Raw genomic sequence first — 56,857 nt, 5'->3', positions numbered from 1 at the left:
CCGCATCGGTGTATCTCAACATGGGCGCGATCGGGCCGAAGATCGTCGGTTTCGGCGCCGAAGGCGACAGCGCGTCAGCACCTGCCACGCTGCGCGACAACCCGGGTACGTGGCTGGACTTCACCGACCTGGTGTTCATCGACCCGGTAGGCACCGGCTTCAGCCGTGCGCTGATCGGCGACGACGAGGCCAAGAAGCAGTTCTACAACCCGCAGGCGGATGTGGAATATCTCTCGCGGGTGATCTACGACTGGCTGCTCAAGAACCGCCGCCTGCAGGCGCGCAAGTATCTGGTCGGCGAAAGCTATGGCGGCTTCCGCGGCCCACGCATCACCCATTACCTGCAGACCCAACTGGGCGTGGCGATGAACGGCGTGGTGCTGGTGTCGCCGTACCTCAATCCGACCCTGGACGACAACAGCGATGTGTCGCCCCTGGCATGGATGCTGACCTTGCCATCGATCGCTGCCGCACACCTGGAGCGCCAGGGCCAGCTCAGCGACAGCGCAATGCGCCAGGTGATCGACTACACCCGCGGCGACTACACAGTGGCGCTGATGAAGGGCCGCACCGACCCGCAGGCCACCGAAGCGATGCTGCAGCAGGTCACCCGGATGACCGGGCTGGACCCGGCGTACGTGCGGCGCTCCGGCGGGCGCCTGGAAACCCAGGCCTATCTGCGCGAGGTGTTTCGCGACAAGGGCGAGTTGGGCAGCCGTTACGATTCCAACGTGACCGCCTTCGACCCGTTCCCCAACGATGCCGAACAACGCGCCAACGACCCGCTGCTGGACAGCATCATTGCACCCACCACCACCGCGATGGTGGACTTCGTCACCCGTGTGGTCGGCTGGAAGATCGATGCGCAATATCGCGCGCTCAACTACGACGTCAACAAGCTCTGGGACTGGAACGACGAACTGCGCAAGGGTGCGGTGACCCAGTTGCGTCAGTCGGTGGCGATCGACCCGAAGTTGCGCGTGTTGATCGCGCACGGCTGGAACGACCTCTCCTGCCCGTTCATGGGGTCGGTCTTGACGGTGGATCAGATGCCGGCAATGGGCAGCGACCCGAAACGCGTGCAAGTGCGCGAATATCCGGGCGGCCACATGTTCTACAACCGTGCAGACAGCCAGAGCGCGTTCCGCACCGACGTCAAGGCGATGTACGAAACACGCTGAGTGCATCCATCGCCGGGCGTATCAACGTCCGGCGATGGATTAGCGGAATACCGTTGCGCTCACACTGCGCCAGGCGCGGTTGCTTTGACGTTCCAGCCCATCCATTGGTAGAGCTGATAGCGCGCAATGCCCAGGTATTCGTGCAGGGCGACATCGGCCAGGGTGAAGTTGTAGCTCTGCGGCAGGATAGACCAGCTAGCGGTCAGCCAATCCGCGCGCACCGGCGTGGCATCGATGCCGAAATGGCGGAAATACAATTCGGCGCGGCGCAGATGCGTGGCCGATGACACCAGCACGATGCGATCAGGCCGATATGCGCGCAGCAGGGGCTGGCTGAATTGCGCGTTCTGCCACGTGTTCATGCTCGAAGGCTCCATGATCAAGTCCGCCCCCGGAATACCCACGCCAACCAACACGCGCCGATACACCACCGCTTCGGACAGACCCAGGCCGCGCGCGTCGCCGCCACTGATCTCGATCTTGCAGTCGCCACCACTGTGCCGGCATTGCTGATACAGCCGCGCCGACTCGACGATGCGGCCGTAGGCAAACAGATTGGCTTCGGCTACCGCGTCACGGCCTTCCGGGCGCACGGTGCCGGCACCCAGCAACACGATGACGTTGCGCGCGCCCCAGGCGTTGAAATCGTTGACCCCGGTGTGCTGCAGGTGTTGCAGCATCCACGAAGGCAACGGGCCGCAGCCGACCGCCAACACCAGCAACACGCTGGCGAGACCCAACACGCGGGAAAAGCGCCGCAATCCGCGGCAATCGATCAACCAGGCGAACCCGAACAACACGCACACCAGGGCCAGCATCATCGCGGAAGGGTCTCACTCATAACGTGCGGTCAGACCCACCAGGAGCGGGTCTACGCGGTAACGGCATCGTAGCGTGCCCACGGTGCGTGACCGCACCGCGACACGGCTCAGGTCCAGCCGAACAGTTCGAACAGCATCAGGATCAGGTACGCCACGCCGCCAGCCGCCGGGATGGTCAGAATCCAGGCCCAGACGATGCGCTCGATCACGCCCAAGCGCAGCGAACGCGGGTTCTTGGCAAAACCCACGCCCATGATCGCGGTGGAAATGCTGTGCGTCGTGGACACCGGCATGCCGAAATGCGCCGCCACGGTGAGCACCGTCGCCGAGCTGGTTTCTGCGGCAAAGCCATGGATGGGATGCAGCTTGACCATCTTGTGGCCGAGCGTCTTGATGATCTTCCAACCGCCCGAGGCGGTACCAGCGGCCATCACCACTGCGCAGGTCAGCACGATCCACATGGGGATGCCGGCGCCAGCGGTCAGGCCGGTGCCCGGATGCAGGAACGACAGCCAGCTCGGCAGATCGTCCAACGCACCGGCCGACTGCGCGCCGATCAAGGTCATCGCAATGATGCCCATGGTCTTCTGCGCGTCGTTGTGACCGTGCGCGTAGCCCATGTAGGCGGCCGAGGCGATCTGCGCCTTGCCGAAGAACGCATTGACCCAGCGCGGCCGCGCCAGCCGCCCGATCCGGCCGCCGAGCTTGGCCATGCCGGCGATGATCGCCCACAGCAGCACCATCACCACGATACCGAGCAAAAAGCCGGCGATCGGGGAGGTGATCATCGGCACGAACACCTTCCACAACAGGCCCTTGTTCTTGGCCCAGCTGCCGACGCTTTCCGACCAGATCAGCGCGTCCCAGTTGTTGTGCGCGGCGGCCAGGCCGGCGCCGCACAGCCCACCGATCAGGGCGTGTGACGACGACGACGGCAGGCCTTTCCACCAGGTGATCAGGTTCCAGATGATGCCGCCCAGCAGCGCGCACAGAATCACCTGCGGGGTGACTTCCACCACGTTGGTGTTGAGCAGGCCCGAGGCGATCGTCAGCGCCACGGCAGTGCCGGTCAGCGCGCCGATGAGGTTCATGCCGGCCGCCAGCATCACCGCCCAACCGGGCGAAAGCACCTTGGTGGCGACCACGGTGGCGATGGAATTGGCGGTGTCGTGGAAGCCGTTGATGAATTCGAACACCAACGCAGCCAGGATCACCACCAGAACTAAGGTAAGCACGCGGCGACCTCAGCTGTTCTTCAGCACGATCTGGTAGACCACCACCCCTGCCTCGCGGCAACGGTCGATGGCTTTTTCCAGGATCTCGAAGAACTCCTTGAGCAGGAACATCTGCAGCGTGTCCAGGCGGCCGGAATAGATGTCGCGGTACAGCTCCAGCATCAGCCGGTCGGCTTCGTTTTCGAGCGTGCGCAGCTTGTCGTTGAGCGCGGTCATGCGGTCGATGTTCATGTGCGGTAGGTCGGTCACCATCTCCACCACCACCCCGGCGGCCTGCTCCAGCATCGCTGCGCGCGGAGCGAAGTCGATGTGTTCCAGGTGCTTGGTCGCCAGCGAATAGCGGTCGGCGAATTTTTCGACTTGCTTGGGGATCTTGTACAGCGCAGAGCCCAGCGCTTCGATGTCTTCGCGCTCGATTGGGGTCATGAAGCTGTCCACCAGCGCCTGGCCGATCTTGTCGGAGGCAGCGCGTTCGCGCAGGCGGGCCAGCTTGAAGGCGTCCAGCGCGGGTTGGCGGTCGGACTCGCGCATCATGGCGTGCAACGCCTTGGTGCTGTCGTAGGCGGCCTGCGCCGCTTCGTTCAGAAGCGCATAGAACTGCTTGCCGGAACCGAAGATGGTCTGCAACGAGAACATGGGGGGACAACTTCCTGCCGTCGAGGGAGAGACGGCGCCAGGCGCGAATTATGACCGTTCCATGACCTTCCTGGGTATCTCGGGCCGGGAACCGGCCTTCACATCGGCATTTCCCAACTCGAACCACCCTGGGGTTTGGTAACATGCCCCCGCGCCTTCGGGTGCACCCTATGGAAGACGACCCTATCCCCCCGTGTTGCCGCCCGGCCCATGCGCCCGCCGGCAGACCCAGTGCTCCCCCGCCCTCCCCTTCACTGAACGGGGAAGACGCCCGTGGTTGAGTTTCTGATCGTCATCGCCCTGATTGTGTTGAACGGCTTCTTCGCCATGTCGGAGATGTCGTTGATGACCTCGCGCAAGAGCCGCCTCAAGCAGATGGCCGGCTCCAGCAAGCGCGCAGCGCGGGCGCTGGCCTTGGCGGAAAGTCCGGAAAACTTCCTGTCCACGGTCCAGATCGGCATCACCCTGATCGGCATCCTGACCGGCGTGTTCGGCGGCGAAGCGATCGGTGAGGCCATCGCCAGCTGGCTGCAGGATGTGTTCCCGGCCTTGGCCGCCTCGTTCGAACTGGTCGGCAAGCCGCGTCCTTACTCGGTTGTCATCGGCAGCACCCTGGCGGTGGCGCTGATCACCTTCCTGACGCTGATCTTCGGCGAGCTGGTGCCCAAGCGGCTGGCGCTGCGCAATTCCGAAGACATCGCCGGCTTCGTTGCGGTGCCGATGGCCTGGCTGGCCAAGATTGCCGCGCCCGGGGTGTGGGTGCTGGCGCGCTCCACCCGGCTGGTCCTGCGCATGTTGGGCATGGGCAAGAACGAGTCGGCATCGGTCACCGAAGAAGAGATCCGCATGCTGGTGGCCGAAAGCCACGAAGCCGGGGTGATCGATACGCACGAGCGCGACATGATGAACCGGGTGATGCGGCTGGGCGACCGCACCGCCGACAGCCTGATGACCCCGCGCAACCGCATCGCCTGGCTGGATACCAACGCCGAGCCGGAACGCAATCTGCAGGTGATGCGCGAGCACGAATTTTCGCGTTACCCGGTCTACCGCGGCAGCGACCAGGACATTGCCGGCGTGCTGGAAGTCAAATCGCTGGTTACGCGCATGGGCGGGCACGGGGAGAATCTGTTCCAGGCACTGCGCGATACCTTGTTCGTGTCCGAATCCACGCATGCGATGAAGCTGCTGGAGATCTTCCGCGAAGAACAGCAGTCGATGGCGCTGGTAGTGGACGAATACGGCGAAATCCGCGGATTGGTGACCATCAGCGACCTGATGGGCGCGGTGGTCGGCCGTCTGCAGGCGGTGGAAAACACCGACGAAGACGCGCTGGTGATCACGCGTGCCGACGGCTCGCTGCTGATCGACGGCTCGCTGCCGGTGGAAGAACTCCGCGAAGTGCTCGGCGCCGACTTGCCGGACGCCGACGAAGGCGACTACCACACGCTTGCGGGCCTGTGCATTTATTACTTCGGACGCATTCCGCAGGCCGGCGAATTCTTCGATTGGGCCGGCTGGCGCATCGAGATCGTGGACCTGGATGGTGCACGCGTGGATAAGCTGCTGTTGCGCCGGCTAGGCGACGAGGACAGCGATGACATCGTCGGGTGACGGCAGCGCACCGCGCGACGACACCAGCGAGCAGATGCGTTACCGCAACGAAGGCATCCGCAGCTTGTTGGCGGCCTTCAGCGAAGGCGATCCGGACCAGGTGTTACGTGTCCGCGAGATCTTGGCCGATCTGCAGCAAAGCGCCTTCGGCGTGTTCCTGTTTCTGGCGATCCTGCCCTCGTTCATCCCGATTCCCGGGGTTGCCGGTGGCATCAGCGGGCCGCTGACGATCCTGATCGGCCTGCAAATGATGTGCTGCCTACGCAAGCCGTGGGTGCCGCGCTTCATCGGCGAACGTGGGCCGCGCCGTCGCACCAGCCAGCGTTTCGTCTCCAGATTGGGGCCAACGCTGCAACGCCTGGATCGCCTGCTCAAACCGCGCCTGCACGGCATGCTGGACCGGATGCCGGCGCAAGTATTTACCGGCTTGCTGCTGGTGCTGGTGGGCATTTTGCTGACGCTGCCGATCCCGTTCACCAACTATCTTTTCGGCTTGATCCTGCTGCTATTTGCGCTGGCCCTGCTCGAGCGCGACGGCGCACTGATGCTGGTGGGCTGGGCAGCTGCGCTGATCTCGGTGGCCGTCTTCGGGGTCACCTCCGACCAGCTGGTGGACCTGATCCGCGATTGGTGGCCGGACGCCTGGCGCTGAGCGCAACGCGTCCGGCGCGTTTCTAACGGCGTTACTTCAGATCGACCACGCGGTTGTCCGACAGGCTGCCGGTATCGTCGGTCACCGCTGTCATCACGAAATACAGTGCCTTGCCGAGCAACCCGCTGGGGCCATCCCAGTATTCGGCCGATTCGGCGCGCACGTGGATCAAACGCAGGTTCGGGTCGTCCTTGCCACCCGGGAAAAACACCTTCATCGCCGGCGACCACAGTTCTTCGATCTTGGCACGGTCATGGACCACACGCGCAGTGCCGGCCACCGAGACATAGGTGTTTTTCGAGGCCGAGGCATAGGCCACGTTGACGCGCGGATCGGCGGCAATTTCCGCTACTTTCGGGCTGTCGGCGGCGGTGGCGAACCACAGGTCGCCGTCGAACTCGACTTCCTGCGTGCCCAGCGGGCGGCTCACCAGTTTGCCGTCGGCCGACACGGTCGTGAACATCGCGATGTCCACGCCGCGGATCAATTCGGCCAACTGCTTGATGCTCTCGCTGCGTTCCTGAAATTGCATGCTGGTCTTCCCAATGAATGTGCACGCATCACAGCGGATCGCCGCGCAAAGCGACGTGAATCACGCCAAAGTCACATCCAGCTCGCGGCATGCTGCAGCGGCAATTTCGAAGGAGCGCAAGCGCGCGGCGTGGTCGTAGATGTTGGCAGTGAACAACAGTTCGTCCGGCGTGTGGCGCTCGATGAAATCGGCCACGCCTTGTGTGATCTGCTCGGCATCGCCGAGTACCGTGCAGGCCAGTGCACGCTCTACGCCCACGCGCTCATGTGGCTGCCAGAAGCTGTCGATGTCGTCGATGGGCGCGGGGATCTTGCCCGGCTTGCCCCGACGCAGATTGACGAAGCTCTGCTGCTGGGTCGTGAACAGACGCCGTGCCTGCGCTTGGGTGTCGGCCGCCACCACATTCAAGGCCAGCATGACGTGCGGCTTGGCGAGCTGTGCGGATGGGCGGAATTCGCGGCGATAGATCGCCACCGCTTCGTCCATCGCGTCGGGTGCAAAGTGAGAGGCGAACGCAAACGACAAGCCCATCGCTGCCGCCAGGCGTGCACTGAACAGGCTCGACCCCAGCAGCCACACCGGCACCTCCAGCCCGGCGCCGGGAACGGCTTGGACCAGTTGCCCCGGTACTGCCGGCGCGAAATAGCGCAGCAATTCGGCCACGTCCTGCGGGAAGTGATCGGCGCTGTCGAAATAGCGCCGCAGGGCGCGTGCGGTGGGCTGGTCGGTGCCGGGCGCGCGGCCCAGGCCCAGGTCGATGCGTTGCGGATACAGCGAGGCGAGCGTGCCGAATTGTTCGGCCACCTGTAGCGGTGCGTGGTTGGGCAACATGATGCCGCCGGCACCGACACGGATGGTCTTGGTGCCGCCAGCGACATGGCCAATCAACACGGCAGTAGCAGCGCTGGCGATGCCCGGCATGTTGTGGTGCTCTGCCAGCCAGTAGCGTTGATAGCCCCAACCCTCGGCATGCTGGGCCAGATCGAGCATATTGGCGAAGGCCTGGGTGGTATCGCTGCCTTCGCAAACTGGCGCCAGATCGAGCACGGAAATGCGGGTCATCGGATGACTCCGGAGAGAGTTATGAGCAACAGATGGGGCTGGCCCGGCGGTTTTGCCAGCGGCCTGGCGGGTGCTGAGGGGGATTACAGCATTCCAGCAGTCGGACAACGGATGGGGCGTGGGCTCTGACAAGAGTCGCTGCGGTGTTGAGCGTGCTGCTGGCGGAGCACGTTGTGTCTGCGGTCTGGGGGAGTGCTTCGGTGACGGCGCGGTCGCGGTCGCTCCGTTTCCGCGAGCGCCTCATTTCGTCACAAGTGTCTGCGCATGCGTGCCTCGCGCCGGCTGCGATCGGAGCGGAGTGCTGCGCGGCCTGCTGAACGATTTGCACCGGACCCTTGCCCCCGCTGCGCGCTCCGGGCCGGGCCTGCAACACGGGCGTTCCAAGGCAAGCGCGCCAATGGCGCGCAAGCCGTGCCTCTGCGCCCCGAGGGGCGAGGAGCTCTAGCTGGGCACGCTGGTGGTGAGTGCAGACTGCTCGCCTTCTGCCTTCTGCTTGATCGCCTGCTGGCTGCTGCTGATGTTGCTGGTGCACAGTGCGAATTGCTGCCCCCTCGCCGCCTGCTCCCTGCTGAATGCCAGGCGCCCTCTCGCCCGCAGACGAACGCATTGACTGCGCGACGAAGCTTGGCCGCGACCGGATCCAGACGCTGGCTATGATGAAGGCACCCTGCCTGCGGTTGTTCGCCCATGTCTCCGACTGCCTCGCCTGCCCTTGCACAGCCCTCGCTTTCGGCGCAGATCGCGGCGCGGATCGATCGATTGCCGGCCAGCGCGACGCTATGGCGGTTGGTGGGATTGCTGGCGCTGGGCGGGTTTTTCGAGTTGTACGACCTGTTCCAGACCGCCTACATCAGCCCCGGGCTGATGCGTGACGGCATTTTTGCCAGCGGCGCGGACGGAGCGTTCGGCATGTCCGATCAAGCCGCATTTGCGGCCGCCACCTTCCTTGGGCTGTTTGTGGGTGCCGCACTCTTGAGCCCGTTCGCCGACCGATTCGGGCGTCGGCCGGTGTTCACCTTCGCCCTGATCTGGTACACCGCCGCAACCGTGGCGATGGGCCTGCAGAGCACCGCCACCGGTGTGATCGTGCTGCGCTTTGTGGTCGGCATCGGGTTGGGGATCGAGCTGGTGACCATCGACACCTATCTGTCCGAATTGGTGCCGCGGCACATGCGCAGTGCGGCGTTCGCATTCGCATTTTTCGTGCAATTTCTGGCGGTGCCCACGGTCGCGCTGACCGCGTGGATGTTGGTGCCGTATGCGCCATTGGGTGTGAGCGGCTGGCGCTGGGTGGTGTTGCTCAGCGGCGTGTTTGCGCTGGCGATCTGGTGGCTGCGCAGTCGCTTACCTGAATCGGCGCGCTGGCTGGCCGCGCACGGCCGACATGCGGAAGCCGATGCAGTGGTGACCGAGCTGGAGGCGCGCTGCACGCGCGATGTGGGTGCGCCATTACCCGAGCCGCAGTCGGTCGTGCCCTCGCCTGCCGGCGTCATGCCGACATCGCTGCTATGGCGCGCGCCGTATCGCGGGCGCATCGGCATGTTGGTGGTCTTCCATGTGTTTCAGGCAATCGGCTTTTTCGGTTTCGGTAACTGGCTGCCGGCGCTGATCTCGGCGCAGGGCACTGGGCCCGGGGTGACCAAAACCCTGGCGTATTCGTTTGCGATCTCGCTGGCCTACCCGCTAGCGCCGTTGGTGTTGCTGCGGTTTGCGCAGCGCTGGGAAAACAAATGGCAGATCACCGCATCGGCGTTGGGCGCGGTGCTGTTCGGTGGGCTGTTCGCGTTACAGCATCAGGCAGCCGGCATGGTGATGTGCGGGGCCATGGTCGCGTTCTGCAATGCCTGGATGAGCTTTGCCTATCACGGCTATCAGGCCGAGCTGTTCCCCACCGGTCTGCGTGCGCGTGCGGTGGGCTTCTGCTATTCGTTCAGCCGCTTGTCCACGGCAGTGAGCAGCGTGCTGATCGGTTGGCTGCTGGCGCAGGTCGGCAGCCATGGCGTCCTGGCCTTCATCGCGCTCAGCATGTCGATCGTGGCGAGCGTGATTGCAGTGTTCGGGCCGCGCACGCGCAATCGTGCGCTGGAAGAGATTGCGGGTTGATTGCGGCGAATGAACCGCTGCGCGATCGCCCTGGCGTCTGCGGCCGATGCGCAGCGCAGCTTACCCACACGGGCCCCGCACACCAAAGACGCAGACCTCACGAGTAAGCACCATGTTTTGTCAGCCACTGGCGGAGCAAGCGACCTGCCAGCGTGTGACGCGCCTAGCGCATGTCCTACGGTGTGGCAATTTCCGGGGAGCTGATATGCACCTGTCCAACAGGCGCACCACCCAATGTCACGGTGCGATCGGCCACTGCGGCCAAGCTGGTGCGATGCGAAACAACCACCAGCACGGTGTCTGGCAGACGCGCGCGCAAGGTGCTTAACACCTGATGTTCGGCATCGGCGTCCAGTGCGCTAGTTGCTTCGTCCAGCACCGCCAGGGTCGGCCGCCGCAGTAGGACCTGCGCCAGCAGCAGGCGCTGGGATTCGCCGCCAGACAGTCGCCCGTCCTGTGCATGAATCGGCGCATCCAGGCCTTGCGCATCGAGCTGCAGCCGCGCACCCAGGCCGACATCGCCCAGCACCTCCCACATGCGTGCATCGGAAACACCGGGCAGCGCCCACTGCAGGCACTCGCGTACCGTGCGCTGCCACGGCCGTACGCCCTGGCCGATATACGCGCTATGTCGCACAAGATGTCGATACGTGGAAAACGTCAGCCGGCGCCCGCCCGTGTGCGCCACGAATTGCGCCGGGGGCGTCTGGCCGGAAAGCACATCCATCAGGCTACTCTTGCCCACGCCGGAGATGCCCACCACCAGCGTCATCTGACCTGGCACCAACACCATCGATTCGAGCGCGAGCTGGGGCAGCGGTGGCGCCAGCCCGATGTGTTCGATATGCAGCGCGGCCGCCAGCGGTTCGGCCGTTTCTTCCGGTGCATGTGCACGCGCAGCGCCCAGGTCCACATAGCGGCGCCACAACTGCAGCGCCGGCCATGCCGAACGCAACTGCTGCACGCTCTGCCGCGTGGTGACCAGGTACGGCAGCAAACGGCCAAGCAACAGACTGACGGTGATCAGCGCAGCGCGATCGGCCCCCTGCCATCGATTGGCCACCACCAGAATGCCGGCGATGGCGATCACCGCAGTGAGCTCGAGCAGCAGTCGGCTGCCGGCAACCAGCTCTTGCTGTTGCGCATAGCCATATCCCAATCGCGCCGAAATGCGCTCGTAATGACTGGTTTCGAGGTCTTCACGCTGAAACGAACGCACGTGGCGCAAACGACGCGGAAAATCTTCGCTCAGCCAGAATAACCGGGTCATGTCCGCCACATAGATACGGCTGATGCGCGCCTGTTCATCGCTGCTGGAGATACGCAAGCCCAACCAAGCCAGCACCGCCAGCAACGGTGTGGCGATCAACAGCGCAGGTGCGATCATTACCGCGATGCACACGCTCACCAGGGCAGTGATCGCCGCGACCAAGAGCTGCAGTACGGCGCTGGAGCCTTGCGTTGCGATCTCGATGTTGTAGGTGAGCACATTGGCGATTTCTGCCGAGCTGGCACCGGACAAAGCGGTCAATGGCGCGTCGATTAATGCCGCATGCACGCGTGTGCGCAGGCCGATGGCATAGCGGCTGGTCAAGCGCGCGGCCAGCCGAGCGCTCTGCCAGCGCAATGCGGCAAACAGCAGGCTCACCGCCACGAACAAGCCCGCCTGCATCGTCAATCCACCCGGCAATGCCAGGCGATAGCCAACCAGTTGCACGCTGTGGCCGGGCTGCACCAACGGCAGCAGGCATACGGCCACGATGCTGCCTGCCAGCGCGGCGGCCAGTGATAACGCGACGTACAATGCAATTGCCGGCATGTCTGCCGGCACCAGGGTGTTCGCGAAGTGGTGCAGCATGGTGCGCATGCGTTGCTGCGCAGTCATTGCCTGCAGCTCAGCCGCGCGCAACATGCAGTCCTCGATGCGCTACGACGGCCTGTGGGTCATTCGCGCCGCGGCACGCTTGCGGGCCACTGCTCATTGCAACAGCTGCAGCAGCGCATCCACCGACGCCTGCGGATGCGTGCCACGGTACAGTGTAAAAATGCCGATGCGCTGCACCTGTTCGACAAACTGCTGCCAGCCGGGCTGACCGGCAGCATAGGGTTGATCGTGGCTCAGGCAGGCAGCGACTTGCTCGGCCGGTACCGCGACCAGGCGCTGCGCCGAGACGCTGGCCGGTGCCCTGGACACCATGACCACCGCATGCAACTGCATGGGCTTGGGCGCGAGATGCCCATGACCATGGCGGATATCAACCTCGAATTTCTCCACGCCGCTGCGGCGCCGGATTACCGGCGATGCGCTGATCCATGCGCACGTCTGCGCATCGACCAGCGCTAGCGCTTCGGCACGCAAATGCAGGAAATTGGCGACGCCGGTGGTGAGCAAGCTCTCCGGCGCCACGAACACGCCGTCTTCGGCGATGAACTCCAGGCCATGCAACAGGCTATGCAAGGCCAATGTCGACTTTCCCGTACCACTGGCACCGAGCAGCAACACGCTACGGCCGCGTCGACCGACGCAGGCGCCATGTAACGGCACCAGCCCGATGCCACGCGCGGCCAGCAGGAACACGGCAAATTCGATCAACTCATAACGCACGTGATACGCGTGGGCGAGCATGTCCTCCGATACCACCAGCATTGCGCGGCGCTGTGGCACCGACAGCATCAGGTAATTGCAGGCATCCATGACGCCGCACAACAGGCCACCACTGGCGTGCGTGCGTACCGCCGCCGGTTCTACACCGATGCTGCCCGGCGCACGCGGCAGCAGGTCCAACGTGACATGAAATTCTGGCGCGCCCGGCAAGCGATGCGCGGGCAAGCCGGCATAGGCGGCATCGACCAGTGCCAGCAGCGCTTGGCTATCGCTTTGGAAATGGAACAGCGCGCCGAGAATCTGCCGACGCACGGTTAAGCGCCGCGGACGATGTTCGCCGAACGGATCTGCCGCCACTGCAGCCCCTGTTGCACTAGCGGTGGTGACATCACTCAGCGGCGTGTGTTGCGCCCATGCAGCCGACTGCGGCATGCGTTTATCCAATGCTCGGAAATCAGCCGGTGTGTGCTGATTTTCTACAGGAAGGTTGCATCGCCCAAGGCCATGCCTGCACACAACGCTACGCAACCAAAGGCGCCTGCATGCGCACCTACTGCCGAGCCGAATGCCGGTGTCTGCGCACGCCGCCGCTGCGCCCACCTGGCGACAGAACGAGAGCCTTGTGCAGATGCTAAAGATTCAGGTCAGTCATTCGTATTTTCTGCGTTACGACCCCAAGCAATGGGAGCGCGGCAAGCCCTACCCCCCACTGGCGACGTTGCAGATCGCTGCGCTGCTGCGCGAGCGCGGGCATGCGTTGAGTCTGTTCGATGCGATGCTGGCCGACGATGTAGAGGACTACACCCCTGCACTGCATGCGGCGCAGCCGGATCTGGTGGTGTTCTACGAAGACAACTTCAACTTCCTCACCAAGATGTGCCTGAGCCGGATGCGCGAGGCTGCCTGCAGCATGATCGGGCAAGCCCGCGCCGCCGGCTGCCGCGTGCTAGTGGCAGGCTCGGATGCGTCCGATAACCCGGATGCATTCCTGGCTGCAGGCGCGCACGCCGTGTTGATCGGCGAAGGCATCGCCCCGCTGATCACCCTGCTTGAGCGCGTCGAAGCACAGCCGGACATCGCCATCGACCAATGGCTGACAGGCGTAGCGCAGATTGCCACCAGCCCACCTGCAGGTGCGCACGTGCATCCCGGCGCGCAACCGCCGGACGCACGCCTGAGTGGCCTTCCGGCATGGGACCTGGTCGACATGCCGCGCTACCAGCGTTTCTGGCGCCAGCGGCATGGCTATTTCAGCTTGAACATGGCGGCTTCGCGTGGCTGCCCGTTCCGTTGCAACTGGTGCGCCAAGCCGATCTGGGGCAATCACTACAAGCGACGCGGCGCCGAAGAGGTGGCCGCAGAAATGATTCACCTCAAACGGAGCTTTGCGCCCGACCACATCTGGATGGCCGATGACATCTTCGGCTTCCACATCGATTGGGTGGAGACCTTTGCGCAGCAGTTGAGCAATGCCGATGGTGTGATCCCCTTCACCATCCAGACCCGGGCCGACCTTGCCAGCGAGCGCATGGCCGCAGCGCTGGCGCGCGCCGGTTGCGCAGAAGCCTGGATCGGTGCCGAAAGCGGCAGCCAACGCATTCTCGACAAGATGACCAAGGGCACGCGCGTTGGCGAAGTGATCGCCGCGCGTGAGCGCCTGGGTGCGCAGGGGATCCGCGTAGGCTTCTTTATCCAGCTTGGCTATCTGGGCGAAGAGCTCGACGACATTCTGGCCACGCGCGCACTGGTGACGCAGGCCAACCCGGACATCATCGGGGTCAGTGTGTCGTATCCCCTGCCCGGCACAAAATTCTACGAAGAAGTGAAAAATCAGCTCGGCAGCAAGACCCATTGGCAGGACAGCGACGACCTGGCGATGATGTTCCGTGGCGCGTATGACTCGGAGTTTTATCGCAGCGTGCGCGATCTGCTGCACACGCAGGTTGACCTGCAACAGGTGCGCGCCACGATGACGGATGATGCGTTTGCACAGGCATCGGAGCAGCTGGAAGCGCGCTGGTCGGCCTTGATCGCCTGCGAAGGCCAGCACCGCACCGCACCGCTGACCCACAGTGCTGCGCGTCAGCCACGGCAGTTGGCCACCGTGCTGGTGGGCTAACCCTGGCCCGCTCTCACTCTGTTTCCTCCTTCGTTTCGCCTGACCGGACCACGCGCATGCAACCATCCCTTCGCACCATCAAGCACCGCCTGCACACGGCGACCGAGCGACTGGCTCAGGAGCTGGCCCAGCCGAGCGACGCCTTGCCGCAGTGGGACCGGCTGCAATGGCAGTTGGCGGCTGCAGCAGCGGCAGCACATGGCGTGTCGCCACTGCTGCAGCGCCGCTCGTTGTGGCAGAGCGCCGAATGGAACGCCTTCCTGAGCGAACAGCGTGGCCATGTCGAAGACCGCCATCGGCGTATCGCGCTGCTGTTGACCCGCGTCGACGCCGCTGCGCGCAGTGCCGGCATTGCGCTGGTGGGCCTGAAAGGCACCGCCTTGCATCGGCTGGGCGTGTATCTGCCCGGCGATCGCCCAATGGCCGATATCGACCTGCTGGTGGAACCGGAAGATGCGCCTGCAACGGCCGCGTTGTTTTGCGAACTCGGCTATGTCGCCTCTTTCGAACAGTGGAAGCACCAGGTCTTCAAGCCGGTGCAGGGAGAGGCCGTGGCCGGGTTGGGCGAACACCGCGATGCGCCGATCAATATCGAGTTGCATACGCGCATCCAGGAACGTTTGCCGGTGAGCCGCGTGGAGATCACTGCGCGGATCCGGCCGGAGCACCCGCAACCGGGTTTGAACCCCTACCCGTCCATCGGTGCATTGATGTGTCACTTGCTGCTACACGCGGCAGGCGGCATCTGCCATCGCAATCTTCGCCTGATGCATTTGCATGATCTTGCCCTGCTGGCAACGCGCATGGGCCCTCGCGATTGGGAAGCATTGTGGGAAGACAGCTCCATGCCGCCGTGGTGGGCGCTGCCGCCATTGCTGTTGCTGCAGCGCTATTACCGCGCAGTGGTACCGGCTGCGGTGATGGCACGCCTGCGTGGGGTCTGTCCTGCACTGCTACGGCTGCGCGCGGCACGACAAACGCTCACCGCCGCATCGTGCTCCAATCTGTGGCTGTCGGCGTTGCCTGGGATTGAATGGTCGCGCTCGCTTGGCGAGGCGCGGCAGTATCTGCGCAACCGTGTGGTGCCTTCGGCAGAAAGCCGCAAGGAACGCGCGGACATGCTGCAGACGCAGTTATGGCTGCAGGATCAGCCGTGGGTGCGGCAGACCCAGGTGCGTCGCTTGATGACACGCCTGACTCGGCCGGTGCCCCGCACCGACATGTTGTACGTGGTGCGTGCCGCGCTGGATGGGTATCTGCAGCCGGCGTGAGGCTGCACGACAAAGTTTTGTGTCCAGCACGCGCCTCACTCAAGACACGAGCGCACAAGATCGCCAAAGACAGCGCCCTGCGTTGCCGCGCGCATCTGTGCACTCAACGCAGTGGTCGCTGCCCACACAACTGGCGATACAGCTGCTCGAACAACCGCGTCGTCAATGCAGCATCTTCGCGGACGGCGCGGCACTGTGCCGCCCAGGCCAGACGCAAGCGCAGTTCGTCGTCGCCGAGCACCTGGCGAATGGCCTCCGCCATGCCGGCCCAGTCGCCGGGCGGCACTGCCAGTGCCGAGATCGGCGCCCATTCGACCAGGTGTCCCACGGCAGTACCCACGGTTGGTACACCGGCAACGGCGGCTTCCAGCAGCACTAACGGTCCGGCTTCGTGCAGAGAGGACAGCACCAGCAGGTCGGCCGACAGCATGATCGGGCGCAGCTCGCGTTGGGTCTTGAAACCGAGAAAACGCACCTGTTGCTGCAAGCCGAGTTGCTGCACCAGGCCTTGCATGGCGCCGTCCAATGTGTCGACGCCCACCATGTCCAGGGTGAAGGCGACGCCGGCGCGCGTGAGTGCGGCCATCGCCCGCAACAAGGTGGTCTGATCCTTGACCGGGTTGAGGCTTGCCACATGCAGCAGGCGTGCGGTTGCTCTCGTACGGGCGCGCGGCGCCGCAGGTGGCCAGGCGCGCAGATCCACGCCCAGCGGCACACGCTGCGCAGCGATGCCCAGCGCCTGCAACGCATCGATGATGGGCGTGCTGGCAGCCGTCACCTGATCGGCAAGCCGCAGGATCACCGCCTCGCGCAGACGCCCACGCCATTTGCGGCGGCCGCCGTAGCCGATGTGATGCAAGGCGACCAGCTCGCCGCCAGCGATATGCACCACGCTGGGACGGCGCAATAACTTGGCAGCGGTCACCGCGATCAAACTGCAATAGCCTGAAAAAATGGCCTGGATCACATCGAACGGCGCGCGCCGGTGTTCGTCGCCAATGGCCGCGATCGCGCGCAGCCTTGTGCGGCGCGCGCCAATGTTATGCACGGTCGCGCCGCGCAGGCTCCAGGTGCCCGGCTGCGGCTCTTGATGCAGCACGAACACGTGCACCTCATGGCTGCGTGCCAGCCAATCGATCAAGCTCAGGAACACCGGGATCACGCGGACTTCCCCGCTGCGATCCACACCACCTGGGACCACCAGTGCCAGTTTCATGTGGTGTGCTCTGGCGTGGTCGTGAGTAATTGCGTGTATGCCTGTACCCAGCGCTGGCCAACTGCAGCAAATGACAGGCGCGCATCGAAATGTGCGCGCACCTGAGCGCGTGAGGGACGCTGCCGGGACACGCGTAACAACAGTTCCGACAATGCCGATGCATCGCCAACCGGCCACAACTCGCCCACTGCGCCGTCATCGCTAAGCGCACGGAACGAGGGGATTGCGGTGAGCAGCGGCAGGCAGCCGCAGGCGTAGGCTTCCAGCGCGGCATAACCGCAGCTTTCCGTATGGCTGGCAGAGACGAACAGGTCGGCCGCGCGCAACAGCTCTTGCACGCGTGCATGCTCGACCTTGCCCAGCAACTGCACGCATCTCGCCAACTGCGGGTCGTCGCGCAAGCGCTGCTGCACCTGCTCCAACAGCGGAGCCTTGTCGAAGACGCACCACAATCGCAACCCAGGCACCATGCGCGCCACCATGGCGACCGCGTCGAGCATGCAGAGCGGGTCCTTGGCCGGGCTTAAATGACCGATCCATAGCACACACGGGTCACCGTGCAAGCGTGTCTGCTCGCGTGCCTGCAATCGATCGCCTGGGGTAAAGCGGCTGCTCGATTCGGAGATCGCAAACAGCTGCGCGCTGCGGCGGAACAAGCGCGCACGCGTGAACGGCTGCGCCAGCTCCAGCGAGGTGAACGCGATGCCGTTCGCGGCGGCATAACGTGCGCGCCACAGGCTTCGACTCCACCAGCGCGGTGGTCGGTTGGCGTGATCCTGCAGCAGGATCGGCAGCTGCGGCAGCAGGCGCGCCAGACGCCGCGCATCGCCGGCGAACTCCAGACCGTGCACATGCAGTACATCTGCATCGATCTCGCGCACCAAAGCGGCAAGCGTGCGCGCACGGCGTGCGCTGCCACGCTGTTGCAGATCGGCAAAGCGGTAGTGGACACCCTGGCGGCATAGCTGGATGTTCGAGGCAGATGCCTGGATCACCGACACGCGCACACCCGCGCTGGCAACAGCCTCGGCGATGTCGGCCAGCGATGGCCAGTGTGCGAACACCTGCTCCGCGCTTAGGCCATCGGGCGTGGGAACCAGGTTCAGCTGTGCGACGTGCAGGCTCATGGAATCGATAGCGCTTGCACGTCGACCAACGTGACGATGACGCCGTGCGCTGCGCTCGTCGCGTGCCACTGATGGGCGGCCCTTACCTCACAGGCAGCCACTGCCGCGTGCAACTTCTTGCTCACGCGACGCGTCGCAGCCGCAGCACCAGCGCTACCGGCACCTGCAAGGCCGCCTGGTCGAAACGCGCGCCGGTCGGAATATCCGCAGGGTCCAGCATCGGCTCGGCAACGGCTTCGATTGCAAAGCCGAGTGCGGTGCACGCCGAATGCCAGTGGCTGTAGAGATGCTGGGTATGCCGCACCGCGTAATGCTGCCCGTTCGCCTTGAAATCGCGGCGCCAACCCAGCGCGTGGCCGATCGGATGCACGTCGCTGCATAGCACGATGCCACCAACGCGGGTGACGCGATGCAGTTCTTCCAACGCCGGCCACAGCCGTTGCAGATGCCCCACGACCAGGCCGCACACGCTCAGATCGGCCACCGCATCGGGCATCGGCAATTGATCCACACTGCCTTGTTGCAAGCCAATCCGTCCGACCGGCCACGCCTGTGCCAGCTCGGCGCCGGCACGTTGCAGCATCTGCGGCGACAGATCGACACCGGTCACGTGCCGCGCGCCGCGGCGCAATGCGTGCAGCATGTAGCGGCCGCTGCCGCAGCCAGCGTCCAGTACGTGCTGGCCGTGCAGGTTGGCCGGCATCAGTGCGAGCATGGCGCGTTCTTCAGCCAACATCACCGGGTTGTGCGCGTGCGGCGGATACGCCTGCGCCCACAGTGCGTACGCGGCGGCGGGTTCGAGCACCGGCATTACACTCACGAAAGCGCTCCGTTGGCAGCCAGCGCACGCGCCACCTGCGCGGCGGCCTGCGCCGGTTGCTCCAGCGACACGCGCTGCAGGCCAGGCTCGAGCGCTAGCACCGCCGGGTCGGCCAGTGTGGCGTCGAGTAATTTGGGCCGCCCATCCAGCAGCACCGGCACCGTCTGGATACCTGCCGCGTCGAACCACGGCGCAACATCTGGATCGGCAATGCGAGGTTTGCCATCGCGGATCACCGCACGCAAGTCGCTGCGGTCGCACCCGATGATGCTGCTGGCCGGCTCGCCACCACGGTCGCGCACGATCAGCAAATCTGCAGCGGCACCGGGCGCGATACGCCCACGGTTTGCCATGCGCAGGATGCGTGCGGAATCACTGGTGACCATGCCAAACAGAAGATCCGGCGCCAATCCGGTCTCGCTGGCGATGCGCAGTTCTTCCAGCAGGTCGCGTGCGCCGCTGATGCGCGAATCGCTGCCCAGCGCCAGCCGGCCCGCCGTGCACAAGCGCCACGGATCCAGCGTGCGACCGAGCAGCGCTTTATTGCTGGACGGACACCACACCACGGCGGCGCCACGCGCGATCACTCGCTCGATATCCTGCTCACCCATGCCCACACCGTGGATCAACACCGTGTTGGCGGCCAGGCAGCCGAGCCGGTCGAGTTCGTCGAGCTCGGCACGCGCCACCGCGTCGGTGCCTTCGGCCAGATGGATCATCCAGGGAGACGCGGCTGGAGTTGCGGCGAAGCTGCCCTGGACTGGCGGACCGTAGCCGGTCCAACCCAACGCGTAGCTCCAGCCGAATTCACGCAGCACGCTCACCGGGAAATTCGCTTCGTCCAGCGTGGCGTGCCATGGGTCGTGCTGGGCCACGCAGGTGACACCCGCCAACAGGTTCTTCAAGCCACCATGGCGCAGCCGCACCGCCTTGGGCACGCGCAATGCGGCGGCGACATCTGGGTGCTGAAAATGCGCCTGAAATGCCTCGATCCATGCATAGCTATTGGCGAACGGCGCGGTCTGCGGCAGCGCCGGCACGCCGTTGACCTGCAGATGCTCGTGCGCATTGATCAGGCCCGGTGCCAGCACGTGCCCTTGCAGATCCAGGCGCAAGGTGCCGGTGCCGAGCGTGCCGCCGAAGCGACCCGCGTTGATTGTCACTGCGGTGCGCGACGGACCCGCTGGTGTCATCGCGCGCGCGCCTTGCAGGCAGACATCAGCCATGGCCATCGGCATCTCCACTCAGCGCTTGCGCATCACGATCAGAAAGTGATCGCCCATGTCGCGCAGCAGCGGCAACCCGCCCAGCCGATCGTCACATCGCCCAAGGCGCGCGGACAGGCGCGGGTTGCGCTCGCAGAAATCGACCAGGTATGGCGGCGGCAGGAACAGGCTCAAGGCGCGGTAACTCTCCAGCACGAAATGCGTTTCGAATGCGCGGTAGAACTCGCGCGGCAGGTGGTACCAGGTCCAGATGGTGTGGCCGTTCATGCCCACCGCAATTGCCCCCTTGGCTGCACGCACCGCGGCGCGCTTGAAGCGCCCGCGCAAGGCGTAATGCCCGATTTCCCATGGGCAGATCCGCCCGATCACCGAAAACACCAGGCAGCCATCGGCGCGCAGCAGACGTGCGCATTCGGCGGCGACGGCTGGCAGATCCGGCGTACAATTGAGCGGGCCGAAATTGGAGTACATGCCATCGAAGCTGCCTTCCAGCCGATCGAGTTGCTGGATGCCGACATGTGCAGCGCTGAGGCGTTCTTCCAAACCTTGCGTTACCGCGCGGTGGCGGGTGCGCTCGACCATTGCCGGTGACCAGTCGGTGGCCAGCACGGAATACCCGCGACGTGCGAATTCGCCGGCATCCAGGCCGGTACCGCAGCCCAGATCGATCAGCCGCGAACCCACCGGCAGCTCCGCAGCCACCGTGTCCCACAGCGTGGTGCGCATGCGCTGGATCAGCGCGTTGTTGCCGCGGGGGCCATCGTAGTCGGGAGCCACGCTGTCGAACGCACGTTGCGTCTCCAGCAGCTGCTCCGGCGCAACCGTGCCGCCCCGCGCCGCATGCTCATTGATTGACGACATACGCAGCCTCCCACACCAGTCCCGCTGTTCTCACGACACTCTCCGGACGCAACGCCGCCAACGTGGCATCGCTTGATAGACCCGTGAGTGCCAGGTGCTGCCGGTTTGGTTGCAGCGTGGTGGCTGATGGTCAAGCCGGCTCAGGCGATCACGCTCCACACGAGTGGGCTGGCTCGACGCGCCGTCATGCGAGGTGTGGTCTACCTGCCGCGCGCATAGCACTTTGCACTTGCGTGAAGCGCGAATTTCAACCCATCGCCATTGTGCCGACGCTCAACTGCAACGATTAAGCGCCAGCGTGTGCACGGCGACGTACCGCATTGCGCAGCACCGCAACCAGCACGCCCAGCCCTGCCCCGGCCAGCAGGCCGGCTGCCCAGGCGGTGATCGCATTCGGATACGCCTGGCGGTCGGGGACGTATAACGGCCACGCCAGCGAGGTCTGGTAGGTGTAGCGCGCGGTTAGACGTGCGACCAGGTCATCGCGTTCAGTCTTCAAAGCGCGGATGGTGGTGTTGCTATCGGTCAACAACACACCGGCGAGTACTTGCGCAGGAGTGGCAGTGGAACTGCCCTGCGCGACTTGCAACTGCTTCTGCAGCTGCTCGCGGTTAGTGGTTGCCGCGCGCAGATCGTCGCTCAAGCCTTGCAGCCGGGTGCGCGCGAGCGCGAGCGCAGCCGCATTGGTGTCGCCATGCAATGTCTGCAGTTGCCTCACGGTGGCCATGGCCAGCATACGCGCCTGCTGGGGCGACTCGGCCCGGACGGTCACACCGATCAGGTTGGCGTAGGGGTCCGGGTCCGGCTTCAGGCTGCCGCGATAGAGCTGCGCAGCGCGGCTAGTGAGCGGCACCTTCGCCTGGCGCAACACCGCATCCTGGAACTGCCGCGTTTTCATCCGATCGATCACGCGCTGGAACGGTTCGACCTTGGGGTCACGGCCAGCAGGTGTTGGGCCAATCTCGCCGACCTGGATCCACGCGTTGGCTTCCCATTGCGGTTTGGCCAGGCGGGTAAAGGCGAAGGTCAGGCCCAGCACCACGACCAGCGCTGCCGCTGCCCAGCGCCATTCGCGGCGCAGGATGCGCCACAGGTCGATCAGATAGATTTCGTCGTGTTGATTCATGGGATGCGGCTCGGCAACGGGGCGATGAATGGCGTGCTGCGCGCTTACGCGGCAACCGGATGAACAGACAGGCGGCTCGGCAACAGCAGCGTGCAGGCATGCAGCACCAGGCACAGCGCGATGAAACCGAAGTTGGTCCAGGTGAACGCCTGTGGTGCGAAGGGCGACATCAGGCAGGCATAGGCGATGCGCAGGAAGATCAGCACATGGAAGATCGACAGCGAGGCGTTGAGCCGACGCACGCTCCATACCAGCCCGGCATACAAGGCCAGCAACGCCAGCAATGCGCCCGGAGCACCCCACGCCATCAAAAAAGGAAAGAACTCGGTGCCCACATTGATATTGGGCGCATCCAGCGGAATGCTGGTGCCAGCGGTTGCAATCGAGCCGCTGAACGGCACCAGTTGATTCACCAGGAAACTGGCGTTGAGGTAGCCCTTGGCCAATATCGCGCCGAAGTTGTACGGCCCGGCACTGATGTAGAGCAGTAGCCATTGCACGCCCTGCGGCATGGCGCGATAGAACGCACTGAATGGCAATGCCACCGTCGCCAGGGAACCGGACCGCAACGCACCAAGGACGGAAAACACCCCGCCACCCGCAGACACCAGCAGACCGATGGTCTTCCACGGCAGGCGGCGCGCCGGGTCGCGGCGCAACAACAGCACCAGCACGAACGAGAACAGGCCGGCGAAGATGCGGTTGCGGTCGATCACCACAATCGGGAACACAAAGCCCAACGTCACCATCGCCGCGCGCAGCCCGCGATGGCGCACACACAGCAGTGCGATCGGTGGCAGGATCCAGCACATATTGGAGATGTGCCGCACGTGCGCACGCAGTGGGCTCAAGGTGGCATACGACGATGGATCGCTGAACAACGGAATCGGAAACAGCACCACGTCGGCGATGCAGAACAGCGTCACCGTCGCGGCCAGTGCCATCGCCAGAAACGCGTCGCGGGTACCGGCGTAACGGTAGGTGCGAAAGCGCTCGACCGACGGCAACTGTGTACGCAACACCACATCGAGCCCGAAGGTAGCCGCTGCTGCAAGCGCCAGCAGCACGATGCCTTCCAGGTAGCCGTCGGGTAGCGCGTAGGTCAGCCACGTCAAGGCACAGCTGAGCAGCATCGGCAATGCCAGATAAGTCGCCGGACGGCGCAGCAGCGTACTCATGCAAGCTTCGCCGCACGTGCGGCACGCTTGGTCCGCCATCTTGCAGGTAACGACAACCAGGCATAGGCCAATAGAGACATGACCACCTGATGCGGCCGGCGCCGCAGAAACGCCACCTTGGCTGCGATGTACTGCGCCTGCGCACGCAGCAGCGTGCGGTCAGGTTCGCCGAACAATGGCGCGCAACGCAGCGCCACCTGCCGCGACTCGCGCAGGTTGGCGATGCGTGCCGGCACATTCACGGTCTTGCTGAGGTTGGCGCCATGCAGGCGGTACGCACACACCGGCAGATCGACAAAACCCAGCGCGTTGCGTGCGGCCAGTCGCAAGAAGAAATCCCAGTCTTCAATGCGCAGCGATTCGTCCCAGCCGGTGCGCGCATCGAACGCACTGTGCCGCAACAGCGCAACCGCGCCGCTGACCGCCCATTGCCGTATTACCGCACGCCGGATGCCGGACTCGGAGCGATATAAGTCTGTATCCACCCCGTGGAGATCGCGCATGGCGCTGCCATGCAGCAGTTGTCCGTGCTGGTCGACCACACAGGCATCGCCGATCACGGCGCATTTTTGCGGATGCGCGCATAGGTAACGCACCTGAGCGTCCAGCCCGCCCGGCAGCAGGTAATCGTCGCTTGCGCCAAGCCGCAGGTACTCTCCCCGCGCACGCACCGCCAGTTCGTTAAGCGTGGCGGCCACCCCACGATTCTCGCGTTGCACGAACTGCACCGGTATCCGATGCCCATGGTCGCTGATCCACTGGCTGATCTTTTCGCCGGTGGCATCGCTGGAGCCGTCGTCGATGATGACGATCTCCTTGCATGGATACGGGTCCTCCAAGACGCTGTCCAGGCAGCGCCGCACGAAACGCTCATGGTTGAACGCCGGAATCAGCACCGACACCAACGGCCAGCGTGCACGTGCCGATGCGGGCGTCTGATCGATCATGCCGTCCGCTCCAGATAGCGCCGCACCACCACGATGTTGAACACCAGATACAGCACGTAATTGGCGGCGAAGGCGTACATCGCACCGATCAGCCCGAACTGCGCCGTAAACACGTACACCAGTGCCAGATAGCTGGCTGCAAAAGCACATTCGGAGATCACGAACAGCCGGGTCATCGCCTTGGCCAGCATCACGTACGACAGCACGAAGGCGGCGATCTTGATCACGTCGCCCAGCAACTGCGGGCCGTACAGCGGCGCTGCAGCAGCAAATTGCGTATCGAACAGCAGCCAGGTCACCCAGTCACGGCACACGTAAACGCCGAGTGCCATCACGATCACCGCCGGCATGACGTAGCGGTATGCGCCACGCAACTCCTGCCCCAAGGCGGCAGAACCGCGCAGCGAGGCCAACTTGGGCAAGTAGTACACATTGATGGCGGTGGTGAAGAACAGCAGATAGGCATCCGAGACCCGGCTCACCGCCTGCCAGTAACCGACTTGCTCCCAGCCGAATTGCAGCGCCAGATGATCGCGCACCAGGATGGTCACCAACTGCGGCACCAGCGTAGAGGTGAGCGTCATCACCGAAAATGCAGCCAGCTGACGGGTCATTTGCGCATCGAAGCGCATCCGCCACATCGCAGGCTGAAAATAGGGACTACGCCGCAGCGCCGGGACCGCCGCAAGCAGCCACAGCACTTGGCCCAGGACAAGCGCCAGCAACGCCCCATGTAACTGCGCCCGGCTGGAGAGCCACGCTACAAGTGCAACGCTCAGCACGGCGCCTGACACTTGTACGAAGGCGAGCCGCCGCACATCCATGAAGCCGTTGATCAGCGCCAGCATGTAATTGAGCAGTGCGATTCCCAGCTGCGCGATCGCCAACACACAGATCAGCGGGCGGTAGCTCGCATCGCCCAGCAGCCGCTCGGCAATGGCTCCACTGAACATCATCGCCAGCAGTGCCATCACGCAGGCTGCGCAGAACGCATACCAGAGCGCCGCACTCAGCAAGCGCGCCAGTGCCGGCGCGTCGTCGCGGTACTGCGCCACATACTTGACGATGCCGGCACTGATGCCGCCACCGGCCAGTACCGCCAGCACCGACATCAGGTTGAGGAACTGGCCAAGCCGGCCCACACCCTGCGGCCCGGCATAGACGGCGACCAGCTTGACCACGACCAATGCCGCCAGCAGCTTTGCCAGCGTTGCAACGCCGGTGTAGGCGCTGCTGCGCACGACATTCATGTGCCGCAGCCAAACGACTGGCAGGCGGCGATCACCTGCGCAACCGCTGCATCATCCAGCGCCGGCCCCATCGGCAGGCTCAGTATCTCCTGATGCAAGCGCTCGCTCAGTGGCAGACAGGCTTCGCCCAACGTGGCGTATGCGGGCTGCCGGTGCGGCGGCACGGGATAGTGAATCTGCGTCTGGATGCCCTGCCGCAGCAGATGCGCCTGCAAGGCGTCGCGCTGCGGGCTGCGCACCACGAACAGATGCCAGACGTGCTGCTGCTCGGCCACCAGCGTGGGCAGCACGATCAACGGGTTGTCGATACCTTGCAGATACCGCTTCGCCACCGCGCGCCGCAGCGCGATCTCTTCTTCGAGATAGCCCAACTTGACACGCAGAAATGCAGCCTGCATTTCATCCAAACGCGAATTCACGCCCTGGCAGAGATGGTGATACTTCACTTCCGAGCCGTAGTTGCGCAGCGCGCGAATCCGCTCGGCCAGGCGCGCGTCCGAGGTCGTCACTGCGCCACCATCGCCCAGCGCGCCAAGGTTCTTGGTCGGGAAAAAACTGAACGCCGCTGCATCGCCGAAAGCACCGGCGCGTCGCCCCTGTGCGCTTGCACCGTGCGCTTGCGCGGCATCTTCGATCAGCAGCAGGCCGTAGCGGTGGGCCAGTGTTTGCATGGCCTGCATATCGGCCAGCTGCCCATACAGGTGCACCGCCATGATGGCGCGCGTGCGCGGCCCGATGGCCTTCTCCACCCTGGCGGGGTCGAGGTTGAAGGTGATCGGGTCCGGCTCCACCGGCACCAGCACCAGATGGTTCTGGCTGATCGCCAGAAACGTCGCGATGAAGGTGTTGGCGGGTACGATGATCTCGTCGCCTTCGCGCAGAACGCCCAACTCGCGGTAGCCGCGCAGGATCAACGCCAACGCGTCCAGCCCATTACCCACGCCCACTGCATGGTTGGTGCCGCAATAACTGGCGAATTCCTCTTCGAACGCGGCCAGCTCCTTGCCGAGCACATACCAGCCGGAATCGATCACGCGCGTCGCAGCGGCTTTGAGTTCATCCGCATAGCGCGCATTGACTGCGCGCAAATCCAGGAAAGGCACATCCATTACAACGTCCATCGATAGAAATCCTGCACCACGGCGCGCGCACCGAAGCGTTCCTTTTGTTCCACCAGACCTGGGTTGAGCACCTGTCCGCCCTGCTCGGTCGAGATGCCAAAGCTGAAGTAGTCGCGCTGCGCATACACATCGGTGATCAAGTCGGCCAGCAGCAGACTCAGCGCATCCAACTGGCGGCCCTGCTCGGACACCGCCAGATACTGGGTATGCACACTGCGACCGAAATCGAACACCAACGCCCCTGCCACCAACTGCCCGTCAGCGCGCGCCTCATGCAACACAATCTGCTGCTCAAACCGGCCTTGCAACAGTTGCAGCTCATCCAGCCGATGCGTCGGCGCTACGCCATGCCGCTGCAACACTTGGGTCAGCAGGGCATGAAACCCATCGAGTTGGTTCCCCCGCTGGATTCGCACGCCGGCCTTGCGTGCCTTGGCGATGGAACGCCGCCGCTCGCCACTGAAGGCAGGCGGCTCGCGCAGTGCAATCGCCGACGACAGATCGCGTCGATAGAGCTGCGCGCCAACCCGATGCAGCGCGTACAACTCCTCTTCAGCCGGATACGCATGAAAGATATGGGGCACCGGCTTATAGACAATCTCGCGCACGCCAAGCGCACGGTAGTGCGCGGCAATGTGTTCGAACACCTGCAAGGTCCCGCCGGCACGCAGTGCCATCGACGACACCAGCCCGGCATAGGTCAGCCCGGCATGGCTGCTGACGGAATCGCCCTGGAGATTCGCCGGGAACACCGCGACCACCTCGTCCCCACGTTCGACGAGCAAGGAGGCATCCATAAAACGCGCGGCGTGATAGTCCATGTAGCCGCGCCGATGCAGCAGAGTGCCATTGCGCGAGGAGGCCACCAGCGCGTCCCACGCAGGCGCATCGCCTGGCGCGTACGACCTAACCGAAAACATGGCAGCCCTGTGACTCCACGGGCAACGCCGCATCGGCCAGGCCGAAGCCGGCCTGCCCCATCGCATTGCCGTTGTAGAACATCAACACGCGCTCCCCGTGTTGAATCAAGGCCGGGTAGCACAGCGTCTGCGCATCCCAGCCGTCATCGGACAGCGCAAGCCCCAGCTGGCTATCGTCGCGCTCCCAGTGCATGCCATCTTCGCTGAAAGCGATGCCGGGAAAGTAGCCTCCATGGATATCGCCACGGGTGAAATACATCAGATAGCGCCCGCCAAGCCGGTACACGCGTGGACGCCCGATGCGGTATTCATCGCCGTGGGGACGCAGGCACACCGCATCATCGGTGGGAATGCAACGCAGGTCATCGGTCTCTGCGTAACGGATGTGGTACCGCGGATACGGCTGGCCACCGATCGTTTCCCAGTCGTCGCCCACCGCGTACCACAACCGCCAGCGACCCTGCTCGTAGCGCGCCGAATGCACCGCAGCAATCGTGCTGCGTCCAGGTGCGCGATCCAGCAAGGGCGTTTGCTGCCGACGCTGAAAGCGCTCGCCACCATCGCTGGACACTGCCAGACCGGTAAAGGCGAGAAACTTGGCCTTGGCCACGCGCTGGAAACCGACATAGAACAGGTACAGCCCGTCCGGCCCGGCCACCACATCGCCCAGGATCATACCGTTATCGTCGAAGCATCCATCGCGGCCGATGTCGAGCACCGGCTGCTTGCTGACGCCAACGATCTGCGTCGGTGCATCGGCGCGCACATCCACATAGCCAATCCGGCTCACGCCTTGGGCATCACGGAAGCCGGCGTACACCCGCAGTACCTGCGCACAGAGACGGTGCGGGGTGGGCGTCAGTGCAGCATGGTGCATCCAGCCGCCTACGCCATCACGTGCGACATCGAACACCAACCCTCGCTTGTTCCATGCAAACACGCTTCAAAGTTCCACGTCGAAGCTGGATCTGCCCGCCACCGCACGCGCCGGCGCGCCCACGTAGACGCGTGCGGCTTCGGTATTGCGGGTCACCAGCGCGCCGGCACCGATGATGTTGTCTTCAGCAATGCGCACCTTGTCGCTGAGCGTGGCGTTGACGCCGATAAAGCTGCCTTGGCCGATCTCGCAATAGCCGGAAATCACCGCATGCGAGGCGATGAACACATGATTCTGGACCACCGTGCGGTGACCGATATGGTTGCCGCTCCACACCACGCAGTTGTCGCCGATGCGGGTGAACGGCTGGACGACGTTACCCTCGAAGATGAAACAGTTGGCACCGATCTGCGCGTTATGCCAGACGAACGCGCGCGAACTCAGATAACTGGCGCAGCGATAGCCACGTTGGACCACGTCCCGGAAAAAGCGCGTGCGCAGACGGTTGAGTTGGGTGGCCGGAATCGCAACGAATACGTCGTAGTGCTGCGGCGGGTAGCGTTGCTCCAATTCTTCGTAAGCCACCACTGGCAGCTCGGCCAACGTGGGCTGCAACAAAAAGGCGCGCTCCACGCTGAAGGCCACCACGGTGTAGTCGCTGTCATGCTGGAAGTATTCGCAGGCGATCTGTGCGAATTCGCCAGCACCGATGATCACCAAGTGTTTAGGTGCGCTCATGCTTCCAGCCTGCAGGCGTGGGCATGCGTACCATTGCGCACTTCGCTCACGAATTGGTCGTAATCCAGGATGTAATCGCCCGGGTCGTAGAACTGGTCGGCGAGCACCATCAACACGCAGTCGGCACTGAAGCGGTACAGATCGCGCCACACCATGCGGCCGAGCAGCAGGCCTTGCGAGGGGTCGTCCAGCACCACTTCGCTGGGACCATGGCCGTTGCCTTCGTCGAGCAGGATCGTCACCGAGCCGTGCAAGGCCACTGCAAATTGATTGAGCTGGCGGTGCGCGTGCTGGCCGCGATGCACGCCATGGCGCGTACCGAACAGGTAATACACGCGGCGAATCTCGAACGGGACATTGCGCTGCTGCTCCAACGAAATGAGCAAGCCGCGATCGTCACCATGGGTGTGCAACTGGATGCGTTCGATGACCATGATCGGAGAGGCGTAACCGCTGACTGCACGTAGTGCGACATGCCTGAGTGCGCCGGGTCGCGCGAAAGGTTGCGCGGTCGCGACCCCTGCGAAGCGAGGTACGCGCAAGCGCAATCGAACGCGTTGTACCAACGCGGTATGCAGCGCGTGCGCGCGATGTGCAGAGGCGATGCAACCTTTTTCCGACATCGCCGCACCCATCGGTGCACGTTCACCTGGCCGCCGTTCGGCCGGCGTGGGGAGCCAGGCCTGGCAGCACAGCACGCCACCGGAACCAACGACCACCACTGGAAGACAGATCAGATGAGTTCATCCCCACAGGCGCCCGTCAGCCCTTCCGCCTCCGGCGCAGGCACATCGCCACGGGCAGAACAGACGCCCGTAGCCACGCGCGTGCTGCCGTTGCCTAAAGCGATGCGCGTGCTGCACTGGCTCACCGTGCTGTGCCTGATCATGGCGGCCACGCTGATCCTGCTGCGTGCCCAACTGGATGGCCGCGCATTGCGTCAGTGGCTCCTGGAAGGCCATCGTCACTTTGGCCTGCTGGTCCTGGTGCTGTTCGCGTTACGTATCGGGTTGCGCCTGCGTCTGCGCACGCTGCCGCCCGGCCCGCCCGCTTCGCTGCCGATGCGCCTGGCCGCTGGTGCCACGCATGTGGCGATGTACGGACTCATGCTCGCGCTGCCGTTGCTGGGCTGGTCGCTGAGCAGCGCCTACGGCAAGCAGGTGTATTTCTTCGGCATCCCCTTGCCCGCGTTGGTCGCACCCGATGGCGACCTCGGCGACACCCTGGGCACATGGCATTTGAATGCCGCCTGGGCGTTGCTGGCGCTGGTGCTGCTGCATATCGGCGCCGCGCTCTGGCATCACCTGGTGTTGCGCGACGGCCTGCTGCGCCGCGTGTTGCCGGGCAAGCGCGCATGAACCGCCGCAACCCGCCTTCTGTCATTGGCTTCCTCGCCCGTTCCCGCATCGCTACATCCCGCACCGTCGAACAAGGACTTTCCATGCCCACTTCCCAGCCCGCTCCGCGTCGCACTGCCACGCGTACCGCCTCCCTGACGTCCTTGTTGTGCGTGTCCGGCCCGTTGCTGCTGCTGGCCAGTACGCAGGCGCAGGCGATTCCTTCATTCGCGCGCCAGACCGGCTCGTCCTGCGCGGATTGCCACGTCGGCTCCTACGGCCCGTCGCTCACGCCCTACGGCATGCGCTTCAAACTCGGCGGTTTTACCGATACCGATGGCGACGGCACCAAGATTCCGGTGTCCGGCCAGCTCACCTGGTCGCGCAACAACCCTAACCGCGGCGACAGCACCTCACGACTGCGCGAAGCGGACCTGTACCTGGGCGGCCGCCTCAGCGACAACATCGGCGGCTATTCCAAGATCCGCTCCAACAACAGCGGCAACGCCACCTTCGATACGCGCCTGGACGATGTCGATCTGCGCTTGGTCAGCAAGCCGTTCCAGATGGCCGGCAAGGACACCATGATCGGCGTCAGCGTCAACAACAACCCGGGCATTTCCGACCCGGTGCACGTGTTGCCGAACGCCTCCACGCTGACCCCGGCCTCCAATGGTGGCGCGTCCACCATGCTCAGTTCCTCGGCGCTGTCCAACCGCGTCATCGGCGCCAGCGTCTACGGTCTGTACGACCGCAATTGGTACGGTGAAGTGGGTAGCTACGGAGCACTGTCGCCGTCGGCGCAGGATCGTCTCGGCTGGCCGGTCAACGGCGACCCGGGCAAGCTCAGCGACACCCGCTATGCGCGTGTTGCCTATATGAAGGACATGAAGCGCCAGTTCTTCTCGGTGGGCCTGACCGCGCTCAATACGCGCCGCCAGCCCCTGCGTGTCGGGCCCAGCGACGACCTCACCGACCTCGGCTACGACCTGACCTACCAGTTCCTCGGCACCCGCGAACACGTGCTGTCGCTGGCCTACGTCAACATCTACGAGCGCCGCAAATACGGCAGCCCGCTGATGTCGACCGATCCCACCATGCCGGCGCTCGACCGCGGCAGCGTGCGCGATCAGACCATCAGCATGAACTACGCCTTCAAACAGACCTACGGCGTGCTGGCCGCGCACATGATCAACACCGGCTCGTTCGATGCGGCGCGCTATTCGCCGGTAGGCATCCCCGACACCACCAGCAATTTGATCCTGCTGTACTGGAGCCCGTTCGGCAAGGAAGGCACCTACACCTCCATCGCCAACCTGCGCGTGTCGGCTGGCTGGTTCCGTTTCGACAAGTTCAACGGCAGCACCTCCAATGTGTTCCGCGGCCCGCCGATCACCAATCCGCGCGACCTCGACAGCTTCACCCTGTCGGTCAACCTGGCCTTCTAATTCCCCCGCACCTGTACGGATCTACATGAACGCACCCCGCACGCTCTGCCTGTTGTACGCCCCGCTGGCCGGCCTGTTGCTAGCAGGCGCACTGCCCGTGCCCTCGGCACACGCTGCCGATGGCGCCGGCACCTTCCTTACCGAATGCGGCGAATGCCATAGCGCCAAACAGGGCAAGAACAAGAAAGGCCCGTCCCTGTTCGGCGTGGCCGGCCGTCCTGCTGGCACCGTTGCGGACTTCAGCGGTTACTCCGACGCGCTCAAGAACAGCAAGTGGACCTGGACCCCGGCCCAGCTCAAGTCCTATCTGTCGCAATCCTCGACCAAAGCCCTGCCGGGCACCAAGATGAAGTACGACGGCCTGGACGATCCGAAGGAGCTTGATGCGTTGATCGCCTACCTCAACACCTTGAAGTAGGGTCGATCAGCGCGCGTGGCGCCTTGGCATCCGCCGGGGGGACGGAGGGTGCACAAACCGCAACGCACACTGCCTGCCTGCGGTTGCGGTCTTCGGCATTCCGGGCATGTCGCCTGCAGGCAACCTTCGCTGCCGCCGTGGCTGTGGCGGGCGCGCTTTTCCAGCTGCGGCGGCCTGTCCGCCGGCCGCCTGTCCAGTCCCGATCTGGAAACATCCTGCACAGGCCGACAGGACGGATGTGCGTTTTCTGACACTATGCCTTCGCGTAGACGGACGGAATCGCCGCAGCCGCGGCGGTCTCGCCCACCGTCATAGGTCACCATCGCGTCCCCGTTTCACGCCCACCTCTCACGCCATTGCCGACCGTTTCCACCTCCAAGCCGCTCCCCCTGCGACCGCGACGCCACTGCGCCCGTGGCGCTTCTGCGTGGGCGCACTGATGGGCTCTACCGCGTACGACGAATGCTTCAAGGCGATGCCAGCCGCGCCCGCTGCGCAGCCCGGATGCCTGCATGCGCCGCGCAGGCAACCCCGACTGCTCCAATGGCTGCTGCTCACGCTGGTATCTGGCTGCTGCGGCAGCGCCCTGGCCAATGACCTCGGCGGTGCGGTGGCGGTGACCTCCAGCCTGATCGACCGCGGCATCTCCATCGCGCCCAACAAGGTCACCGTGCAGGCGGCCGGTTACTGGCTGCCCTCCCCCGGCTGGTCGGTCTCTACGTCGGTGGCGTTGCAGTCGCCCGCCTGGAGCGACCCGGTGGCAGTCGCCGCCCAGGTCGGGCGCGCCTGGATGCTGGGCGACCGCTGGCAGATGCAGGCCAGCCTGCTCTACTACGCCTATCCGACCGACCGCTCCACCCGCACCTTCAACCGCCAGGAAGCCAGCCTGGCCTGGTCCTACCGCGACGTACTGACGTTTTCGCTGTCCACTTTCAACTTCCCGCGCGCCGACCAATCGCCGTGGAATGTGGCCTTCGACGTCACCGCCAACGTCCCGCTGAGCAACGATTTCAGCCTGTCGCTCGGCGCCGGCTCGTCGCGTTTTCCGGCCATGGCCTACGGTGCGCCCCACTCCGGCCGCTATCAATACGGTCAACTGGGCCTGAAGTGGAGCCGCGCCGGATGGACGCTGAAAGCCGAGCGCATCCTGACCAGCGGCAATACCCCACGCATGCAAGGTGGCCCCGGCGAAATGCCGTGGCTGGGCACGGTCTCCAGAACCTTCTGATCCATACGCAACCTTTTGCCTGCCTGCGCGCACTGACGTGGGTTACCAGCGATGCCTGCCTTGATGAATGACACCGATACCTTGGGCGATGCCACCGACCGCATGCTGTTGCGCCGCATGGCCGCGGGCGATCGCGGCGCGCTGGCCAGCATGTACCACAGCTACCACGGCCGGCTGTGCCGGTTCCTGTCGCGGTTGACCCGACGCCCGGACATCATCGAAGAAGCCATCAACGATTGTTTCTGGATCGCCTGGCAGAAGGCCGGCGACTTCCGCGGCGATTCGCAGGTGTCCACCTGGATCATGGGCATCGCCTACCGCTGCGGGCTCAAGTGCCTGCGCCAGCATGACGGCGAGGCCATCGACGACACCGCCGTGGTGGAAGACCATGCCCCCAGCGCCGACGACAACGACGAGCGCGAACTGCGCGACTGGTTGGACAAGGGCATGGAACGGTTGTCGCCGGACCAGCGCCTGGTGATCGAGCTGGTCTACGGCGTCGGCCACAAACTCGAAGAAGTGGCCGACATCATGCAGTGCCCTGTTGGCACCATCAAAGCCCGGTTGTTCCATGCCCGGGTCAAATTACGCAATGTGCTCCCCGGCCTGGCCGGCGGCGCCCCTTACACGGAGATCATGCAATGAAGACGTTTTTCATCGCGCCTGGCAAGGAATGCTCGCACGCCTGGGAATTGATGCCGGCGGTGCTGCTGGACAGTGCCACCGAGGAAGAAAACACCTGGCTGATTGCGCACGTGGCCAAGTGCGCCTCGTGTAGCGCCGAATTCGCCCAGCAGAACCGCCTGCGCCAGGCTTTGGCGCTGCCGTCTGCAGTGAAGCTGGACCCGAACGCCGGGCTGCAGCGCCTACTCGGCCGCCTGGATGCACCCGAGCAGCACACCGAACCTAAGCGTGTGCCGACAGCGCGCCGGTCCGGCAGCTGGACGGTGCGCGCCCTGGCCGCCGCGGCGCTGGTGCAGGCCATCGGCCTGGGCGTGATGGGTGTCAAGCTGGCCTCGCCCGCCCCGTCGCACGACTACCGCACGCTCAGCAGCGCCACGGCGTTGCCGATGCCGCAAGGCGCCATCCGTGTAGTGCCGGACGCGAAGATGACCGTGGCCGACTGGGACCAGCTGCTGCATGCACAGCAGCTGCAGGTGGTCGGCGGTCCCAACGACATGGGCGCTTACACCGTGGTGCCTGCTGCACCGCAGCCGCTGGCGCAACCGCAACCGCAGCAGACCGTGCAGCAACTCCGCGCCACTCCGGGCATCCGTCTGGCGGAGATCGTCTCGGCCCCATGAATCGCCTGTTCGCCATCGGCCTGATCGCCGCACTCGTTGGCCTGGGCGCGCACACCAGCGCGCATGCTGCCGCAGTCCAACAGGAGCCGGCGACGGATGTTGCCGGCCCCGCCAAGGCACCTGCCGATGCGCAGATGCCCGACAGCAGCCGCGACATCCTGCTGGCGGTGGCCAACCCGCTCGCGGCACCGCCAGCCCGCGCCGGCTCCAGCCTGATCGGCTACGCGTCCAGCTATTACGGCGCCGGCCAGAAGGCTGCCGCGCGCATGGACAGCATCAAGCAACGCTACAAATTGCGCGAAGTCTCGGCCTGGCCGATCACCTCGCTGGGTCTGTATTGCGCTGTGCTGCAACCACCGCCCGGCGTGTCGCGCGATGACCTGGTCAGTGCACTGGCCGACGACGAAGGCGTGGAGCTGGTGCAGCCGGTGCAGGATTTCTCGGTGTTCTCCGCCGACGCGTCGGAAAAGACCACCCCGCTGTCCAGCTACAACGACCCGTACGTGGACATGCAACGCGGCTTCATCGACACCGATGCCGCCAGCGCGCAGACCGTCACGCAGGGGCGCGGCGTGCTGATCGCAGTGGTCGATACCGGCGTGGACACCAACCACCCGGATCTAAAAGCGCGCATCCGCGACGTGCACGATCTGGTCGATGACAAACCGGTCATGACCAGCACCGATTCGCACGGCACCGAAGTGGCGGGCATCATCGCTGCCGGCAGCAACAATCACCAAGGCATCGTCGGTATGGCCCCCAAGGCCATGTTGAGCGTCTACAAGGCGTGCTGGTACGCGCCCACGGTCGGCGCCACCGCACGTTGCAACACTTTCACCCTGGCCAAGGCGCTGGCGGCAATCAACAACAGCTCCGCGCGCGTGATCAATCTGAGCCTGGGCGGCCCGGCCGATCCGCTGCTGAGCAAGATGCTGCAGCAGCTGGTGCAACAGGGCCGCATCGTGGTGGCGGCCATGCCACCGAACGGGCGTCTGGACGGGTTTCCCAATGACGTACCCGGCGTCCTGGTGGTGCGCAGCAGCAGCGCAACGCCGGCCATGCCCGGCGTGCTCAGCGCGCCCGGCAAGGACATCCTGACCACGCAGCCGAACGGCCGTTACGATTTTACCTCCGGTTCGTCGATGGCCACCGCGCATGTCAGCGGCATGGCCGCGCTGTTGTTGTCGCTGCAACCGTCGATGGATGCAGCGGCCTTGCGTGAGCTCATGCAGCGCACCAGCAAGGTCTCCGACGGGCAGTTGCAGGTCAACGCCGGCGCCGCAGTGCAGGCGTTGGCGTCTCACGCCAAACATTCCAACTGACGGCACCGGCATGGCCAAGTGGATTCCCTTATGGCTGCATAAACTCAGCTCGCCGCCCACGTTTTATCGCATCGCCGGCAGCGTGCGTCCGTGGGCGCTGGGGCTGGCCTTGCTGCTCGGCGCAGTGGCCGCGTACGGCGGCCTGGTGCTGGCGCCGCCGGACTATCAGCAACACGATGCCTACCGCATCATCTTCATCCACGTGCCAAGTGCGTGGATGAGTCTTTTCATCTACGCGGCGATGGGCGTTTCGGCGTTCATTGCGCTGGTGTGGCGTATCAAGCTGGCCGAAGTGGTCACCATGGCTTCGGCGCCGATCGGCGCGGCATTCACCTTCATCACCCTGTGCACCGGCTCCCTGTGGGGCAAGCCGATGTGGGGCACCTGGTGGACCTGGGATGCGCGGCTCACCTCCGAGTTGCTGCTGCTGTTTTTGTATCTGGGCGTGCTTGGTCTGTATTACGCCGTGGAAGACCGTCGTCAGGCGATGCGTGCAGCCGGGCTGCTGGCACTGGTCGGCCTGGTGAATCTGCCCATCGTGCATTACTCGGTGGTGTGGTGGAACACGCTGCACCAGGGCTCAACTGTCCGCCTGCTCGGCCCCTCCAAAATGGGCGCAGACATGCTGTGGCCGCTGCTGACCATGATGCTGGCAACCAAGTGCTATTACGTCGCCAGCCTGTTCGGCCGCGTGCGTGTGGAACTGCTGGCGCTTGAAAGCGGCAAGGACTGGGTCCGCCGGATCGTGTTGACGGAGCGCACCGCATGAGCACCTTTTGGGCAATGGGCGGCTACGGCCAGTACGTGTGGACCGCCTACGCCGTGTTTATGCTGGTGTTGCTGGCCGATCTGGCAGCGCCGTGGCTACGGCGTCGCCGCCTGCCGCGCGAACTGCGCGGCCAGCTGCAGCGGCAGGCACCGCGGCGTGCACGCGATCAACCCGCCGCTGTGCTGGAGCGGGACGCGCCATGAATGCCACGCGCAAACAACGTCTGTGGGTGGTGATCGGCGTACTCGCCGCCGCCGCGCTGGCCGTCACGCTCATCGTGTTCGCGTTGCAGCGGAACATGAGCTACCTGTTCACTCCCAGCCAGGTCCGCGCAGGCGAAGCCACCGGCTATCAGCAGTTCCGCCTCGGCGGCATGGTCAAGGCCGGCTCGATCCGGCGCGCCAGCGATTCGCTGAAAGTCAGCTTCACCGTCATCGACAAACACGCTGCGACCCAGGTGGAGTACACCGGCATTCTTCCGGACCTGTTTCGCGACAACCAATCGGTCATCGCCAACGGACGCATGCAGGGCGGGCGCTTTGTCGCCAACGAGGTGCTGGCAAAGCACGACGAAACCTATATGCCGAAAGAGTTGAAGGATGCGATGGCCGAAGGCCATCTTGGCAAGCCGATTCCCGCCACCGCCGCACCGCTGACCGCGCCGCGTTGATGCGCTGCCGGTGGGTGCCACGCACGTCGATGCTTTCTTTCCGTTCCACCTTGCGATTCGCCCATGACGCCTGAACTTGGCCAGATCGCATTGATCCTGGCGCTCCTGCTATCGCTTGCCCAGGGCGTGTTGCCGTTGGTCGGTGCGTGGCGCGGCAACACCGCATTGATGTGCATTGCGCGGCCTGCGGCGGTTGGCCAGGCGGTGTTCGTGTGGATGGCGTTCGGCCTGCTCGCCTGGTCGCTGTTATCGCTGGATTTCTCGGTGGGCTACGTCGCCGCCAACGCCAACATCGCCCTGCCCTGGTACTACCGCTTGGCCGCGGTGTGGGGCGCGCACGAAGGCTCGTTGCTGCTGTGGATTGCGATCCTCGCCACCTGGACGGTGTTGCTGGCTGCTTTCAGCCGGCATCTTCCGCAATATTTTGCCGCGCGCGTGCTGGCGGTACTGGGGCTGATCTCGGTGGGCTTTCTGGCTTTCATCCTGCTGACCTCCAATCCGTTCGGACGGCTGTCGCCGATTCCGCTGGATGGCAACGAACTCAATCCGGTGCTGCAGGATCCGGGCATGACCTTCCACCCACCGGTGCTGTACACCGGCTATGTCGGGTTCTCGGTGGCGTTCGCGTTTGCGGTGGCGGCATTGCTCGGCGGCGAGCTGGAACAGGCCTGGGTGCGCTGGGCGCGGCCGTGGACCAATGTGGCCTGGGCTTGCCTCACCGCCGGCATCGTCGCCGGCAGCTGGTGGGCGTATGCGGAACTGGGCTGGGGCGGCTGGTGGTTCTGGGACCCGGTGGAAAACGCCAGTTTCATGCCGTGGCTGGTCGGTACTGCGTTGATCCACACCCAGGCAGTGACCGAAAAACGCGGCAGCCTGCGCGCGTGGACCATCCTGCTGTCGATCCTGGCGTTCTCGCTGTCGCTGCTGGGCACTTTCCTGGTGCGCTCGGGTGTGCTGACCTCGGTGCATGCCTTCGCTGCCGATCCCCGTCGCGGTTTGTACATCCTCATTTTTCTGGTGGCGGTGGTCGGCGGCTCGCTGCTGTTGTATGCACTACGCGCGCCCAAGATTGCCAGCGGCAAACCATTCGCCGCAGCCTCGCGCGAAACCGGCATTCTCATCGGCAATCTGCTGCTCACCGTGGCCGCGGCAATGGTGTTGCTGGGCACGTTATTCCCGCTGATCACGGATGCGTTCGGCCTGGGCAAGGTGTCGGTCGGCCCGCCCTACTTCGGCTTGCTGTTTCCGTTGTTGATGTTGCCGGTGGTGCTGTTGCTGCCGTTCGGTCCTTACCTGCGCTGGGGCAAGGCCGAGGCCGCACCGTTGAAGGCACTCGGCACCCGCGCCGGTATCGCCGCGATCGCCTGCGCGCTGATCGGCAGTGTGTTTGCCGATGGTCAGGCCAAGGCGATCGCCGGCATGGGCGTCGCCGCATGGGTGGCCGCCGGCACCGCGCTGTACGTCCACAAACGTTGGCGCGACATGCCGCGCGGGCGGCGCTTCCCTGCTGAAATGGCCGGCATGCTGATCGCGCATGCGGGCGTGGCGGTGTTCGTTGCCGGTGTGCTGGTGTCCGACAGCCTGTCGGTGGAACGCGATGTGCGGTTGTCGCCCGGCCAGAGCGCGCAGATCGCTGGCTACAGCTTCCGTTTCGATGGCGTGCAACTGGTGGATGGGCCCAACTGGAAGGCCGAACAAGGCAGCGTGCAGGTCAGCCGCGATGGCCAGGTCGTGGCGCAACTGCATCCGCAAAAACGCCTGTACAGCAGCGAGCGGATCCAGACCGAATCGGCGATCGATCCCGGCGTCACGCGCGATCTGTATGTGGCACTCGGCGAGCCCTTGGACGACCAGCACATCGAATACGACTGGACGCTGCGGCTGTACTACAAACCTTTCATTCGCTGGATCTGGGCCGGCGGCCTGCTGATGATGCTGGGCGGCTTCGTCAGCGCCTGCGCACGCCGCTTTCGTGCGCCGGCGACCTTCAATACATCGGCCGCATCTGTGGCGCATCCGGCTGTGGCCATCGCACAGGAGTCGCTTCCGTGAATCGTCTACTGCCCTTGTTGGGCTTCCTGTTGCTGGCAACGCTGTTCGGCTTCGGCATCCTGTGGACGATGCAGCACAACCCGCGCGATGTGCCCTCGCCGTTGATCGGAAAACCGGCACCGGCGTTCTCGTTGCCACGGCTTGATCGGCCCGAACAACGCGTGAGCCGTGATCAATTGCTGGGCAAGCCGTACGTACTCAATGTGTTCGGCAGCTGGTGCGCCGAATGCATGCACGAGCACCCGGTGTTGATGGCGCAGGCCAGCCGGCTGGGCGTGCCGCTGATCGGCTACAACTACAAGGATGTGCCCGCCGATGCCACCGCCTGGCTCGCACGACTCGGCAACCCGTATGCGGTGGTGGTCGCCGATGAAGCCGGCCAGACCGCCATCGACTTCGGCGTCTACGGCGCACCGGAGACCTTCCTGATCGATGCGCAAGGCGTGATCCGCTACAAGCACATCGGCGTACTGACCCCGGATGCCATCAACGACGAGTTGCTGCCGGCCATCGCCGCGCTGCCGAAGGGCACGTCGTAATGGCGTCGGCGCCTCGCACACTGCTGTCGCATTGGCGCTGGCATTGGCGCACGCAGGGCCGGCGTGTGCGCCTGTTGCTGGTGTTGCTGCTTGGCGTGCTGCTGGCGCCCTCGCTGGCGGCACAGGCGGTGGACCCGCTACCGTTCAAGAACCGCAATGACGAAGCGCGCTATCAGCGTTTGACTGCGCAGTTGCGCTGCCTGGTGTGCCAGAACGAAAACTTGGCCGACTCCAACGCCAGCCTTGCGCGCGATCTGCGTCATCAGGTGTTCGCGCAACTGCAGGCCGGCAAGAGCGATGCGCAGATCAAGCAGTACATGGTCGAGCGCTATTCGGATTTCGTGCTGTACGACCCACCGGTCAAGCGCGGCACCTGGCTGCTGTGGTTCGGGCCGGCGCTGATGTTGGCTGCCGGTGCGGGTGTGGTGATTCACACCGTGCGCAAACGTGCGCGCGCCGGGACACCCGTGGCGCCGAAGACTGAGGACGAGTGGTGATGATGGGTTTTTATTGTGCAAGCGCGGCGCTGGTGGGACTGGCGTTGCTGCTGTTGTTGGTGCCACTGCTGCGCCGCCCCACCGGTACTGGCAACGCGCGCTACAGCTTGCCGATTTTGCTGGTGCTCGGTCTGCCCTTGGCCACGGCCGGTTTATATCGGCTGGTGGGTGCGCCGGAGGCGATGGCCACGCATGTGTATGCAGCGCAGCCACCGCACGTGGCGTCGGTGACGCCTTCTGCAGTTGCCACACTGCCGCAAGCCGCAAGCACCGCTTCGGACATGCAGGAACAGGCGCTGGAACGCTGGATGCAGCAAGCCAAAACGGACGAGCAGAACAATCGCCCCGCCGACGCGCGTGAGGCGTATGCGCAGGCGCTCAAGATCGCACCCGACATCAGCGCCGCCATTGTCGGCTGGGTAGCCGCAGATATGGCCACGCACAGCGACTTCGCCATCGACGACGCGTCGCGCACACGGCTGCAGCAAGTGATCGCACGTGAGCCGGACAACCAGCGTGGCTTGTGGCTACTGGGCATCAGCGATTTTCAGCAGCAGGACTTTGCCGCCGCCACCGCCCATTGGCGCCATCTGCATGGCTTGCTGGAGACCGGCTCGCCAATGCAGAACGCAGTCGCGGACAAGATCGCGGCGGCCGAATCGATGGCCAGTGCGCGACAGTCCGAGCGTGGAGCGCGCTGAGCTGAGGGACGCGGCTCCCGCGTGGCTGGGCCTAATGGGCGATGGCTGCCACGCTATGCGATTAAACAGCGCATGCATCGGGCAAGTCGCAGGTTCCCATGCCTCGTCCACGCCCAGCTGACAACGCGCGAGGTTGCGCTACTCGCTCTCAGGCCGACGGCCCCAGCACTTCGTGCAGCTTTCCGCTGAACTCGCCCAGGGTAAATGGCTTGGCGATCATGCTCATGCCTTCGCCGAGAAACTCGCCACGGTCGCGTGCCGTTTCCGCGTAGCCGGTCATGAAGATCACCGGCAGATCGCGCCGCGACTGCCGCGCGATCTCGGCCAACTGGCGCCCGTTGAGGCCCGGCAAGCCGACATCGGTGACCAGCAGGTCGATCCGACGCGGCGAGGCCAGAATCGGCAGTGCCGCGTCCGCATCGGCCACCACGTCAGCCTGATAGCCCAGCTCGCTGAGCAGTTCGGTGACCAGCAAACGCACCTGTTCGTCGTCTTCCACCACCAGCACCTGCTGGCCCTGCCCGGCCAGCACCGCATCGCTCTGCGTGGGCGGCAACGCGATTTGCCCGGCAATCCCGGCGGGCAGATACAGGCTGACCGTGGTGCCCGCGCCTTGCTGCGATTCCACCCACACCTGGCCGTTGGACTGCTGCATGAAGCCATAGATCATCGACATGCCCAGGCCAGTGCCCTGGCCGATCGGCTTGGTGGTGTAGAACGGCTCGAACACGCGCTCCAGCACATCCGCCGGCATGCCGGTTCCGGTATCGGCGACCGACACCACCACATAGTTGCCCGGCGCCAGGGTGACGCCACGGCCGAGTTCCAGCGATTGATCTTCCACCTGCAGATACCGCGTGGCGATACGCAGCTGACCGCCGTCGGGCATGGCATCGCGCGCGTTGATGGCCAGATTGAGCAGTGCGCTTTCCAGCTGATTTTCATCGACATACGCCTGCGGTAGATCCGCTTGCAGATCGGTCTCCAGGCGCACCGACTCGCCCAGCGTACGCGCCAGCAACTCCTGCAACGACACCACCAGCTCGTTCAATTGCAGATGCCGCGCCTGCAACGATTGCCGGCGCGAAAACGCCAGCAGGCGCTGGGTGAGCGCGGCTGCGCGCAAGGCCGACGCCGAGGCCACATCCAGAAAGCGGCCCAGCCCTTCGGTGCGGCCTTGATCGATGCGCAGCCGCGCCAGATCCAGCGCAGACAAAATACCGGTCAGCATGTTGTTGAAATCGTGCGCGATGCCGCCGGTCAGCTGACCCACCGCTTCCATCTTTTGCGCCTGGCGCAGCGCCGCTTCGCTGGATTCGCGCGCCAGCATCTGCCGCTGCAGCTCGGCGGTGCGCTCGACCACCTTGGCTTCCAGCACGTTGGCCTGTTGCTGGATCGACTCCAGCGCCAGCGCGCGCGTGGTCACATCGGCGGCGAACACATGGAAGCCGTCCACCTGGCCATCCGCATCGAAACGCGGCATGTAACGGATCTCCGCCTCGCGGCGCCGCCCATCGGCATGCGGCCAGCTGGTTTCGATGGTCAAGGGCTGCCCGGCCAGTGCAGCCTCGATCCAGGCGCGGCGTTCTTTGACTACCGCAGGCCCCACCACATCCACCAGCGGCCGCCCGATCACCTCGGCAGGCGGCACGCCGATCCAGTCTTCGTAAGAACGATTGGCGAAGCGGTACACCAAGTTCTTATCGACGAAGGCGATCAGCACCGGCAACGCATCGGTCACCAGGCGCAGTTCGGCCTCGCTCTGTGCCAATGCGGCGCGGCCTTCGGCAAGCTGCGCAATCTGGTCGCGGATGACGAACTGCTTTTGCCGCGATCGCAACGCGGTGGAGATGGCGCTCAGCAACGAGGCCGAGCTCAGCGGCCGCTCCAGCTCGATGACATTGGTCATCTCGGCCGGCAAGGCCGCATGGCGCCCGCCATGCGCACCACGGGGGGCGCGCAACAGGACGAACGGAATATCCGACCAGGCTTTCTGCCCCTGCAGGATCTGCGACAGCGCGTGCAAATCGCCGCCGATCGCTTCTTCGGTCAGCACCACCACACCGGAGGTATCGTGCAGATCGCCCGCGAGGGCGTCCAGCGTGGCATAGACCCGGCGCGTCAGCCCACGCTCGCCGACGATGCTGGCAATGCTCTCCGCATCGCGGCCGAATGGCGCGATGATGTGGACGATGGAGCCGTCCGGGTCACAGATAGTCAAGGGAACGATCCAACAACGGTTCGTCGTCTCCAACGAACTGCGGCGTACCGGTCAGCACGCCGTGGAATTTCTCCAGCGGCTCGCTTATCTGCAGACCGCCGCTCCCGATGCGCAATTCGCGAATCGCGTCTTCGTGTGCGCCGCTGCGATTCTTGATCACCGACAACGCCTTGCGAATACGTCCCTTGGCCTCGAAAAAGCGCAGCAGGATGACCGTGTCGGCCATGTAGGAGACATTGAGGGTGCTGCTGGTCGCCATGCTGCCGACCAGCCCCTGCTGCGGGTTGATCAGAAACGTGGTCACGCCGCTCTGGTTGAGATACGACAACAACTCATGCATCTGCAGCATCAACTGTTTTTCTTGCGGCATCGACGCCAGATAACCGTTGAGGCTGTCGATCACCAGGATGCGGCAGTCGCGCTCTTCCACGCTGGCACGCACCGCCCAGGCGAACTCGCCAGGCGTGATATCGGCTGGGTCTATCTGGTGGAGTTCCAGCAATCCCGCATCCAGATATTTGCGCAGATCCATGCCCAGCCCTTCGGCACGCTTCAACAAGGTGCCGGTGCGCTCGTCGAACTCCAGCACGCAGCAATGCTCGCCACGCTCGCACGCCGCAACCACAAACTGCAACGCCAGATTGGTCTTGCCCGAGCCGGCCGGCCCGGTGAGCAGCGTGCTGGTGCCACGCAAGGGGCCGCCGTGCAACAAGGCATCGATGCGTTCCACACCGCTCGGCACCGGGTCGCCGACGAACGGGGCATGGTGATGGGCGGCGATCAAACGTGGATAAATACGCATGCCACCGGTAACAATGGTCAGATCGTGGTAACCGGCGATGAAATCCACCCCACGCAATTTCTGCACCTGCATGCGCCGGCGCGCCGCGCCGAAATCCAGTGTCATGCGCTCCAGCGATATCACCCCGTGGCACAAGCTGTGCAGGTGCGCATCGCGCTCGCCGTTTTCGCCGGTGAGATCGTCCACCAAAAACACCGTGATGTTGCGCGGCGCGAAATACTGCTTGAGCGCCAGCACCTGGCGCCGGTAGCGCAGCGAATCCTGCGCCAGCAGGCGCAACTCGGATAGCGAATCGAACACCACCCGCGTCGGCTTGACCCGGTCCACTTCGGCCTGGATGAGCTTGATGGTGCCGTCCAGCTCCATTTCCCACGGATGCAGAATGGATTGCTGCCGCCCATCGCCAAGAAATGCCTCGGCCGATGCAAGCTCGAAGATGCTCAGCGCCTCCAGCGACCAGTTGTGCGAGGCAGCCACCTCGGTGAGCTCGTCAATCGTTTCCGACAAGGTCACATACAAGCAGCTCTCGCCCTTGGCAGCGCCATCCAGCAGGAACTGCAGTGCGACGGTTGTCTTGCCGGAGCCAGGTTGGCCTTCGAGCAGGTACAAACGGTTGGGCGGCAGGCCACCACGCAAGATGGTGTCGAGCCCAGTGCTGCCAGTGGTGATGCGGTTTGCGCTCATCGGCTTCACGTTCTTCATAGACCTGAATCTATCATGCGGGCCTCATAAGTCAGTGCGCGCGACTGAATTGATCAGCTTGCTCCGCTTGACGCTACGCTGCAATCGCATCTGCGACCGTGATTACAAGACCGGTCCGATAGACCCGCCCGCATTTGATGGCAGCCACTAGACAAACGCCAAACGGGTTGCACAACGGCGACTTCGCCATCGCACATCTCCCTCACGCAACAGCGCCTAACGTGGCTGCAGAAGCACATCGCAACGATATTGCGAGTGATCGAGGACCGCAGTGACTTACGCATCACCCAACGCACGCATCCTGCTGGTCGAAGACGACGACGCAATCCGCGAAATGGCTGCAGACATTCTCGGCGAGGAGGGCTACCACGTCGTGGCGTCCGCCGATGCCGAACAAGCGCTGTCGCAACTCAGCAGAGCCTGTCCATTCGATCTACTGCTGTCAGATATCTGCCTGCCTGGCATGAACGGGCGCGACCTTGCCGACAAGGCACGCCTCATTTGCCCCGCACTGCCCATTGTGTTCATGACCGGTTACGCAGGCGAAATCGCCAAACGCGTCGACTTCCTGGGTACCGGCATGCGTCTTTTGACCAAGCCATTTTCGTTGCGCGATCTGCTCGGCATCGTCCGAAAGGCGCTGTAAGCAGACGCAACCGTGCATGCAAGCCGGTATCTGTAGCGCCAGTTTCCAGGTGGCACGTCTGCCTCACGCGATCGGGCTGCGTGTCGTTGCTCGCAGCTAGCACTGCGCGCAACGCCTATGGCGCGCGCCGCTCCAGCAACTGCGCCACCCGCCGCTCCAGCTCGACCGCCTGGAACGGTTTGGTCAACACTTCCATCCCATCGTCCAGTTGCCCCGCGCCCACCGCAGCGCTGGCGGCATAGCCGGTGACAAACAACACCGGAAGTGCCGGCCGCGATTGCCGCCCGGCATCGGCAACCTGGCGCCCGTTGAGGCCGCCGGTCAGGCCGACGTCGGTCACCAGCACATCGATATGCTCATGCGAGCGCAAACGCTCCACCGCCGCGCTGCCTTCGGCAGTGTCGATCACGCGGTAACCGGCTTCGGTGAGCACCTCGGAGATCAAGACGCGGATCGCGGTGTCGTCTTCCACCAGCAAGACAGTGCAACTCTGTGAAGCGTTACGCTGCAGCGGCCGGTTGGCAGGCGCCACGTCGTCCTGCGCCAGCGCGCCGGTGAAACGCGGTAGGTACAAGGCCATGGTGGTGCCTACGCCTACTTCCGAATCGATGCGCACATGTCCGCCGGATTGGCGGGTGAATCCATAAATCATCGACAAGCCCAACCCGGTGCCCTGGCCGATGGGTTTGGTGGTGAAAAACGGTTCGAACACCTTGGCCATCACCTCAGCGGTCATGCCGGTACCGGTGTCTTGTACGCTGAGGCACACGTAATCGCCAGCCGGCAAATCCAGCTGCTGAGCGGCAGCCGCGTCCAGCGCAAGGTTGTGCAGGCTGATGGTGAGCTCGCCGCCATCGGGCATGGCATCGCGCGCGTTGATACATAGATTGAGCAGCGCATTTTCCAACTGCGGCGCGTCCACCAACACCTTCCACGCTTCGGCAGCCGGGCGTAGCTGCAACGCAATCGACGGTCCCAGCGTACGGGCGATGATGTCGTGCATGCCGCGCACCAGCGCTTCCACATCCAGTGCGGTGGGAGCCAACGTTTGCCGGCGCGAAAATGCCAGCAACCGCTGAGTCAATGCAGTGGCGCGCGCCGCGCTGGATTGCGCCATCTCCACATAGCGTTCCAACCGGTCGTACTTGCCCTGTTCGATGCGCGTCTGCAGCAGTTCCAGGCCAACGCTGATGGCGGTAAGCAGATTATTGAAATCGTGCGCAAGCCCGCCGGTCAGCTGGCCCACCGCTTCCATCTTCTGGCTCTGACGCAGTTTTTCTTCGGCCAGCAACAACGCTGCGCTACGCTCGCGCACGCGCTCTTCCAGCGTTTCGGTGAGCTGACGCAACTGTTCTTCGGCGACGCGCTTGTCGGTGATATCGGCAGAGGTACCGAACCACTCGGCGATCTGCTCGCGCTCATCCAGCAGCGGAATGGCGCGCATCAAGGTCCAGCCCACGCGTCCATCTGCGCCGAGCACGCGGTATTCCACATCCACGCCAGACCGATTGGCAGTCGCCTGCGTCAGCGCTTGCGCCAACCGCTCGCGGTCGTCCGGGTGCACCATCGCCTGCCATTCGGGCGTGGTCGAGACCGCTTCGCTCAACACGCCGTCGCCCACCAGTTGGCGCAGCTGGCGCCAATCTGCGCTGGCGGAAAAAATCGATTGCGAGGATGCGCGCACCAACGCATCCAGACGCCGCTCGCTCTTGCGCAGGGCTTCGCTCGCCAACCGCTCGGCGGTGCGGTCGCGCAACACCTTGACGAAACCGATGGCCTCGCCCGTTTCTTCGCGCAACACCATCAACGAGCCATTGGCCCAGAACCGCTCGCCGGATTTGCGCACGTGCCAGCGCTCATCCATGCCGCTGCCGCATTCCAGCGCCGCCGCTGCTTCGATCAGGATCTGGCGTCGCTCGACGTCTTCCGGAGTGAACGTGCGCTCAAGCGATTGACCGAGCATCTCGGCCTCGCTCCAACCCAGAGTGCGCCGCGCGCCTTCATTCCAGGACGTCACCCGCCCCTGCATGTCGGTGGCGATAATGGCGTAATCCATCACGCTGTCCAGGATCTGCCGGTTACGCACCTCGGCCTCGCGCACCGCGCGTTCCAGGCTGATGCGATCGGTGATGTCCAGGCCCTGCACAAAGATGCCGGAGATGGTGCCATCGGCGCCGGCGATCGGCTGATAGACCAGATCCAGCAAGCGCCGCTCGCTGGGCCCGCCCGGCACTGCTTGCACGTTGTACGGCAGCGCATTGGCCGAAAACGCACGCCCAGACCGATAGACCTCATCCAGGCGATGCAGATGCCCCTGCTCCACTGCATCGGGCAGCGCGTCGGCCAGTGGCCGCCCGATCACATCGCGATGGCCGATCAGACGCGAGTAGCACGGGTTGGCGAACTCCACCCGATGCTGCGGCCCGCTCAGGAACGCCATGAACATCGGCGCCTGCTCGAACAGGCGGATCAAGCGCTCGTGTTCGTCGGCCAACCGCGCCTGCGCCAGCTTGCGTGCAGTGACTTCGTTGGTCACGCAGAACGCGCCGCCCACCTGGCCATCGTCCAGATAGATGGGCGAGAACGAGAACGTCCACCAGGTCTGCTCCGGCACGCCGTAGCGATTCATGCCGATCGGCAGTTCCTCGAAGCGCGAGGCCTGGCCTGCGAACGCTGCCTCGATCGGCTCGCGCACGGCGTCCCACGCATCGGCCCACAATTCACGCAGTGGCGCGCCAAGCGCCTGCGCCTGGCGCGGCCCCAGGATCGGCGCATAGGCATCGTTGTAGAAAAAGGTCAACGCATCGCCCCACACCACATACATGCTCTCGGGCGAACCCAGCATCAGGTCGACCGCATTGCGCAGCGGCGACGACCATTGCGTGGTGGGTCCCAGTGGACTCACCGCCCAGTCGTGGTCGCGCACCGCCTGCGCCATGACGCTGTCACCATGCGGAAACCCCGCATTCATAGGGTGTGTGCCTGCACTGCGCCGAAGCACAGGCAACCGCTCCAGCACGCGCCGTGCACGACCGCGGTGTCGCCTGCTGTGAGCTTATCCATCACCCATCCGTACATCGCGTCTAACCATTGAAGACCAGGTAGCCAGCTTACGCATCTGTTCCCGGCGAAGCGGAGTGTGCAAGCGGTCGCCCATCATCTGGCCTATGACAGTTGGCGTCCAGTCACCACGGCGCAGTGACTGAACCAGGCAGCTTCCACTGCCGCGTTTGGGCCACTGTGTCGCGCGCGCAAAGGCCAATGCAGTCGTCGGCCTGCACGCATTCGAGCCCGCCGAGCGGCCATGCCGCAAGGCAGTGGCGCTCAGCCAAGGGGGACCTACCGCCATGCGCGCTGCAGGACACGTAAAATCGCTGGAGGGCTCCAGGGCAACCACGGTCGTACAGATGCTGGATCAAAATGAACTCATCCATCCGCAAGCTGCGGTCGCGCCAGGTTACCTGGCCAACCATGCAGCGCGGGTCTTCAACCGCCTGGTCGACGCCGAACTGCGGCCGCACGGCGTTTCGCTGGCCCTGATTGGCCCGATCATGCTGCTGTCCTGGAAAGGCCCGATGTTGCAGCGCGACCTCGTCATCGCCTCGGCCGTGAAGCAGCCGGCCATGGTGGCGCTGCTCGACAAGCTGGAAGGCCTGAAGCTCATCAAGCGCACACCCACCCCACAGGATCGCCGCGCCGCGCTGGTGGCGCTCACCGCGCGCGGGCGCGCGATCGCCGACGTCGGCAGCCGTGCCTTGCTGGGCATGAATGCGGTGGCGTTGGAGGGCTTTTCTGAAGACGAAATACAGCAGACAGTCGCGTTCATGCATCGGCTGATCGCCAACATGGAGCGCTGCAGTCAGGACGTGTAACATCACCCGTGATATTTCATCTCACGGGTGACAACAATGCCGCGTCGCATCCTGATCACCGGCGCCAGCATTGCCGGCAACACCGCCGCGTGGGCGCTCGCCCATCGCGGCTTCGATGTCACCGTGGTGGAGCGCGCCGTACAGTTTCGCGATGGCGGCCAAAATATCGATATCCGTGGCGTCGGCCGCGAGATCCTGCAGCGTATGGGCCTGGAGCAGGCAGCGCTTGCCCAGGGAACCGGCGAAGAAGGCACCGCCTGGATCGACGCGCACGGCAAGGCCGTGGCCACCTTCAACACCGAGGACATCGATGGTGATGGCCCTACTGCCGAGCTAGAGATTCTGCGCGGCGATCTGGCTCGCCTGCTCTACGACGCCGCACGCAACCAAGTCACCTATCGCTTCGGCGACCGCATCGCCAACATCGAAGACGCTGCCGGCGCCGATGCCGCCACCATCAGCTTCGAGAGCGGATGCAGTGAGCGCTTCGATGCGGTGATCGTCGCTGAAGGCGTGGGCGCATCGACACGCGAAAAAGTTTTTCCTGGCGAAAACGATCCGCGCTGGATGGACCTGACCATCGCCTATTTCACCATCCCGCGCATTGCCGACGACGACCGGCTGTGGCGCTGGTACCACACCACCGGCGGGCGCAGCATCTCGCTGCGGCCAGACCGGCACGGCACCACGCGCGCCATGCTCTCGCTGCAAAAACCGGCCGAAGGCGAACAGGATTGGAGCGTCGATGTCCAAAAGACCTACCTGCGCGAGCGCTTTGCCGACGCCGGCTGGCAGGCGGCGCGCGTGCTGGAGGGCATGCACGTCACCAACGACTTTTACTTCGATGCCTTGCGCCAGGTACGCATGCAGCGCTGGCACAGCGGACGCACCGTGCTCACCGGCGATGCCGCGTGGTGCGCCACGCCACTGGCCGGGATCGGCGCTACCCTGGCGGTGACCGGCGGCTATGTGCTAGCCAACGAAATCGCCCGCGCCGACACGCTGGACGCGGCCTTCGCCGCCTACGATGACGCGATGCGCCCGATGGTCGAGCAGGCCCAAGGCGTGCCAAGGATGGGCCCGCGCCTGATGAACCCGCACAGCCGCCTCGGCATCCACCTGTTGCATGGGGCACTCAAACTCGCAAGCCAGCCAAGCGTGCAGACCATCGCAACCAAGTGGATGACGCCCTCGATCAAGGCACCGGATCTCTCGCGCTATCGGTAAGCGCTGCGACAGGTCCTGGTGAGCCACGCGAGGTAAGCCACGGACGCCAGCGCCATGGCTTACCTCGCGGCGCGTTAGCCAGTCCCACCAGCACCTGAACCATCACGCGCAATGGCTTCAGTTCCAAGGGAAGAGGTCGCTAACGAACACGTCGAGACACCACCGACGCAGCGGCAGTTGTGCTGGTGCCTGCGGTGTCGCGTCTGCATTCGTCCCCCTGCAGTTGCTGGGCCTCCCCCGCTCTTCCGTTAGTCGGATCCCGATCGAACCCCTATGCATTTCTTCCCAAATTTGCGCATTGGACAGCGCCTGGCCCTTGGTTTCCTCGCGATCATCGTGTTGATGGTGATCCTGACCGTGGTCGGCATCCAACGCGTTCGCAGCATCGACCAGCAGCTCACCGCCATCAACGAAGTCAACAGCGTCAAGCAGCGCTACGCGATCAACTTCCGCGGCAGCGTCCACGACCGCGCCATCGCCCTGCGCGACGTCGTGCTGATGGACGACCTCACCGACCGCCACGCTGCCGAACAATTGATCGACAAGCTCGCTGCCGATTACGCGCGCTCCGCGCAACCGCTCGACGACATGCTCGCCAGTTCGACCGATGCCAAGGAGAAAGACATCCTCCAGCAGATCAAGGCCATCGAGCAGCGCACCCTGCCGCTGATCACCCAGGTGCGAGGCTTCCGCGATGCCGGTGATAAGCCGCATGCAGAGCAGCACCTGCTGCAGGAGGCACGCCCGGCCTTCATCGCCTGGCTGGCCAGCATCAATGCCTTCATCGACCTGCAGGAAACCAAGAACCGCGCTGCCGCCAAGCAAGCCGTCGCCACCGCCGGTGGCTTCGCGACACTGATGGTCGCCTCCACCATCGTTGCCCTGCTGCTGGGCGCCGCCATCGCCTTCCTGCTCACGCGCAGCGTGGTGTTGCCGCTGCGCCAGTCGCTGCGCCTGGCAGAGCGCATCAACGACGGCGACCTGCGCAGCCAGGACGCACCCACCAGTAACGACGAATCCGGACAATTGCTGCGCGCGATGCAGCAGATGCAGCGGCGCCTGCAGGAAGTGATCTCCGCGCAACGCAGCATGGCCGTACGCCACGATGCCGGCGAGATCAGCTACCGCACCGACGCACAGCGTTTTCCCGGCGAGTACGGCACCATGGTGCGAGATACCAACGCGCTGGTGCACGCCCACGTGCAGACCCAGCTGCGCATGACCCAGGTCATGGGCAGTTACGCGGTTGGCGATCTCACTCAGGACATCGAACAGTATCCCGGCGAAAAAGCTGCCATTACCGCGACCATGCAGCAGGTCAAACGCAACCTGCAGGCCATCAACGCGCAGATCCAGGAACTCACACAGGCCGCATGCGCAGGTAACTTCGCGCTACGCGGCCAGCCGGAAAAGTTCGAGCACGACTTCCGCCTGATGGTGGAAAACCTCAACACCATGATGGCCACCTCCGACACCAACCTGGCCAGGTTCTCCGACCTGCTGCGCTCGATCGCCGACGGCGACCTGACCGTGCGCATGTCCGGCAACTTCCACGGCGTGTTCGCCTCCATGCGCGACGATGCCAACAGCACCGTGCACCGTCTCACCGACATCGTCACCCGCATCCAGACAACCTCCAACAGCATCAGCTTCGCTGCAGAAGACATTGCCAGCGGCAATCAGGAACTGGCGCGCCGTAGCGAACAACAAGCCGCCAACCTGGAAGAGACGGCCGCCTCGATGGAAGAGCTCACCTCCACCGTCAAGCAGAATGCCGAACACGCAACCCGCGCCAACCAGCTCGCACGCGGCGCCGCCACCATCGCCACAGAGGGACGCGACGTCGTCGGCCAGGTGATCGAACAGATGTCCGGCATTGAAGCCTCGTCCAGGCGCATCGCCGACATCATTTCCGTCATTGACGGCATCGCCTTCCAGACAAATATTCTCGCGTTGAATGCTGCGGTCGAGGCCGCACGCGCCGGCGAACAAGGCCGCGGCTTCGCCGTGGTCGCATCGGAAGTGCGCACCCTCTCACACCGCTCCTCGGATGCAGCAAAAGAAATCAAACGGCTCATCGACGACTCCGTACAACGCGTCGCCGACGGCTCCACACTCGTCCACCAGGCCGGCACCACCATGGGCGAGGTCGTGACCAGCGTCCAGCACGTCACCGACATCATGGGCCACATCTCCGCCGCCTCGCAGGAACAAGCAGGCGGCATCGAACAGGTCAACCACACCATCGCGCAGATGGACGAAACGACTCAACACAATGTCCGCCTGGTGGAAGCCGCAACCAACGCCGCAAGTGCGTTGGAACAGCACTCCACGCAACTCACCCGTGCAGTGGAAGTCTTCAAGGTCAACACACCGGTGCTGTAAGTCCGCACGATAACGTTCGACGCGCAAGCAATGGTCGCGGCCATCGTCTCGGCTTCGATCTAACACAGGCGCCTACTCGGCAGAAAACAGACCAACCTGTCGCGGCGGGTAGATCAGATCGCGCCCAGCCGGGGGCGCATCGGCATTTAACTGATGCTGCGCGCCGCGGTCTCGCCAAGGATGTGCAGCACTTGCCACCCGCGGTGCAGCAACAGATCCGCAATCAGGCGGCGATGGCACTGCCACCATAGCGCCTCGGCACACATCAGGGCCGTACGCCGCTCTCGCGCCATGGCCGTCACCTGCTCCATTCCGGCGGCGAAGTCGGCATTGGTCATGTAGTCGGCATAGCCCTGAAACGCCTCGTTGCGCCATCCGCCATTTGGCGATCCCGACCGCGCCCTGCGACGTCCACCCAGCTCGGGCAGCCATAAATAGCGCACCGACGCCGCGTCCAATGCCTGTGCCATCGTGTCGCTGGCAAACCAGGGGGAGCGACGCGAGCCCGGAAAGCGCCGCACATCCACCAGTGCCTCAATCCCGTGCGCGCGCAGTAGCGCAATGAACGCCTCCCAGGTCCTGGTGGAATGACCGATCGTCCAGAGCATCTGGGCCGCATAGCCAGTGGCCTGCTGCGCAGGCGCCTCGGTGTTGATTAAGGGGAAGCGGTCATGCATCGCGGCAGTAGCTAAACGGAGTGGCAATACAGCAGTATCACTGCCAGCGCCCATAGCAAGTGATGGACACGCCACCTATGCCCGCAAGCGGATCGGGCGCATCTGCTTTTAAGCGCGTGTGATTCCCCGTACCTACGTGAGCGCTGCCTGCGCCAGATCGTCCTGAAAGCGGCAGCAGCGATGCAAGCGCCAGTCGCGTAACCACCTGCGCTGCCCGGTCGACCGGGTTGCCGAGCGATCAGCCCGATGACAAATGGATCATCAGGGGGACCATTGCCTTGAGTGTAGGACAGGAAATGGGGCCAGAGGCGGGCCTTGGGAGAAAGTCCCGGTGCCTCAGCAAGTTGCAACGACCTATGGCGGAGAGAGTGGGACTAAACGTTCAGCACTCTAACTCATTGATCTAACGACAAAAGAACAGTCGGGCCGCGTCCTGTTGAGTGTTCTAACAAGTATAGATAGTCGCCCTGATAATTTCCAGCAAATTCGGCGAGCTCATTGAGCTAACCTAAGGCATAGCGTCTTTCTTTCAAGGAAAGGATATGCAGCTCACCAAGCTATACATCATCGAGAGGCAATAGCAGATCACGTTTGATCCGCTCCCGAGCTGATTCTGATCCGAATCACCCAGTGAAAGCATAAGTGCCTGACTTAAAACGGCTGCGAATTATTGCTTCAATGGCCGTTTACCTGGAATTAGACTTGCCGGTTTGCGCTCGTATGCCAGCCCTTGCGCCGTTAAAAAACCATCTGTGTGCTCTCGAGCTCACCCCTCCCTGGATAAATGCGGGCACCTGAACACTCGAACCAAGCTTCTTTCTTGTTTCAGCACAGCAGTTGCTTTCGCAATAAAGCAGCCACGCCCTCAAACCAACCCACGCCCCAGCCATTAATGGAGCAGCAATTCATAAATTTTAAATGCACGCTGATTATAGACACTCAAAATAGAAACGCGCGCCCCAGCCTGAATAATCACCTCAGTTTCATGCCCGTGGGTTTGTCTACTTTGATTACTGAGGAAAAGCGCCTTTGTTATCGAATCTTGAGCAATGGTAATTACCCATATGCTTAATATTGAGTTGTACCCGTCACGATAAGCATGAGATTTAGCAACCTCTGCACATAACGTTGTGGATAAAACTCTATCCAGATAAAATACTGGCCCCACAGGTGGCGGCAAGCCGCCATGGAAGACAATTTGACCAGGCGTCATTTTTCTACCAAATTCAGAGATCTCACCATGAACTCCAGCAGCGTTATATCTCGGATGTTCTTTACGGTATTTCCATATGGAAGGAATCCTGTATAAAGGCGGCGTAAAACTTAAAGCTTCTTTATAAGATGACAGAAGATTCAGCTTGTTTTTAATCAACGAAGGCAAAAGGTTTCCGCCATGCAGACCACTTATTGCTTCACGAATATGATCCACAGGATTTTCAATAATTATATTTTTACGTAGCTTGCCAGTAGCAAGACCAGCACCCGTACTAAATCCATGCTGTATACAGCAGTCCCGCGCAGGGCGATTATCCACCAGAGGATAAGGAATTACTAGTGGCAATCTAATGCGATACACGCTAATTTTTCCCAGACATTAAGAGGTTAGGCTTTTAAGAATGAGTGCGAGCCAAGTTTCCCGCCTCTTCCTTAGTCCGTCGCAAAGAAATAAAAATTATCGAATTCGCATCATGATCAACACAGGCCGCAGCGCATATACCATCGCCACCTTCTGGCTTATAAACAACAACACAAATTTTATAAGGCCTTGCCTCACCGTAATACTTAAGCAAATTTGGATTATTACCGATATTACTACAGAAGCTCATCAGCTTTAAAACTCTTTCCTCCTTTGAATCCCCATTAAATTCAGAACTCCAACTACTCACATCCGCTGCAAACAAAGGGTCAAAACTAACGGTATAGCCTGGCATCAACACACCCCCAATCCAGGAAGTATAACTATATCAAGATTTTTTTATTCGACTTTTTAATTTTGCATTACTCCCACCCAGAACTTTACTCAAGACTTGCTCTGCGGATAGCAGCTCCGTCGAGCCATCCTTGATCGCCCTGACCCTTTCGGCCACCTCATTATCGAGCCATACTTTCTGCTCAGCGTTTGGCTCAAATTTATTCTCGTTATCCATTCACGCACCTTCTATCTTTTAAGATACATTATCACAAAGTCAGACCGTGTAAAGTGATGCAACACAGATAAATAGTAGTCGACTGCTAGATCTCATCCTTTCTCATATCAAGCGACGGTTTCAGCTGTTATTAGTATGATGCCAATTTTTATTGCTGCCACTATTTCGGATCATCGACGGATTACAGCTTTTCCATCGAGAAGGCCAAATAGCTCACGATTGCTCTAAATTGCACCGGAACTTAGCGTTAGCCAAGCCTCAGTAGAAAAGACAAGGGTTAAGACCTGTATAAGCAAAGAGCCCCGCATGCGGGGCTCCCTTGTCGCTGGCGTTGAAGCCTCAGTCTCGGCGCCGGGTGCCAATGGCGGGCGGCATTGTTCCGATCATTTGGCGGAAACATCCTGCAACAATCCTAGCTTTCTGCCAAATGCCTAGGCGCACCATCAGTCTACTGCGCGGTCAACGGTCAGAAATATCTGAGCCATCATAGACTTGGCTTCGGTGGCCGAAACTTCAACTCCCAATGCCCTGCCTCACCCTCGGCCTGCGGTGGAAGTGCGTCCTCTCCAGATGCCTCAGGCGTCAGCAGCTCAATCGGCTGCGGAGCGAAGTTCTTCTCCAAGTCCTGATACGCCCAGGGTTCCGTAGACACTCA

At 63.6% G+C, this 56,857-nt stretch carries 51 protein-coding genes and 2 pseudogenes (1 of these 53 cut by a window edge); 24 read left to right on the top strand and 29 right to left on the bottom strand.

Going from position 1 to position 56,857, the window contains the following annotated elements; all coding sequences use genetic code 11:
- A protein-coding gene (locus XpruCFBP8353_RS19405; RefSeq protein ID WP_101364689.1) for a S10 family peptidase crosses the window boundary here: on the top strand, nt 1-1,181 show its 3' portion. Its footprint begins 319 nt before the window's first position; 1,181 of the gene's 1,500 nt are visible here — the last part of the coding sequence; its start codon lies off the left edge, out of view; its stop codon occupies nt 1,179-1,181.
- Nucleotides 1,182-1,240: 59 nt separating this feature from the next.
- Here XpruCFBP8353_RS19405 and XpruCFBP8353_RS19400 read toward each other — a convergent pair whose 3' ends face one another.
- From XpruCFBP8353_RS19400 to XpruCFBP8353_RS19390, 3 genes are all read right to left on the bottom strand, one after another.
- A complete protein-coding gene (locus XpruCFBP8353_RS19400) occupies nt 1,241-2,002 on the bottom strand; it encodes a YdcF family protein (protein WP_101364688.1) in 762 nt (253 codons plus the stop codon).
- 107 nt (nt 2,003-2,109) lie between these two features.
- A complete protein-coding gene (locus XpruCFBP8353_RS19395) occupies nt 2,110-3,237 on the bottom strand; it encodes an inorganic phosphate transporter (protein ID WP_101364687.1) in 1,128 nt (375 codons plus the stop codon).
- A 9-nt stretch (nt 3,238-3,246) separates the two neighbouring features.
- A complete protein-coding gene (locus XpruCFBP8353_RS19390) occupies nt 3,247-3,873 on the bottom strand; it encodes a DUF47 domain-containing protein (RefSeq protein ID WP_101364686.1) in 627 nt (208 codons plus the stop codon).
- 273 nt (nt 3,874-4,146) lie between these two features.
- Between XpruCFBP8353_RS19390 and XpruCFBP8353_RS19380 the strand changes: the two genes are divergently transcribed.
- Both XpruCFBP8353_RS19380 and XpruCFBP8353_RS19375 read left to right on the top strand, forming a co-directional pair.
- Nucleotides 4,147-5,487, top strand: coding sequence for a hemolysin family protein (locus tag XpruCFBP8353_RS19380; protein ID WP_101364685.1), 1,341 nt, complete (start codon nt 4,147-4,149; stop codon nt 5,485-5,487).
- Nucleotides 5,471-6,139, top strand: a complete 669-nt coding sequence (locus XpruCFBP8353_RS19375; RefSeq protein WP_162301121.1) for an exopolysaccharide biosynthesis protein — start codon at nt 5,471-5,473, stop codon at nt 6,137-6,139. Before XpruCFBP8353_RS19380 ends, XpruCFBP8353_RS19375 begins: the two co-directional genes overlap by 17 nt.
- 31 nt (nt 6,140-6,170) lie before the next feature.
- Here XpruCFBP8353_RS19375 and XpruCFBP8353_RS19370 read toward each other — a convergent pair whose 3' ends face one another.
- Nucleotides 6,171-6,671, bottom strand: coding sequence for a pyridoxamine 5'-phosphate oxidase family protein (locus tag XpruCFBP8353_RS19370; RefSeq protein ID WP_101364684.1), 501 nt, complete (start codon nt 6,669-6,671; stop codon nt 6,171-6,173).
- Between the two features lie 60 nt (nt 6,672-6,731).
- The gene (locus XpruCFBP8353_RS19365; RefSeq protein WP_101364683.1) at nt 6,732-7,733 is read right to left on the bottom strand and encodes an LLM class flavin-dependent oxidoreductase; all 1,002 of its coding nucleotides are present in this window, start codon (nt 7,731-7,733) and stop codon (nt 6,732-6,734) included.
- A 687-nt stretch (nt 7,734-8,420) separates the two neighbouring features.
- Between XpruCFBP8353_RS19365 and XpruCFBP8353_RS19360 the strand changes: the two genes are divergently transcribed.
- Nucleotides 8,421-9,836 carry an MFS transporter gene (locus XpruCFBP8353_RS19360; RefSeq protein WP_101364682.1) on the top strand — a complete coding sequence of 472 codons (1,416 nt, stop codon included), beginning with the start codon at nt 8,421-8,423 and terminating at the stop codon, nt 9,834-9,836.
- Nucleotides 9,837-10,011: 175 nt separating this feature from the next.
- On the opposite strand, the gene XpruCFBP8353_RS19355 is transcribed toward XpruCFBP8353_RS19360, so the two are convergent.
- Both XpruCFBP8353_RS19355 and XpruCFBP8353_RS19350 read right to left on the bottom strand, forming a co-directional pair.
- A complete protein-coding gene (locus tag XpruCFBP8353_RS19355) occupies nt 10,012-11,721 on the bottom strand; it encodes an ATP-binding cassette domain-containing protein (protein WP_101364743.1) in 1,710 nt (569 codons plus the stop codon).
- A 93-nt stretch (nt 11,722-11,814) separates the two neighbouring features.
- Nucleotides 11,815-12,873, bottom strand: a complete 1,059-nt coding sequence (locus XpruCFBP8353_RS19350; protein ID WP_101364681.1) for an ATPase domain-containing protein — start codon at nt 12,871-12,873, stop codon at nt 11,815-11,817.
- 133 nt (nt 12,874-13,006) lie between these two features.
- On the opposite strand from XpruCFBP8353_RS19350, the gene XpruCFBP8353_RS19345 reads away from it, so the two are divergent.
- Complete coding sequence (locus tag XpruCFBP8353_RS19345; RefSeq protein WP_101364680.1) at nt 13,007-14,560, top strand: B12-binding domain-containing radical SAM protein; 1,554 nt, start codon at nt 13,007-13,009, stop codon at nt 14,558-14,560.
- Nucleotides 14,561-14,616: 56 nt separating this feature from the next.
- Nucleotides 14,617-15,831, top strand: coding sequence for a nucleotidyltransferase family protein (locus XpruCFBP8353_RS19340; protein WP_101364679.1), 1,215 nt, complete (start codon nt 14,617-14,619; stop codon nt 15,829-15,831).
- A 103-nt stretch (nt 15,832-15,934) separates the two neighbouring features.
- On the opposite strand, the gene XpruCFBP8353_RS19335 is transcribed toward XpruCFBP8353_RS19340, so the two are convergent.
- The 14 genes from XpruCFBP8353_RS19335 to XpruCFBP8353_RS19270 all read right to left on the bottom strand — a co-directional run bounded on the left by XpruCFBP8353_RS19335 (nt 15,935) and on the right by XpruCFBP8353_RS19270 (nt 29,672).
- Entirely contained in the window at nt 15,935-17,047 is a 1,113-nt protein-coding gene (locus tag XpruCFBP8353_RS19335) for a glycosyltransferase family 4 protein (protein ID WP_101364678.1), read from the bottom strand.
- On the bottom strand, nt 17,044-18,174 hold the full coding sequence (locus tag XpruCFBP8353_RS19330) for a glycosyltransferase family 4 protein (protein WP_101364677.1): 1,131 nt from the start codon (nt 18,172-18,174) through the stop codon (nt 17,044-17,046). Before XpruCFBP8353_RS19330 ends, XpruCFBP8353_RS19335 begins: the two co-directional genes overlap by 4 nt.
- A gap of 121 nt (nt 18,175-18,295) precedes the next feature.
- The gene (locus XpruCFBP8353_RS19325; protein WP_162301120.1) at nt 18,296-18,994 is read right to left on the bottom strand and encodes a class I SAM-dependent methyltransferase; all 699 of its coding nucleotides are present in this window, start codon (nt 18,992-18,994) and stop codon (nt 18,296-18,298) included.
- Nucleotides 18,991-20,226, bottom strand: coding sequence for an amidohydrolase family protein (locus tag XpruCFBP8353_RS19320; protein ID WP_101364742.1), 1,236 nt, complete (start codon nt 20,224-20,226; stop codon nt 18,991-18,993). Before XpruCFBP8353_RS19320 ends, XpruCFBP8353_RS19325 begins: the two co-directional genes overlap by 4 nt.
- 12 nt (nt 20,227-20,238) lie before the next feature.
- Nucleotides 20,239-21,081 (bottom strand): class I SAM-dependent methyltransferase, encoded by an 843-nt coding sequence (locus XpruCFBP8353_RS19315; RefSeq protein ID WP_101364675.1) that lies wholly within the window; start codon nt 21,079-21,081, stop codon nt 20,239-20,241.
- A 286-nt stretch (nt 21,082-21,367) separates the two neighbouring features.
- Complete coding sequence (locus XpruCFBP8353_RS19310) at nt 21,368-22,207, bottom strand: Wzz/FepE/Etk N-terminal domain-containing protein (RefSeq protein ID WP_101364674.1); 840 nt, start codon at nt 22,205-22,207, stop codon at nt 21,368-21,370.
- Between the two features lie 44 nt (nt 22,208-22,251).
- The gene (locus tag XpruCFBP8353_RS19305; protein WP_101364673.1) at nt 22,252-23,385 is read right to left on the bottom strand and encodes a hypothetical protein; all 1,134 of its coding nucleotides are present in this window, start codon (nt 23,383-23,385) and stop codon (nt 22,252-22,254) included.
- Nucleotides 23,382-24,332 (bottom strand): glycosyltransferase, encoded by a 951-nt coding sequence (locus tag XpruCFBP8353_RS19300; RefSeq protein ID WP_101364672.1) that lies wholly within the window; start codon nt 24,330-24,332, stop codon nt 23,382-23,384. The genes XpruCFBP8353_RS19305 and XpruCFBP8353_RS19300 overlap by 4 nt, the downstream gene beginning before the upstream one ends.
- Nucleotides 24,329-25,582 (bottom strand): O-antigen translocase, encoded by a 1,254-nt coding sequence (locus XpruCFBP8353_RS19295; protein WP_101364671.1) that lies wholly within the window; start codon nt 25,580-25,582, stop codon nt 24,329-24,331. Before XpruCFBP8353_RS19295 ends, XpruCFBP8353_RS19300 begins: the two co-directional genes overlap by 4 nt.
- Nucleotides 25,579-26,691, bottom strand: coding sequence for a DegT/DnrJ/EryC1/StrS family aminotransferase (locus XpruCFBP8353_RS19290; protein WP_101364670.1), 1,113 nt, complete (start codon nt 26,689-26,691; stop codon nt 25,579-25,581). Before XpruCFBP8353_RS19290 ends, XpruCFBP8353_RS19295 begins: the two co-directional genes overlap by 4 nt.
- Nucleotides 26,691-27,623, bottom strand: a complete 933-nt coding sequence (locus tag XpruCFBP8353_RS19285) for a GNAT family N-acetyltransferase (RefSeq protein ID WP_101364669.1) — start codon at nt 27,621-27,623, stop codon at nt 26,691-26,693. Before XpruCFBP8353_RS19285 ends, XpruCFBP8353_RS19290 begins: the two co-directional genes overlap by 1 nt.
- On the bottom strand, nt 27,610-28,563 hold the full coding sequence (locus XpruCFBP8353_RS19280; protein WP_101364668.1) for a glycoside hydrolase family protein: 954 nt from the start codon (nt 28,561-28,563) through the stop codon (nt 27,610-27,612). Before XpruCFBP8353_RS19280 ends, XpruCFBP8353_RS19285 begins: the two co-directional genes overlap by 14 nt.
- 3 nt (nt 28,564-28,566) lie before the next feature.
- Nucleotides 28,567-29,238, bottom strand: coding sequence for an acetyltransferase (locus tag XpruCFBP8353_RS19275; RefSeq protein ID WP_101364667.1), 672 nt, complete (start codon nt 29,236-29,238; stop codon nt 28,567-28,569).
- Nucleotides 29,235-29,672: a sugar 3,4-ketoisomerase gene (locus XpruCFBP8353_RS19270; RefSeq protein WP_101364741.1), complete on the bottom strand. Its 438-nt coding sequence runs from the start codon at nt 29,670-29,672 to the stop codon at nt 29,235-29,237. The genes XpruCFBP8353_RS19275 and XpruCFBP8353_RS19270 overlap by 4 nt, the downstream gene beginning before the upstream one ends.
- A gap of 303 nt (nt 29,673-29,975) precedes the next feature.
- On the opposite strand from XpruCFBP8353_RS19270, the gene XpruCFBP8353_RS19265 reads away from it, so the two are divergent.
- The 14 genes from XpruCFBP8353_RS19265 to XpruCFBP8353_RS19200 all read left to right on the top strand — a co-directional run bounded on the left by XpruCFBP8353_RS19265 (nt 29,976) and on the right by XpruCFBP8353_RS19200 (nt 41,523).
- Nucleotides 29,976-30,596 carry a cytochrome b gene (locus XpruCFBP8353_RS19265; RefSeq protein WP_243391168.1) on the top strand — a complete coding sequence of 207 codons (621 nt, stop codon included), beginning with the start codon at nt 29,976-29,978 and terminating at the stop codon, nt 30,594-30,596.
- Between the two features lie 83 nt (nt 30,597-30,679).
- Nucleotides 30,680-32,023 (top strand): cytochrome C, encoded by a 1,344-nt coding sequence (locus XpruCFBP8353_RS19260; RefSeq protein WP_101364665.1) that lies wholly within the window; start codon nt 30,680-30,682, stop codon nt 32,021-32,023.
- A 25-nt stretch (nt 32,024-32,048) separates the two neighbouring features.
- Nucleotides 32,049-32,441 (top strand): c-type cytochrome, encoded by a 393-nt coding sequence (locus tag XpruCFBP8353_RS19255; RefSeq protein WP_101364664.1) that lies wholly within the window; start codon nt 32,049-32,051, stop codon nt 32,439-32,441.
- 475 nt (nt 32,442-32,916) lie between these two features.
- Nucleotides 32,917-33,669 (top strand): TorF family putative porin, encoded by a 753-nt coding sequence (locus tag XpruCFBP8353_RS19250; RefSeq protein WP_101364740.1) that lies wholly within the window; start codon nt 32,917-32,919, stop codon nt 33,667-33,669.
- 51 nt (nt 33,670-33,720) lie between these two features.
- Complete coding sequence (locus XpruCFBP8353_RS19245; RefSeq protein WP_207759690.1) at nt 33,721-34,314, top strand: sigma-70 family RNA polymerase sigma factor; 594 nt, start codon at nt 33,721-33,723, stop codon at nt 34,312-34,314.
- Nucleotides 34,311-34,973, top strand: a complete 663-nt coding sequence (locus tag XpruCFBP8353_RS19240; protein WP_162301119.1) for a zf-HC2 domain-containing protein — start codon at nt 34,311-34,313, stop codon at nt 34,971-34,973. Before XpruCFBP8353_RS19245 ends, XpruCFBP8353_RS19240 begins: the two co-directional genes overlap by 4 nt.
- Nucleotides 34,970-36,295: a S8 family peptidase gene (locus tag XpruCFBP8353_RS19235; protein WP_101364662.1), complete on the top strand. Its 1,326-nt coding sequence runs from the start codon at nt 34,970-34,972 to the stop codon at nt 36,293-36,295. The genes XpruCFBP8353_RS19240 and XpruCFBP8353_RS19235 overlap by 4 nt, the downstream gene beginning before the upstream one ends.
- Nucleotides 36,296-36,305: 10 nt before the next feature.
- Nucleotides 36,306-37,064 (top strand): heme ABC transporter permease CcmC, encoded by a 759-nt coding sequence (gene ccmC / locus XpruCFBP8353_RS19230; RefSeq protein ID WP_101364661.1) that lies wholly within the window; start codon nt 36,306-36,308, stop codon nt 37,062-37,064.
- Nucleotides 37,061-37,267, top strand: coding sequence for a heme exporter protein CcmD (gene ccmD / locus XpruCFBP8353_RS19225; RefSeq protein WP_101364660.1), 207 nt, complete (start codon nt 37,061-37,063; stop codon nt 37,265-37,267). The genes ccmC and ccmD overlap by 4 nt, the downstream gene beginning before the upstream one ends.
- On the top strand, nt 37,264-37,734 hold the full coding sequence (gene ccmE / locus XpruCFBP8353_RS19220; RefSeq protein WP_101364659.1) for a cytochrome c maturation protein CcmE: 471 nt from the start codon (nt 37,264-37,266) through the stop codon (nt 37,732-37,734). Before ccmD ends, ccmE begins: the two co-directional genes overlap by 4 nt.
- Nucleotides 37,735-37,797: 63 nt before the next feature.
- Nucleotides 37,798-39,786: a heme lyase CcmF/NrfE family subunit gene (locus XpruCFBP8353_RS19215; RefSeq protein ID WP_101364658.1), complete on the top strand. Its 1,989-nt coding sequence runs from the start codon at nt 37,798-37,800 to the stop codon at nt 39,784-39,786.
- Nucleotides 39,783-40,325, top strand: coding sequence for a DsbE family thiol:disulfide interchange protein (locus XpruCFBP8353_RS19210; protein WP_101364657.1), 543 nt, complete (start codon nt 39,783-39,785; stop codon nt 40,323-40,325). Before XpruCFBP8353_RS19215 ends, XpruCFBP8353_RS19210 begins: the two co-directional genes overlap by 4 nt.
- The gene (locus XpruCFBP8353_RS19205) at nt 40,325-40,822 is read left to right on the top strand and encodes a cytochrome c-type biogenesis protein (protein WP_101364656.1); all 498 of its coding nucleotides are present in this window, start codon (nt 40,325-40,327) and stop codon (nt 40,820-40,822) included. The genes XpruCFBP8353_RS19210 and XpruCFBP8353_RS19205 overlap by 1 nt, the downstream gene beginning before the upstream one ends.
- Nucleotides 40,822-41,523, top strand: a complete 702-nt coding sequence (locus XpruCFBP8353_RS19200; protein WP_101364655.1) for a tetratricopeptide repeat protein — start codon at nt 40,822-40,824, stop codon at nt 41,521-41,523. The genes XpruCFBP8353_RS19205 and XpruCFBP8353_RS19200 overlap by 1 nt, the downstream gene beginning before the upstream one ends.
- A 148-nt stretch (nt 41,524-41,671) precedes the next feature.
- Here XpruCFBP8353_RS19200 and XpruCFBP8353_RS19195 read toward each other — a convergent pair whose 3' ends face one another.
- Together XpruCFBP8353_RS19195 and XpruCFBP8353_RS19190 are read right to left on the bottom strand one after the other, a co-directional pair.
- Nucleotides 41,672-43,744, bottom strand: a complete 2,073-nt coding sequence (locus XpruCFBP8353_RS19195) for an ATP-binding protein (RefSeq protein WP_101364654.1) — start codon at nt 43,742-43,744, stop codon at nt 41,672-41,674.
- Nucleotides 43,731-45,248, bottom strand: a complete 1,518-nt coding sequence (locus XpruCFBP8353_RS19190) for an ATPase domain-containing protein (protein ID WP_101364653.1) — start codon at nt 45,246-45,248, stop codon at nt 43,731-43,733. The genes XpruCFBP8353_RS19195 and XpruCFBP8353_RS19190 overlap by 14 nt, the downstream gene beginning before the upstream one ends.
- A gap of 301 nt (nt 45,249-45,549) precedes the next feature.
- Here XpruCFBP8353_RS19190 and XpruCFBP8353_RS19185 point away from each other — a divergent pair, with 301 nt between their 5' ends.
- Nucleotides 45,550-45,894 (top strand): response regulator, encoded by a 345-nt coding sequence (locus XpruCFBP8353_RS19185; RefSeq protein WP_101364738.1) that lies wholly within the window; start codon nt 45,550-45,552, stop codon nt 45,892-45,894.
- Nucleotides 45,895-46,009: 115 nt separating this feature from the next.
- On the opposite strand, the gene XpruCFBP8353_RS19180 is transcribed toward XpruCFBP8353_RS19185, so the two are convergent.
- A complete protein-coding gene (locus XpruCFBP8353_RS19180; RefSeq protein WP_101364652.1) occupies nt 46,010-48,865 on the bottom strand; it encodes a hybrid sensor histidine kinase/response regulator in 2,856 nt (951 codons plus the stop codon).
- Between the two features lie 436 nt (nt 48,866-49,301).
- On the opposite strand from XpruCFBP8353_RS19180, the gene XpruCFBP8353_RS19175 reads away from it, so the two are divergent.
- From XpruCFBP8353_RS19175 to XpruCFBP8353_RS19165, 3 genes are all read left to right on the top strand, one after another.
- The gene (locus tag XpruCFBP8353_RS19175; protein WP_101364651.1) at nt 49,302-49,766 is read left to right on the top strand and encodes a MarR family winged helix-turn-helix transcriptional regulator; all 465 of its coding nucleotides are present in this window, start codon (nt 49,302-49,304) and stop codon (nt 49,764-49,766) included.
- A 36-nt stretch (nt 49,767-49,802) separates the two neighbouring features.
- Complete coding sequence (locus tag XpruCFBP8353_RS19170; RefSeq protein ID WP_101364650.1) at nt 49,803-50,993, top strand: FAD-dependent monooxygenase; 1,191 nt, start codon at nt 49,803-49,805, stop codon at nt 50,991-50,993.
- Between the two features lie 273 nt (nt 50,994-51,266).
- Nucleotides 51,267-53,378 (top strand): methyl-accepting chemotaxis protein, encoded by a 2,112-nt coding sequence (locus XpruCFBP8353_RS19165; RefSeq protein ID WP_101364649.1) that lies wholly within the window; start codon nt 51,267-51,269, stop codon nt 53,376-53,378.
- Between the two features lie 72 nt (nt 53,379-53,450).
- Here the strand turns inward: XpruCFBP8353_RS19165 and XpruCFBP8353_RS19160 are convergent.
- The 5 genes and pseudogenes from XpruCFBP8353_RS19160 to XpruCFBP8353_RS24540 all read right to left on the bottom strand — a co-directional run.
- Nucleotides 53,451-54,055 (bottom strand): annotated as a pseudogene (locus XpruCFBP8353_RS19160) (DUF488 domain-containing protein).
- Between the two features lie 889 nt (nt 54,056-54,944).
- Nucleotides 54,945-55,631, bottom strand: a complete 687-nt coding sequence (locus tag XpruCFBP8353_RS23530; RefSeq protein ID WP_133125679.1) for a hypothetical protein — start codon at nt 55,629-55,631, stop codon at nt 54,945-54,947.
- Nucleotides 55,632-55,665: 34 nt separating this feature from the next.
- On the bottom strand, nt 55,666-55,986 hold the full coding sequence (locus XpruCFBP8353_RS23525; RefSeq protein ID WP_133125678.1) for a hypothetical protein: 321 nt from the start codon (nt 55,984-55,986) through the stop codon (nt 55,666-55,668).
- 33 nt (nt 55,987-56,019) lie between these two features.
- Nucleotides 56,020-56,202 carry a hypothetical protein gene (locus XpruCFBP8353_RS23520; RefSeq protein WP_133125677.1) on the bottom strand — a complete coding sequence of 61 codons (183 nt, stop codon included), beginning with the start codon at nt 56,200-56,202 and terminating at the stop codon, nt 56,020-56,022.
- Between the two features lie 484 nt (nt 56,203-56,686).
- A pseudogene (locus XpruCFBP8353_RS24540) lies at nt 56,687-56,836 on the bottom strand (plasmid mobilization protein); the annotation flags it as partial.
- Nucleotides 56,837-56,857 lie beyond the last annotated feature (21 nt).

The sequence above is a fragment of the Xanthomonas prunicola genome (assembly GCF_002846205.1).
Taxonomy (GTDB): domain Bacteria; phylum Pseudomonadota; class Gammaproteobacteria; order Xanthomonadales; family Xanthomonadaceae; genus Xanthomonas; species Xanthomonas prunicola.
Note: the sequence above shows the minus strand (reverse complement) of the source record. Positions and strands in the feature narration are given on the sequence as shown.

Bases quoted from the DNA above. Each gene is read 5' to 3' on its own strand.
- XpruCFBP8353_RS19400 (WP_101364688.1), bottom strand. From the start codon at position 2,002: ATGATGCTGGCCCTGGTGTGCGTGTTGTTCGGGTTCGCCTGGTTGATC.
- XpruCFBP8353_RS19390 (WP_101364686.1), bottom strand. From the start codon at position 3,873: ATGTTCTCGTTGCAGACCATCTTCGGTTCCGGCAAGCAGTTCTATGCG.
- XpruCFBP8353_RS19375 (WP_162301121.1), top strand. From the start codon at position 5,471: ATGACATCGTCGGGTGACGGCAGCGCACCGCGCGACGACACCAGCGAG.
- XpruCFBP8353_RS19370 (WP_101364684.1), bottom strand. From the start codon at position 6,671: ATGCAATTTCAGGAACGCAGCGAGAGCATCAAGCAGTTGGCCGAATTG.
- XpruCFBP8353_RS19365 (WP_101364683.1), bottom strand. From the start codon at position 7,733: ATGACCCGCATTTCCGTGCTCGATCTGGCGCCAGTTTGCGAAGGCAGC.
- XpruCFBP8353_RS19360 (WP_101364682.1), top strand. From the start codon at position 8,421: ATGTCTCCGACTGCCTCGCCTGCCCTTGCACAGCCCTCGCTTTCGGCG.
- XpruCFBP8353_RS19355 (WP_101364743.1), bottom strand. From the start codon at position 11,721: ATGACTGCGCAGCAACGCATGCGCACCATGCTGCACCACTTCGCGAAC.
- XpruCFBP8353_RS19350 (WP_101364681.1), bottom strand. From the start codon at position 12,873: ATGCCGCAGTCGGCTGCATGGGCGCAACACACGCCGCTGAGTGATGTC.
- XpruCFBP8353_RS19345 (WP_101364680.1), top strand. From the start codon at position 13,007: ATGCCGGTGTCTGCGCACGCCGCCGCTGCGCCCACCTGGCGACAGAAC.
- XpruCFBP8353_RS19340 (WP_101364679.1), top strand. From the start codon at position 14,617: ATGCAACCATCCCTTCGCACCATCAAGCACCGCCTGCACACGGCGACC.
- XpruCFBP8353_RS19335 (WP_101364678.1), bottom strand. From the start codon at position 17,047: ATGAAACTGGCACTGGTGGTCCCAGGTGGTGTGGATCGCAGCGGGGAA.
- XpruCFBP8353_RS19330 (WP_101364677.1), bottom strand. From the start codon at position 18,174: ATGAGCCTGCACGTCGCACAGCTGAACCTGGTTCCCACGCCCGATGGC.
- XpruCFBP8353_RS19320 (WP_101364742.1), bottom strand. From the start codon at position 20,226: ATGGCCATGGCTGATGTCTGCCTGCAAGGCGCGCGCGCGATGACACCA.
- XpruCFBP8353_RS19315 (WP_101364675.1), bottom strand. From the start codon at position 21,081: ATGTCGTCAATCAATGAGCATGCGGCGCGGGGCGGCACGGTTGCGCCG.
- XpruCFBP8353_RS19310 (WP_101364674.1), bottom strand. From the start codon at position 22,207: ATGAATCAACACGACGAAATCTATCTGATCGACCTGTGGCGCATCCTG.
- XpruCFBP8353_RS19305 (WP_101364673.1), bottom strand. From the start codon at position 23,385: ATGAGTACGCTGCTGCGCCGTCCGGCGACTTATCTGGCATTGCCGATG.
- XpruCFBP8353_RS19300 (WP_101364672.1), bottom strand. From the start codon at position 24,332: ATGATCGATCAGACGCCCGCATCGGCACGTGCACGCTGGCCGTTGGTG.
- XpruCFBP8353_RS19295 (WP_101364671.1), bottom strand. From the start codon at position 25,582: ATGAATGTCGTGCGCAGCAGCGCCTACACCGGCGTTGCAACGCTGGCA.
- XpruCFBP8353_RS19290 (WP_101364670.1), bottom strand. From the start codon at position 26,691: ATGGATGTGCCTTTCCTGGATTTGCGCGCAGTCAATGCGCGCTATGCG.
- XpruCFBP8353_RS19285 (WP_101364669.1), bottom strand. From the start codon at position 27,623: ATGTTTTCGGTTAGGTCGTACGCGCCAGGCGATGCGCCTGCGTGGGAC.
- XpruCFBP8353_RS19275 (WP_101364667.1), bottom strand. From the start codon at position 29,238: ATGAGCGCACCTAAACACTTGGTGATCATCGGTGCTGGCGAATTCGCA.
- XpruCFBP8353_RS19270 (WP_101364741.1), bottom strand. From the start codon at position 29,672: ATGGTCATCGAACGCATCCAGTTGCACACCCATGGTGACGATCGCGGC.
- XpruCFBP8353_RS19265 (WP_243391168.1), top strand. From the start codon at position 29,976: ATGAGTTCATCCCCACAGGCGCCCGTCAGCCCTTCCGCCTCCGGCGCA.
- XpruCFBP8353_RS19260 (WP_101364665.1), top strand. From the start codon at position 30,680: ATGCCCACTTCCCAGCCCGCTCCGCGTCGCACTGCCACGCGTACCGCC.
- XpruCFBP8353_RS19255 (WP_101364664.1), top strand. From the start codon at position 32,049: ATGAACGCACCCCGCACGCTCTGCCTGTTGTACGCCCCGCTGGCCGGC.
- XpruCFBP8353_RS19250 (WP_101364740.1), top strand. From the start codon at position 32,917: ATGCCAGCCGCGCCCGCTGCGCAGCCCGGATGCCTGCATGCGCCGCGC.
- XpruCFBP8353_RS19245 (WP_207759690.1), top strand. From the start codon at position 33,721: ATGCCTGCCTTGATGAATGACACCGATACCTTGGGCGATGCCACCGAC.
- XpruCFBP8353_RS19240 (WP_162301119.1), top strand. From the start codon at position 34,311: ATGAAGACGTTTTTCATCGCGCCTGGCAAGGAATGCTCGCACGCCTGG.
- XpruCFBP8353_RS19235 (WP_101364662.1), top strand. From the start codon at position 34,970: ATGAATCGCCTGTTCGCCATCGGCCTGATCGCCGCACTCGTTGGCCTG.
- ccmC (WP_101364661.1), top strand. From the start codon at position 36,306: ATGGCCAAGTGGATTCCCTTATGGCTGCATAAACTCAGCTCGCCGCCC.
- ccmD (WP_101364660.1), top strand. From the start codon at position 37,061: ATGAGCACCTTTTGGGCAATGGGCGGCTACGGCCAGTACGTGTGGACC.
- ccmE (WP_101364659.1), top strand. From the start codon at position 37,264: ATGAATGCCACGCGCAAACAACGTCTGTGGGTGGTGATCGGCGTACTC.
- XpruCFBP8353_RS19215 (WP_101364658.1), top strand. From the start codon at position 37,798: ATGACGCCTGAACTTGGCCAGATCGCATTGATCCTGGCGCTCCTGCTA.
- XpruCFBP8353_RS19205 (WP_101364656.1), top strand. From the start codon at position 40,325: ATGGCGTCGGCGCCTCGCACACTGCTGTCGCATTGGCGCTGGCATTGG.
- XpruCFBP8353_RS19200 (WP_101364655.1), top strand. From the start codon at position 40,822: ATGATGGGTTTTTATTGTGCAAGCGCGGCGCTGGTGGGACTGGCGTTG.
- XpruCFBP8353_RS19190 (WP_101364653.1), bottom strand. From the start codon at position 45,248: ATGAAGAACGTGAAGCCGATGAGCGCAAACCGCATCACCACTGGCAGC.
- XpruCFBP8353_RS19180 (WP_101364652.1), bottom strand. From the start codon at position 48,865: ATGAATGCGGGGTTTCCGCATGGTGACAGCGTCATGGCGCAGGCGGTG.
- XpruCFBP8353_RS19175 (WP_101364651.1), top strand. From the start codon at position 49,302: ATGCTGGATCAAAATGAACTCATCCATCCGCAAGCTGCGGTCGCGCCA.
- XpruCFBP8353_RS19170 (WP_101364650.1), top strand. From the start codon at position 49,803: ATGCCGCGTCGCATCCTGATCACCGGCGCCAGCATTGCCGGCAACACC.
- XpruCFBP8353_RS19165 (WP_101364649.1), top strand. From the start codon at position 51,267: ATGCATTTCTTCCCAAATTTGCGCATTGGACAGCGCCTGGCCCTTGGT.
- XpruCFBP8353_RS23525 (WP_133125678.1), bottom strand. From the start codon at position 55,986: ATGCCAGGCTATACCGTTAGTTTTGACCCTTTGTTTGCAGCGGATGTG.
- XpruCFBP8353_RS23520 (WP_133125677.1), bottom strand. From the start codon at position 56,202: ATGGATAACGAGAATAAATTTGAGCCAAACGCTGAGCAGAAAGTATGG.